A 57,671-nucleotide genomic window follows, 5' to 3' on the forward strand; every position below is an offset into this window, starting at 1 on the left:
GCCCCCCTCAAGATGAGATTTCCCAGTATGTAAGACCCCTTGAAGACGACGAGGTAGATAGGTTGGGGGTGGAAGTGCAGTAATGCATGGAGCTGACCAATACTAATCGGTCGAGGGCTTATCCTAAGATAAAACGCAAATAAGTTTCGGATCCAGTTTTCAGGGTGTAACCTTGAAAGTAGAATTTACGATGTAAATTCATGTTTGGTGGCGATAGCGGAGGGGTTCCACACGTACCCATCCCGAACACGACCGTTAAGCCCTCCAGCGCCGATGGTACTTGGACCGCAGGGTCCTGGGAGAGTAGGACGTCGCCAAGCAGAGCTTTATGATTAATATTCCCTGATAGCTCAGTTGGTAGAGCACTCGACTGTTAATCGAGTTGTCACAGGTTCGAGTCCTGTTCGGGGAGCCATATGGAGAGGTGTCCGAGTTGGCCGAAGGAGCACGATTGGAAATCGTGTAGGCGCCAAAAGCGTCTCGAGGGTTCGAATCCCTCTCTCTCCGCCATAATTATTTTATTGTATGGCCCGTTGGTCAAGGGGTTAAGACACCTCCCTTTCACGGAGGTAACAGGGGTTCGAATCCCCTACGGGTCATAAGTAGTATGGAGGCTTAGCTCAGCTGGGAGAGCATCTGCCTTACAAGCAGAGGGTCGGGGGTTCGAGCCCCTCAGCCTCCACCATTTATTTGAAAAGCAGTACCTAATATTATCGCGGGGTGGAGCAGTTCGGTAGCTCGTCGGGCTCATAACCCGAAGGTCGCAGGTTCAAATCCTGCCCCCGCAACCAATTAACTTTTGAATGTAAACTGCTATGGAACTGTGGTGTAGAGGCCTAACATGCCTGCCTGTCACGCAGGAGATCGCGGGTTCGAATCCCGTCAGTTCCGCCATTTTCACAAAGTTATATTACCCTGTTGGGAGCCATTAGCTCAGTTGGTAGAGCACCTGACTTTTAATCAGGGTGTCGAAGGTTCGAGTCCTTCATGGCTCACCATTCATGACTTATATGTCATGGATATAATGATATTGCGGACGTGGCTCAGCGGTAGAGCATCGCCTTGCCAAGGCGAGGGTCGCGGGTTCGATTCCCGTCGTCCGCTCCATATTTGCGCCCTTAGCTCAGCTGGATAGAGCGTTTGACTACGAATCAAAAGGCCGGGAGTTCGAATCTCTCAGGGCGCGCCATTAACTTCATAAGCCGGTGTGGCGGAATTGGCAGACGCGCGCGACTCAAAATCGTGAGGGAAACCGTGGAGGTTCGAGTCCTCTCACCGGCATGTATTTCGGGATGTAGCTCAGCTTGGTAGAGCACCTGGTTTGGGACCAGGGGGTCGCATGTTCAAATCGTGTCATCCCGATTCAAAAGGAAAGTCGCTGGAAGCAGCGGCTTTTTTTATATTCATATCTTTTTGTATAAATCAGTAATCCTCAGGTCACACTAACACAAAAAGTGGGACGGAAGGGATTACTGTGAAGCGATTAAGTTGGAAAAAACAGATGAAACGGCGCTGGAAACAGTGGAGAAGAACAGTGTGGGCATGTAGCATTTTTGGTGCGGCTTGTTTGCTGGCAGGGTTGGGTATTCTGTTTTCGAATTATTTGCAGGCTATGTTGTCACAGCCACTCGCTACTACCGTCATGGCAGAGGAGAGCATGGAGGAAGCTTCACATCTGAGTCCAATTGAAGATCACTCCTCACAGATGCAATTATTGCAAAGTATTCGTGCTTCCGGTATAAGCAGGAAGACCCGTCTGCTAACCACCTACGTGTGTGGTACGGAAACACTTTCCTTGGGAACGCTAAGTTCACAGCAGCTAGAGACCTTACTGAAGCAACATCCCGATTGGAAGGGACGACTTAATACCAAAGGAGAGGTGTGGCTGGAGCGCAGGGTGGAAGACTTGTCAGAGTCATGCAAAGAGCATGGATACATGGGGTTGAGCACTGACGGGCAGCTTACATTGTATGAAGGGCTACCTAAAAAGGAAAAAGTTATCCGCACTTTTTTTCAATTGGATGTGGGTTCCATGGAGACGGCCTTGCCAGAAGGGGTATATAAACAACTTCAGCAGGGAATACGTGTACAGGATATAAATGAGTATAACAGTGTAATCTCCACTTTTAGTGACTTTGCCCTGGAGCGAACACAAAGGGTATTAAAGCAGCACTATTGATTACAACTATGAGACGTTAGGCATTGCCCATGTGGTGAGGCTTGAAGCGTCTCTTTTTATGTTTTTACTCATGTTTAAATTTTTTCCTCTATTAGATACAAAGTTTTGTTATAATGAAAAGAACGACACATATGTTCGCTTTATTTGGTATTTGGCCATGATTATATTCAGGATAACGCTGGCTTTGGTTAGGTACGCCATGTTTGAGCGATAGGGGAGAGATTTTTTTGCGTTTTTTAGGAATTGATCCGGGTATTGCCATTGTGGGCTTCGGATTTGTAGACAAGATTGGCAGCAAGGTAGTTCCTGTGCAGTATGGCTGTATCCAGACGGAGGCTCATACACCGGAAGAAGAAAGGCTGCTTCATGTGTATGAAGGCATGTTGCAATTAATAGATAAATATAAGCCTGATGCGGTAGCACTGGAAAAGCTCTTTTTTAATCGCAACGTTACAACCGCTATGTCTGTAAGTCAGGCACGTGGGGTGCTGGTACTAGCTGCAAAACAACGTAATTTGCCTATAGGTGAATACACGCCGATGCAGGTAAAGCAGGCTATTGTAGGGTATGGTAAAGCTGAGAAGAAACAGGTACAAGAAATGGTTAGAATGTTCCTAAAGCTTCAAGTTGTGCCCAAACCGGACGATGTAGCGGATGCTTTGGCGGTGGCTATTTGTCATGCGCACTCCTATGGACTAAATTCAAAATTAAATGAGGTATTGCGAAAATGATAGATTTCTTGCGTGGTTCTGTGGCCCATTTGGAAAATGAATATGTTGTTTTAGATGTGCAGGGTGTAGGGTATAGGGTATTTTGTCCGAATCCTTACGCGTTCGCCAAAACTGAAGGTCCAGTGGTTATTTACATTCACCATCATGTAAGGGAAGATGCTATTTTACTGTTCGGTTTTGCGACCCGTGAGGAGCAGCAGCTTTTCCGTAAACTGATTGATGTATCTGGTATTGGACCGCGTGTTGCGCTTGGTATTTTAGGAGGCGGTACGCCTGCTCATGTGGTAACGGCGATTTATCAGGAGAATATCACATTTCTCACCAAGTTACCGGGGATCGGTAAAAAGACGGCACAACGTATGATTCTGGATTTGAAAGACAAGCTGGACGGTATTGGCTCGTTGGGGATGGCAACCGGATTGTTTGCTGAGCCTGTCGTAGAAGAAGGCGAAGGTTCATATTGGGGCGAGGCCCGTGAGGCGCTCAAGGCGCTCGGTTACACTGATGCTGAGTTGGATAAGGTATGGAGCAGAATGAAGAAAGATGCGAAACCTGATGAATCTGCCGATATTTTGATGAAGCGGGCTTTGCAACTGTTGTTTGCCGGATAGGACGATGATGTCCGCTAACAAATGTCTGGTGAAAAGAGGAGCGATGGAACATGGATGACCGGATTATTTCCGCCAATTTGATGATGGAAGACCAGACGGCGGAGCTAAGCCTTCGCCCCCGTTATCTAAATGAATATATCGGGCAAAATCAGGTTAAGGAAAATCTGAAGGTATATATTGAAGCGGCCAAATTGCGTAAAGAAGCGTTGGACCATGTACTGTTGTACGGACCGCCTGGGTTGGGTAAAACAACTCTTGCTAACATTATCGCCAATGAGTTGGGGGTTAATTTGCGTACGACTTCAGGTCCTGCAATTGAAAGACCGGGAGATTTGGCAGCATTGCTGACCAATCTTCAAGAGGGTGATGTTTTGTTCATTGATGAGATTCATCGCCTTCATCGTACGGTGGAAGAAGTTATGTATCCGGCGATGGAGGATTTTGCGCTGGACATTATGATTGGCAAAGGCCCGAGTGCACGTTCGGTCCGTCTGGATTTGCCACCCTTTACCCTTATAGGGGCTACTACGCGCGCTGGGCTGCTCTCTGCGCCATTGCGTGACCGGTTTGGTGTTATTAGTCGATTAGAGTTTTATACGACAGACGAGCTGGCTTACATCGTGTCCAGGAATGCGGATATTATGGAGATTGAGATTGTTGGGGATGCGGCGGAGGAAATCGCATTGCGTTCACGGGGGACCCCGCGTATTGCTAACCGACTGTTAAAAAGGGTGCGTGATTTTGCCCAGGTTGCGGGAGACGGTATTATTCATTCTGAGTTGGCTGCAGAGGCGCTAAAGAGACTTCAAATAGATCCACTCGGGCTGGATGAAATTGATCATAAAATGCTTAAGGCCATGATTCATTCATTCCGGGGCGGGCCTGTAGGATTGGACACCATTGCTGCAACCATTGGTGAGGAGAGTCAGACAATTGAGGATGTGTACGAGCCCTATTTGTTACAAATTGGGCTTTTACAAAGAACACCTCGGGGACGAACAGTGACTCCGGCGGCATATGGCCACCTTGGAATCCCAATGCCAACGGATCCACGGTGAGTAGGAAACATGATGCACTTTTCAAAAAATCATTGCATGGTTACACGCAAGTATGGAGAATACGATATCGGCTGACGGATGATTGAGGGAAGTGAGAGTGTAAGTAAGATTCGAGCGGATTCATATTTCGGTTTATTCCGCCGATGTATTTAAAGGTATAGACAAGGGTCGAGATCTCGATAAATTACGCAATATAAGTGCTAGACAGCTAGATTGGGGGAGCCAGAAATGAGTGGAGAAGCATTTAACCGAAAAAGTATTTTCGGTGCATGGATGGGCCGGGCCAAACGAGCAGCAGCGATTATGGTATTAGCTACAGTGTGCATACCTTGGTCTTCGGGCGTTCACGCTGCTGCCGCCCAAGAGGAAATTCGTGTAGTGATTTTTGCGGATCTAGGTAGCAAATATAAAGCGACAGTCCCCGCTGTAACCTTGAAATCATCAGGAGGTCTGAGTGTTGGACAGAACAGTGGGGGCAGTTTTCAAAGTTGGATGGGACTGCCAGACAGTACGGCTCGTTTTAGTGTAGACAGCTATCGGGTTAAGGTACTTGAAGGAAATGAAGCAGCGGCGATAAAAGCGGCCCAAGCCCTACAAAAGACTAATGATAAACCTACGGTTTTTATCGGTTCAAAAAATGGTAGCTCAGTGTATCAAGTGTACGCGGGAATATATGCTAGTGAGCAGTCTGCGCAGGCTGCTGTACAGCGGATTTCCTCCGCAACCGGAGCGCAGGCCGAGGTTAAGGGAAGCAAGCATTGGTCCACAGGAAGCTACGGAAGCGAGCAGGAAGCTAATCTCGTTCGAACGACAATTGCTGCGGCAGGCTTTGATGCTTTTACTGTAATTCAATCAAGAGGCCAGTATGCTGTATGGGTTGGAGAAGAAAGTAATGACAGCAAGCTGTCGGCTTTGAAAACAGAGCTGGAGAGCAAGCAGCCGAGACTCACGCTGTCTAAAGTTAATGCTACTCAAACCGGCCTCATTATAAGACAGGAAGCAGGAGTCACGACTGGCTCGCAGGTGATGTCTCATTACATGCTAAGTGGTTCTGATCATAGCAAGGTAATTGTCAACGGCGGTAATGATGGAATACAAGTGATGGAAAGATCACAGCGTACATATCGCGGCGAGATGGAGATTGGCATGACGTCAGGCCAGCTGGCGCTTGTGAATGAAGTTCCTTTGGAGCAGTATTTGTATTCCGTGGTAGGAGCAGAGGTCTATTCCTCATGGCCAGATGAAGCGCTCAAGGCTCAAGCGGTAGCGGCTCGTAGCTACGCGCTTGCCCAAGGCAATCGGTTTCAGATCGGCAATGTAGTAGATGGCACGTTAAGCCAGGCTTACAACGGTAAGAGCTCGGAACATGCCAATGTCAATGAGGCTGTAGATGCAACAGCTGGTGAAGTCATTAAAAGTGGCGGCAAAGTGGTCGAAGCTGTATTTTCATCTAATGCGGGCGGTGTGACAGCAGATGCCTCAGAGGTGTGGAACAGTGGTGGCGAAGCCTTTGCCAGCGTAGACAGCTCGGGAGATACTTCAGCGCAAAAAGGAGCACAGGAGTGGTATCATGTACTTCTCTCCAGTGGTAAGACAGGGTATATTCGTGAGGATAATGCTAAGGAACTGGAGGGTGTCACAGAAGCGGGGTTAGACAAAATCACCGTCACTGCGGAAAATACAAATGTGCGTCCTATTCCCCAAATTCAATCGACGGTTACACCAATAGCCAAGGCGCAGCCGGGCGAAGAGATCATTGTATTAGAAAAGGTGCCTCAGTCCGGAGACTATGCATGGGTGCGGGGGCCCTTTACGTCAGCTCAGCTTGGTAAATCCCTGCAAGGGAAAGTAACGGGCACAGTGCCTTCCTCTATTAATCACCTCGATGTCACCAAACGTGGTCCATCAGGGCGAGTGTTGGAGGTTGAAGCGAACGGAACCCCTTTGAAAGTGAAATATCCGGATATGTTTCGCTCAGCAATGGGCGGACTCCCGAGCACACTGTTTGATATTGCGAGTACCGGAAGTTATACTGTATTAGGCGCTGATGGGGCTACTTCTCATGTAAGTGGTACACAAGGCACTCAAATCCTGTCCGCATCTGGCAGCAGTACTTCAAGTGGTAACGGGGTGATCGTCATGAATGAAGATCGTCATGCACGAGTCATTGACAAAACACAAAGCTTTATTTTTACAGGTAAAGGAAATGGTCATGGTTTGGGCTTATCCCAATGGGGTGCCAACGGTTTGGCCGAGCAGGGGTATGATTATAAGAAAATTTTGCAACACTATTACAAAAATGTGGATATAGTTAAGGACTGACCAATATATGAATGTAAACGACTACGATTTTGAACTGCCTGAAACATTAATTGCACAGACACCTTTGCTTGATCGGAGCGCTTCCAGATTACTGACGTTAAACAAAAATATTGGTGAAGTGGGTCATCATACGTTTTCGGATATTGTGCAGTATCTCCAACCAGGGGATACGCTGGTATTAAACGATACGAGAGTGATTCCTGCACGCTTGTTTGGCATCAAGGAAGACACGGGAGCTAAGGCTGAGGTTTTGCTGCTTAAGCAACTGCAAGGGGACCGATGGGAAGCATTGGTGAAACCCGGTAAAAAGCTAAAAAAGGGTGCTGTTATTGTTTTCGGTGATGAGCTGAAAGCAGTAATTGAGGAAGAAGGAGATATGGGCAGAAGGGTGCTTTCATTTTCATATGACGGTATTTTTCAGGAGATCTTGGACCGTCTGGGGCAGATGCCGCTTCCGCCGTATATCAAGGAACAACTGGATGACCGCGAGCGTTATCAGACCGTTTATGCTCGACATGAAGGTTCGGCTGCGGCTCCAACGGCAGGGCTGCATTTTACAGAAGAATTGCTGGACCAGATTAAAAAGAAGGGCGTTACCGTTGCCTTTATCACACTTCATGTTGGCTTAGGGACGTTCAGACCGATGTCTGTGGATACGATTGAAGAGCATGTCATGCACGAAGAGTATTATTCATTATCACAGGAAACGGCAGATGTACTTAATGCAACCAAGGCGCGCGGTGGGAGAATCGTGGCAGTGGGAACAACCAGTTGTCGAACGCTGGAGACGGTGGGCAATACATTCGCAGATGGAGTGCTGCAGGCCAGCAGTGGCTGGACACAGATTTTTATTTATCCAGGCTACGAATTCCGTGTGGTGGATGCGATGATTACGAATTTCCATTTGCCTAAATCCACCTTGGTTATGCTGGTCAGCGCACTGGCGGGCAGGGAGAATATTATGCATGCTTACCAGGAGGCGATTGACCGACAATATCGGTTCTTCAGCTTCGGGGACGCAATGTTCATTTATTAATTAAGGATGGTAGAGAAAATATGGCACCAGCAATAAGATACGAACATATTAAAACCTGCAAGCAATCGGGAGCTCGTCTCGGGCGTGTACACACACCTCACGGAGTTATTGAGACACCAACCTTTATGCCGGTGGGAACTCAAGCGACTGTTAAAACGATGAGTCCTGAGGAACTGAAAGCGATGGATGCTCAAATTATTTTGAGTAACACGTACCATTTGTTTCTTCGTCCCGGACACGATATTATTCGTGAAGCGGGTGGACTGCACAAGTTTATGAATTGGGATCGCCCTATTTTAACAGACAGCGGCGGATTCCAGGTGTTTTCTTTAAGTGAAATGCGTAAAATTTCAGAGGAGGGTGTTCATTTCCGCTCTCATTTAAATGGAGATAAGAAGTTTCTTTCACCAGAAGTGGCGATGGAAATTCAAAACTCGCTTGGCTCAGATATTATGATGGCCTTCGATGAATGCCCGCCGTTTCCGGCTGAATATGAGTATGTGAAAAAGTCACTGGAACGAACCAGCCGTTGGGCTGAGCGTTGTCTAGAGGCACACGCGCGTCCTCATGATCAAGGTCTGTTTGCCATTGTTCAGGGAGGCATGCATGAAGATCTGCGCAAGCAAAGCGCTGCGGATTTGACTTCCATGGATTTCCCGGGGTATGCTATTGGTGGACTGAGCGTAGGTGAACCGAAACATTTGATGTATGAAGTGCTCGATTATACGGTTCCTCTGCTTCCCACCAACAAGCCACGTTATTTGATGGGCGTGGGTTCGCCTGATGCTTTGATTGAAGGCTCTATCCGTGGTGTGGATATGTTCGATTGTGTACTTCCAACCCGAATTGCTCGCAACGGGACAACGATGACCAGCCAAGGTCGTCTTGTCGTTCGCAATGCCCAATATGCAAGTGATTTTGGCCCGCTCGATCCTGCTTGTGATTGTTATACCTGTCGCAATTATTCACGTGCTTACTTGCGACATTTGATTAAAGCGGATGAAACCTTCGGGCTCCGACTGACAACGTATCATAACTTGCATTTCTTAATACAATTGATGCGTAATGTCAGACAAGCGATTATGGATGACAGGCTGCTTGATTTCCGAGATGAATTTTTTGAGCAGTACGGTCTTCATGATAATGATAAAGGCTTTTAAGTTTTAGGGAGAGTATACGAAAGGGGGATTTAACATGTTTCATTTTGCTACAGCCGCTACTGCACCCGGTGGAACTGGCGGACTTTTCCAAATGATCTGGCCACTGGCTCTGATGTTTGTAATCTTCTATTTCTTGCTGATTCGCCCGAATCAGAAAAAACAAAAGCAGCGTCAAACGATGCTTCAAGCTTTGAAAAAGGGAGATAAAGTAATTACAATCGGAGGTCTTCACGGTACAATTATGGAGATTACGGATGATGTAGTAGTTTTGCGTGTGAATGATGTCACGAAGCTGACCTTTGACCGCAGTGCAATCAGCAACGCGATTGCAAAAGACACGGCATCTGAGGAAGTTGTTTCCAAATCGTAAAATGCTGGTGACCGTTATGCAAAAACCGAGCCTTTAAGGAGGCTCGGTTTTTTTGTGTTGTTTTATTACATGGATACAAACAATTTGATTACTTGTTGAGATTAATGCCAAACATCCCACCACCTGCGCCTATGACAAACGCGAAAACTAAGTGTAACAGGTCCTTGCCGTTCATGCCCGCATCCAATGCCAGAAAACCGACCAGAAGAACGATTAGCCCATACAGGATGCCTGTAATACCGCCTTGATACCAGCCTTTGTTTGTGGATCTTTTACCGGCGACGAAGCCGCCAGATAGCATGGCGAATGCATGGACGATGTACGTATACAATGATAAGTCCTGTTCCTGCATCTGTGTCAGCCACAAGAGTAATGAAAGAATCAATGCGCCAAGCAGCATCCATGCAAAAGCATAAAATAAACCGGATAAAATGGGATGGGCCAGACGAAACGAACACCAGCGGCGAATGAGCTCCATTGATAATTCCTCCTGTACCAAGGTTTGAACTATTATCATTCTATGGCCAAGCCTCCCGGCTTAGTACCAAGTCGCAAGCAGTCTTTCTCTTTATTTCAATAATTTAGCCTTTTGTTTTTTGTATGAGCCAAGTGAGGAACGGTCAGAATACGTGTACAATGAACGACTCATGTCTTATTGCAAGTACAGGGGAGGAGGCGAACATATTGAGTCACGATATTTTTGCTCATATTTTTCGGACGCTGCTCATGTATTTTATTGTATATCTGGTGATGCGCTTGATGGGTAAAAGGGAGATCGGCAAATTGTCTGTTTTCGATCTCGTCATATCCATTATGATTGCAGAAATTGCTGTATTCAGCTTGGAGGATATAAAACGTCCACTTTATGAAGGGTTGATTCCTTTAGGAGTGCTGTTAATTTTGCAAATAGGTATTTCATTTTTCAGTCTGAAAAGTCGGCGACTGCGCTTACTATTTGATGGTAGGCCCAGTGTATTGTACTCTAATGGACAATTAAACAAGGATGAAATGGTAAAACAACGTTATAATTTAGATGACTTGCTGTTACAACTTCGCGAACAAAATATAGAAAGTCTGGACGAAGTTGAATATGTTATTTTGGAAACGACAGGTAAGCTAACGGTTATAGGTAAGGATGATAATGATGGAGTGGAACACGTAAAAATGAAGCAGAAATTAAACGGAACAGATTTGACAAACAAAGAGCAACAGGTGAATAAAGTCCATCCTTCTCCACAAATCGGTGGAAAGTTTAGATATGAGGGACTGCCTATTCCATTAATCATGGATGGCAAAGTGCTGGATAGAAATTTGGAACGGATGGATATGAACCGTTTTTGGCTTAAGAATCAAATTCAAGCGAAGGGACACAAAGATTTTAAGGATGTTTTTTTATGCTCAGTTAACCATAGAGGTGATGTGTACATTACACCACCGGCCTATGGAAAATCTTCAGATTAGGTTTCTTATGCTTTAAACCATCTTCTCAGGATTGGAATGCGTGTAAGGTTGTCCCAATCAATCATTTTGATCAAGGTCATTAGGAAAAGGTACAGTATAATTCCCGATCCTGCGGCAAAAATAAACTGAAGCCACATTTGGTTGAACATCGTTAGATGTCTGTAGGTATATAATACTGCTGCTGCCATGATGATCATGCCTATCCCGGTCTTCCAGAAATCGAGCAAACGTACGCGGAAGCGAAGCAGTCTGCTGACACTGAAGCCGTGAAGGAGAGTAACAATGGCACTATTAATACAAATGGCGATGACAGCTCCATAGATACCATACTGAGGTTGGGAAGCAAGCCAGACGATCAGTACAATTTTGATAACGGCTCCGATAAAGGTATTTAATAAGGCACTTCCAGGACGGTCTAATGCCTGAAGTGCTGCCTGAAGCGGGGCCTGAATGTACATAAAAAGAGCAAAAGGTGCCATGAGCTTAAGCATGCCTGCAATATCGCCATTATTGTAGAGTAGCAGACACAGAGGTTCTGCCAATACATACATGATAACGGCAAATGGGGCTCCTGCAACCAAAGCGAGCCGAAGCGATTGATGTAGACGTTTGTGAATGGCTGTAATATGCCCCTTAGCTGCTGCTTCGGATAACGAAGGAACGAGTGAAACTGCTAGCGAACTGGTTAGAACCCCAGGTAGTAATAACACAGGAATGACCATGCCCTGCATGGCTCCATACTGTGCGGTTGCCACGCCAGTTGCGATGCCTGCTACGGCAAGGCTGCGCATGCACAAGATAGATTCGAGCAAATAGGATAAGGAACCGACAAGCCTTCCAGCAGTAACGGGAACGGATATAGACATAAGACGTGACAAAACGGATGATTGCTCGGGATGAACTTCAGAGGAGGGGACAGGCGACTTTGGCTGAAGGATGCGATCTTTTCGCTGGTTACACACGTATTGCCATAGCAGTACAATCATGCCAATGAATTCGCCCGCCAGAGCACCGAGCATGGCACCTGCAGCAGCGTAGTCTACCCCATGGGGAAGTAACAAGTAAGCAAACCAAATGACGCAAAAAATGCGTATAACGGTCTCCGCAATGGAGGAGCTGGCGGAAGGGATCATATTTTGCTTTCCCTGAAAATAGCCCCTATAAGCTGAAGAAACAGCTACAATGACAATCATTGGGCTCATGCTCACAAATGTATAATACACGCGACTGTCGGTCAGGAGATGGCTTGTGATCCAAGGCGCGAACACAAGACAGAGCACCATGGCGATCAGACTGAGTGTAATGGTGAAGCGCAGGCTGGTGTGCAAAATACGCCGCGATATTTCGGGCTGTCCAGCCGTTTCAGCTTCGGCTACAAGCTTGGCTACCGCAAGAGGGATCCCCCCTGTAATAAGCGTCACCAGAACGATAAAAAAGGGATACCCCTGTTGGTACAAGCCAACTCCTTCGGGGCCGATGATACGCGGGAGTGCGATTCGGGGAATAAAACCAAGTATCCGGTTAATAATTCCCGCTGCCAATAAAATGATTGCTCCATGGATGAAAGTCTGCTTTTTCAATCGCAACTCCCTCTTCCCCAAAATGTAATTCTGCGTCTATGCATTACTTTAGAAGATATGCTGGACCTGTCCATGTTCATGACAAGCTTTTCCGTTCAGAAACAAAGTGATTTAGACAACAAGAGGGGGAGTGGTGAATTCTGCTATTGACGAGCGAAATGAATGCATATATTGTTGATTTAAGGCTATTTTCAACGAAAAGAAGGGTTTTCCAGGATCAGGACAGAAATGTTCTACAAAGCAGTCAATAACCCCGCTAATTGCTGATCTGCGGAACCGGTAGTCGCTGGGAGGAGGAACGGCCATCGTGGGTATGGAAGAGCTGGATGAGCAGGATTGGGATGACGCAATTGAGATGCTCTGTCAAAGTAAGGCGGACGAGTTGATTCTCGTAGGCTATGAGCATGTCACAAGTAAGGACGTGTGGAATTGCGTCAGCCATAAATATGAAAAGGAGGGTATCCCTCCGCTGCACAAGCTCGTTAATGATATACTTTCCCTTAAAGCGACGAGCTTTATGAACTATTTGACGATGTCCGCATTACGGGGCTCCACTTTCGAATAGAAGGGGGTCTTTTTTTGCGTTCAAATTGACTGCTTTTTGAGGGGTAGCTATAATAGGAATATTGAGAATGAAAGGGGAACATGGGACGGAATGAAGAGAATTCTAAGTTTCATCGTGGTCGTGCTCATAACTACTGGTGTTATGATCGGGACAAGCCCGGGCCTACTGAACAGTTTAAAATTAGGCCTCGATTTAAAGGGAGGCTTTGAAATTTTATATGAAGCCCAGCCTTTGGAAGCCGGGCAGAGTGTAACCAGCCAGTCTCTTATACAAACAGCTCAAAGTCTGGAGAGACGGATAAACGCGCTTGGTACAACTGAGCCGGAAGTAACAACGGAGGGTATCAACCGTATTCGTGTGCGGCTTGCTGGTGTATCTAATGAAGCAGAAGTCCGCTCTATGCTCAAAAAGCCTGCCGAGTTGACCTTCCGCAGTGCAACGGCAGCGGATGCTAAAAAGCCAGGCCAATACAGCAAAATTGAGCTCCGCGGTAATGATTTTGTGGAGAATGGCGCTGTTGTCGGCTATGATCAGCTGAACCAACCTGAGATTAGTATCAAAGTGAAGGATAAAGCTAAATTTGCAGAAATCACAAAGCGACTTCTGAATAAAGAATTGGCTATTTTCCTCGATCAGGAATTGCTGTCTGCACCTACAGTACGTGGGGAATTAACGGACGGTAGCGCGTCAATCACAGGTAGTTACACTCGTGATGAAGCGAATAAACTGGCCGATACGATTAATCTGGGTGCCCTTCCGCTCAAACTGACGGAAAAATATTCTCAGAGTGTAGGTGCTACGCTGGGCCAATTGTCACTAGATCAGACGATTCGTGCTGGGTTGATCGGCTCGATCATTATTCTGGTATTTATGATTGCGATGTTCCGTGTACCGGGATTAGTCGCTAGTTTCTGTCTCATCGTTCATACCTGGGTGGTGCTTGCCATCTTTTATTTGGGTGGATTCGTGCTTACGCTTCCGGGTATTGCAGCCTTCGTGCTCGGGATTGGGATGGCGGTAGATGCAAATATCATTACGTATGAACGGATTAAAGAAGAAATCAAGTCAGGCAAAACGATTCGTTCTTCTGTCATTGCAGGTAGTAAGGCTTCGTTCCGTACCGTTATGGATGCCAATGTTACGACAATTATAGCGGCAGCGGTTATGTTTGGTCTGGGAACAGGCTCCGTTCGAGGATTCGCTTTGGTGCTCATCGTTGATATTGTCACCAGTATTTTGACGAATATCTTCTTCTCCCGCTTCTTACTCAATCTGCTGGTTAAAGCGGATGTTGTGAAGAAGGCCAAGTATTTTGGTGTGAAGGAGAGTGATATCAGTGCGCTTTAATTGGAACTTGAAATATATTAAGATGAGCAAGTGGTTTTACACGTTCTCGATTATTATCACACTGCTTGGTATTCTGAGCTTATCGATATTTGGTCTGAATTACGGGGTAGATTTCCGTTCCGGTTCCAATGTGGATGTCAATCTGACTAAAGTAGTTACACAAGAACAGATCCAGACTTTGCTGAACAAGCAGGGGATCGGCAAAGAGGTCGATTATACGCAGGGTAAAGAACGCTTCGGTATTCGCTTCTCGCAGGTTTTGACGGATCAGCAAGTGAATAACTTTAAGACTTCTTTTAATAAAGAGCTGGATCCGAAGGCCTCCTTTGAGGTCAATACAGTGGATACGGAAATGGCGCAAGAACTAGAACGAAATGCGTTATGGGCGATTTTATTGGCTTCTGTGGCTATCGCTATTTATATCTCAATCCGTTTTGAATGGCGGTTTGCCGTTGCAGCAATTGTTTCGTTGTTGCATGATGCCTTCCTCGTCATCAGTATTTTCTCGATTTTCCGGCTTGAGGTGGATTTGACCTTTATTACGGCAATTCTGACGATTGTCGGTTTCTCCATTAATGACACTGTCGTTATTTTTGACCGTATACGGGAAAATCTACGATTTGCGAAGAAGAAGTCTAGGGACGACTTAGAGCAGGTAGTTGATCACAGTATTGCCCAGACAATGACTCGTTCACTTGCAACCGTGTTTACGGTATTTATTGCCTCCTTATGTTTGTTCATATTTGGCGGCGAATCGATCCGTATGTTCTCACTTGCGATGGTCATTGGTTTGTTGTTTGGTGCTTATTCCTCCATTTTCATTGCCAGTCCGCTGTGGGTAGCTATGAAAGGAAAACAAAAATCTCCGACAGCTGGCGGGGGCGCGGCCAAAACTGCAAAGTCTTAAGTTACGTAAATACCAGTAGTATAAATTAAAGAGAAAGCCGCGTCTGCCTGGGCGCGGTTTTCTAAGGTTTTGAGATTTACCTTAAGTAAGGCACAATAGTGGAAACTTAATGTGAATGGTTTTTGGTTTTAGAAATTCGGTTATTTTAGAATGGAGCTTTATTGGGAAAAGGTTAGTTCAGGATTGAGGGGGAAACGTTGTGAATAGCGAACGCAGCCGATCATTGGAAACTGCGGCGTTGAGCGGGATTGTAGGTAATCTCGCGCTGGCTGTTCTAAAGGGAACCGTCGGTTATGCGGCAAACAGCAAGGCGTTGTTGGGGGATGCACTGCACACGGCTGCGGATAGTGCTTCCCGTTTGCAGGAGCTTCTGTTTTCCAAGGGTGCTACAGGGCACGGAATGCTGGCACGGTTGCGGAACGGTGAAAAAGTTAGGACGGTCATATCTGTAGTGCTGGCTATTTTAGTGCTGATGAGTGGTCTTCAGCTAGCTATCTCGGCGGTTCGTTCATTAAGCAGTTCGGAACCGCAGGCTCCCAGTCTGTATGCATTAACTACCGTATTTATTGCGTTGGTGTTGAGAGAGGCGTTATTTCAGTTTCAATATCGCTATTCGATTAAACATGGTCATAAAGCGGAAGCAGATCGGTACGCTAACCATGAACGTTACTCGCTGTATGCATCGTTGATTGCATTGATCGGCATGATCGGTGCAATGACTGGCGAAGCAATGGAATGGCCTGCATTATTATATCTTGATCCAACCGCAGCTTTGCTGGTAGCCTGTCTGGTGCTTCGCAAAGGATATTTGATGGTAATGAATACCGCTTACCAGGTTCCTGCACAGCCCTTGCAGGAGGAAGACTCCCGCCGCTTTATGGAGACGATTCAACGGGTGTATGGTATTGTAACGGTTGAGCACTTACATGCCCAGGAAACGGGCCATTTCATAACAGTGGATGTAACGATAAGTGTGAACCCGCGGATTACGGTACAGGAAGCGCAGGAAATCGCCGATCGAGCCAAAAATCTACTGTTAGCCCGTTTTCCACAGGTGACCCATGTACAAATGCAGTTCATTCCTTATCAAGCCGGGTATCCTTACAAATCCAATCATGAACTGCCAGATAATGATGTGTCGTCGTTGCTTCAATAGAGCAGGATGACTATGAAAGAAAGGTGAACAGGATTGCTTCATTCGCAGTACAGATGGAAGACCCCAGAGGCTAACCTAGAAGCGGCTCAGCTGTTGACAGAAGAGCTGGGGATTTCACCATTGTTGTCCCGGCTTTTAGTGAACCGGGGCGTCACTACCGCCGGGGAAGCAAACCGCTTTTTGTACGGAAGTGTGGACGATGTACACGACCCTTTTTTGCTTCTTGGTATGAAAGAGGCTGTACCGAGAATTCGCCAGGCTCTGGAACGTGGCGAGCATATATTAATCTATGGCGATTATGATGCGGACGGCGTGTCCAGTACATCATTGATGATTCAGCTCATGCGTTTTCTCAAGGCTTCTTATGATATTTATATTCCCCATCGTTCTAATGAGGGATATGGTCTGCATAACCATGCTCTTGATTGGGCTCATCAGCAGGGAGTTACGCTGGTCATTACGGTAGATACGGGAATTAGTGCAGTAGAGCAAATTGCTTATGCAACTTCCTTGGGGATAGATGTTATAGTGACGGATCATCATGAGCCGCCTGCTGTACTTCCCGAGGCATATACTTTGATTAATCCGAAGCTACCCGGTTGCCCATACCCATTTAAAGGTCTTGCAGGTGTTGGTGTTGCCCTGAAGCTCGCTCAGGCGCTGTTGGGTGAGGTGCCAGAGGAATGGTTTGAAATCGCCGCTATCGGCACGGTAGCCGATCTGATGCCACTACATGGTGAAAATCGGACGATGGTACGCAGAGGGATTCAATCCATGAGAAACTCTGCATTTCCGGGTATTCGTGCGTTGCTCCATGTAGCGGGCGTGGATATATCTACAGTGACTTCAGTCAATATCGCATTTGCATTGGCTCCGCGGATTAATGCCAGCGGGCGCCTGGATCATGCGGGACGAGCAGTTTCTCTGCTGACGACAGAAAAAGAGGAAGAAGCAGACCAACTTGCGCATGCGCTGGACCTGCTCAATCGTGAGCGTCAACAGGTGGTCGAACGTATTGTGGAGCAAGCCGAGCAACAATTGGCCTCCAAACTGAATGGAGGCAAGCTACCGTCAGTTATTGTGTTGGCTGGTGAAGGCTGGAATGTCGGCGTTGTCGGAATTGTGGCATCCAAGCTATTGGATCGCTATTATCGACCGACCATTATTCTTGGTATAGATGCTGAGACAGGCACGTGCAAAGGTTCTGCCCGGTCTATTCCTGCATTGGATATCTACAGTGCTCTTACGGACAGTCATGAGCTTATGGAGCATTTTGGTGGTCATCCTTCGGCTGCGGGTATGACGCTGTCCCGTGACAATCTGAAATTGTTTGAAGAGCAGCTGAACCGCTATGCGGGTTCCATTCTGACACCAGAAGATCTCATTCCTGTAGCTGAGGCCGATATGGTCTGTCGTCTGGACGAGGTGTCTTTACAAGTGGTTGAAGAACTGGAGTTGCTTCAGCCTTTTGGTATGGGGAATCCTTCTCCACGATTCGTATTCCAGGGTCTGCAATTGCGCGAGGCTCGTAAAATGGGACGTGAGAAAAATCATGTGAAGCTCCTGCTGGAGCAGAACGGTTTATCGCTGGACGCGATTGCCTTCCGTCGTGGCGAATTGGCTGATTTTTTACAGCAACAAACAGAGATAGATCTGCTGGGTGAATTGTCAATTAACGAATGGAACGGTAAACGGTCTCTTCAGCTAATGATTCAGGACATTCGAGTGCAGGCGCCACAAATTTTTGATTATCGTGGAGTGTCGGACCCTTTTGCCGAATTAGAGCGGGGACTGAAGATTTTTCATCCACGTATTGAGGAAAGAAAGAAAGACGTTGCGGTGTTGATTCATCCGTCATCCAGGCTTCGTCCATCGAGCTCCGTGGACGCTGAATCCTTATGGTTATACGATAAAGACGGTAGCGTTATTCCCAGTGATGGTCAAAGAGATGCACAGCACTCTGTAAAGTCGCTGTTCGTACTGGAGCCGCCGGATACACCGGTTCAGTTTCAGGCATTATGGTCTACCTTTGAGAATGTAGAGAACGTATTTCTCCTTCATTCGGTCAGTGAGCGTGGCGGTCGACTCGTAAGCCCTGACAGAGAGCTGTTCAAGCGCATTTACGTTGTGCTTTCTCGAATGGGGACACAGCCTATTGATGAAAAAGCAATGCTGCCTGCTCTTAGCCGACAGTGTTCCTGTTCAGTACGCATGTTATCCAAAGTATTGGACATCTTCGAAGAGCTTGAGTTTATGACGCGTACAGATGGTCAATTCCGTTTTGTATCCAATCCGCCTAAGCGGGATTTAACCGCTTCTCCACGCTATCAGGAATTGTATAATATGGCTGAAATGGAGAAGTATTTGCTGGATGCGGACACTACCCAGATGACGAGCTGGATTATGTCGCTTATGAAGGGTGCGTCTTGAGATACTATTTCGCAATTTATGTTGTAAAATGTATATACTAATTTGAAGTTACAGTAGGAGGAACTAAGTTGGACTACAAAGAATATATTCGGGTGATTTCCGATTTTCCACAACCAGGGATTAGTTTTAAGGACATTACGACCCTGATGAAAAATGGTGAACTGTACCGCAAGGCTATCAACGATATGAAGGAACTGGTATCGGATTTGAAAATTGATTTGATTGCAGGGCCAGAAGCACGTGGGTTCGTTGTTGGTGCTCCTTTGGCTTATGCGCTTGGTGTTGGTTTTATTCCCATCCGTAAAAGTGGCAAGCTCCCTGGGGAAACCATTGAGGAAGCATACGGTTTGGAGTATGGTAAAGATACACTGGCGATGCATAAGGATGCTATAGAGCCAGGCCAAAATGTTCTGATTGCTGATGACCTGCTTGCTACAGGTGGAACTATTGCTACATCCGTGAACTTGGTACGCCAGCTTGGTGGCAATGTGGCAGGGGCTGCTTTTCTTATCGAGCTGTCTGATCTAAACGGTCGGGCGAAACTGCCTGATGTAGATGTATTCACTCTGATTACGTATTAAGTACTTCGAAACCGGGTTTCCCGGGAAATAATTATGAACGGATCACCTAAATAGTCCGATGGAACATCTCTTTATCTAAAGAGTTGCTCCATCGGACTATTTTGTTTAAGCAGTGTTTTAGGTGTGACTTTGTTTGATTGGTTCAAATTACCACTCTTTTTATTGGAAATGGTTATAAAAAATATAGAATAAATGTCGATAAACAATTAAAAAGGAGCAGAGGTGGTCATAATGGGTTTATTTCGATTTAGGAGTTTACGAGCACGGACATTTTCTACCTTGGTTCCGCTTGTACTTATAACGCTGATTTTAATCAGCTTTTTGTCATATTTTTTTGCCAAGCAAAAGCTGGATACGGAAATAAGCCAAAATGCTGCGCATTCCTTATCGAGGGTTAAAGCAGATATTGCAGCTAACGTAGATCGTCATGCTTTACTTGTTTCGATGCTGACTAAGAGTGCGGAACAACTGGGAGCAGGAATGAACATTGAGGGTTATGGACGTTTTTTTGAACAAGAGCTGGAATTAAATGATATGACCTATGGGTTAGGGATATATTTTGCTAATGCTGCGTATGATCCAGGAGTGACATACCGTTCCATATATGTGCATAGAGATAGCGAGATATTCAAGCAATCGACTGAATATGATGATCCACAATATGACTATTTAACGCAACCTTGGTATACAGAAGCCATTGAACGTGGAAAAGATATAAATTTTACGGAGCCTTTTTACGATAGCAGACTGAAAATCAATATGATTACTGCTGGGAAAGCATTTTATGACAGGGAAGGGAAGCTGTTAGGTGTCATTACTGGCGACTTGAACATGACAAACATTCAAACGTTTATTGAAAAAATGAAGTTTGGTGCTAACGGTAGTGCGATCTTGATGGATAAGAATGGAGCCATTTTGTCATCCGGTCTTCCGTCCTTAAAAGCAGGCGAGCCGTTAACAAAAACGATGAATGCGGAAGCAGCACAATCTATTCAAAGTGGTACGTCCGGACAACTATCCGTACCCATTGATAGTGAGGACTACCGGATAATGTACGAAACACTCCCACAAACCGGATGGAAAATCGGCGTATTACTGCCAGAATCCGATTTGAACCGCTCTGCGAACGAAATGCTTAAACTTCTTCTTATTGTTAGTGTTATAGGTATCTTGCTAATTATGGGAGCATTAATAATTAACAATTCAGGTATGATCAAAGAGATTAAAAAAATTATGCAGATAACCAATCGTATGGCTCTTGGAGATTATAGCGTTGAACTAACACATCAACGTAAGGATGAATTTGGCCAAATGGCTGACGGGATCAATAAGGTAATTGCGGCAACCAGAGGAATGGCATCACGTTTAAGCGAAGAGTCAGATGTTATCTCAGGCGTATCTATAAAAATTTCGCAAGAGATTTCTGGGGCGACTAAAGATGCACAGCACAATGCAGGTGAACTAACTAAGGTGAAGGAAGGGGCCGAGCTTCAGTTGGCCGCCGCAGCAGAGAGTGCGACTGCAATGGAGGAGATGGCTGTTGGAATACAGCGTATTGCTGAATCTATACAGCATGTATCCGAGGCTACCACTGAGATTGAACATAAGGCACAACAAGGAAATGAACGGTTGACCGTGGTCAACCAAGGAATGCATAAAGCGAAAATGTCTATGGATGAGGCAGGCAGGGTAGTAAGCTCATTGAATGAGCGGTCCGCCCAAATTGGCAGCATAATTGGAATGATTCAGGAAATTAGTGGGCAGACCAAGTTGCTATCACTGAATGCTTCCATTGAAGCCGCACGTGCAGGGGAGCATGGCCGAGGGTTCGCTGTGGTGGCTTCAGAAATCGGCAAGCTGGCTGTAAACGTGAGCGAGTCTGCGGAACAAATTACGAGTCGAATCCGATACATGCAGGAAGAAACCAAATTAGCTTTGGAAGGAATGCAGCAGGGTGCTCTGGAGATGGATGAAGGAGTATCTATTTTACTTGAGGTGGAAGAACGTTTTATTGCGATGAATCAAGATATTCAGCAGGTGGCGATAGAAGTGCAGGAAGTTTCATCTGCCTCAGAAGAAATGTCGGCAGGTTCAGAGGAAGTTGCAGCCTCTATTGGATATCTTGCAGACATTGCGAAAGCTTCAGCTAAACGTACAGGGCAAGCCGCGGAACGATCCGAACGGCAGCTTAAGGATCTGGAAGGTATGGACAGCTCTGTCAAGACGCTTACAGGTGTTTCTGATACGCTTAATCAGGTCGTATCTCGCTTTCGTGTGTGATATTTTTAGAAAAAAAGGCCGTGCATAAAAAAACGCCGCTCCATGAGATATGGATCTTTACACGCTTGTCTATACAGCCTGAGCGTGTTGATCCATAACTAACATGGAGCGGCGTTTTAAAGTTGAAAAAAAGACATCAATCTGGTGTTTTCTCCGTTAAAGGTTCCTGCGATTTATCGTTGGACCAGCCGAGCACGTCAATCAGCTTAAAGAACAAGCTGAGGATGATGCCGATGATTGTAGCCAATGCCATACCTTTCAAGGTTACAGCGCCCCAAGTGAGCGTAGTACCGCTGATTCCGACAACAAGCACGATGGTCGCAAGCAGCATGTTGGTTGGCTTGGCGAAATCAACCTTTTGCTCAACGAAGATTCTTAGACCGGAGGCAGCGATGACACCGAATAATAGTAAGGATACGCCACCCATAACTGGAGCTGGAATATTAGAAACAATCGCTGAGAACGTGCCTGAGAAGGACAATAGGATGGCAATGACAGCCGCTCCGCCAATGACCCATACAGAGTACACTTTAGTTAATGCCATGACACCAATATTTTCACCATAAGTCGTATTAGGTGTAGAACCCACAAAACCGGAAATGACGGTGGAAATACCGTTACCTAGCAGAGAGCGATGGAGACCAGGATCTTTGGACAGCTCGCGCCCGACAATGTTGCTAGTCACAAGCAAGTGACCAATATGCTCTACGATGACGACCAGAGCAACAGGAAGAATCGTCAGCATAGCAGAGGTATTAAAAACGGGAGTGGTAATTGCAGGATGTCCGAAAAAAGGAGCGTCTGCAATGGCTTGTGTATTGACCATGCCCATAAAATAAGCAAGTACATAGCCCACTACGATACCGATCAGAATATGAATGATTTTGGCAAAGCCGCGAAACAATACCGCACCCAGAACAGTGACCCCGAGTGTAACGAGCGAAAGAGTAATCGTTTTGGGATCTGGAGTCCAGGCCTTAGTAGGATCGGCATTGATAATGCCTGCCATACCTGCTGCAACCGGAACCAGTTCCAGACCGATTAAGGCTACGATAGAGCCCATAACAGCTGGAGGAAAAACGACGTCCAGCCAACGGGTTCCGGCATATTTGATCACCAGTGCGACGAGGCAGAAAATAATACCTGTAACGATGAAAGCACCGAGGGCCATAGCATAGCCGTTGCCGCCGGGATTGTTTTTAAGCACAAGACTGACGGGAGCGATAAAAGCGAAGCTGGAGCCGAGATAGGCGGGAATTTTGCCGCGGCAGATCCATATGTACAACAATGTGCCAATACCGTTCATTAGCAAAATCATGCCGGGATCGACGCCGAAAATATTCGGCACCAGCACAGTGCTACCAAACATGGCAAACAAATGCTGTACGCTGAGCAGGAACCCAGGTCCTGCCGGTAGCTTTTCATTAACTTGAATTTCGCGTTGCAACGCAGTTCACTCCTTAGTTCTTTCAATTATTCTTATATACATTAATTACTTTTCGTAATTTTTTCAATATAATTCGTTTCATTTCGTCAACAATCCTGATTTTACTTACCATGTGTGACAGAATAATGCGACAATGCCAAACCTGTAATAGTTGACGTGTGACGTGCTAACCGTCATAATTGTAGGAAATCACTTTTAAAAGGGAACCTTTGCGCGACATTGATCGGCGGGTTCCATTTTGCATAGAAAGGACACGGAATAGAGCAGAATGGGGATAGAGCAATTACTTAAAAAGGCCGGGGCCTATACCAGAGAAGCAGATCTTATCCGCATCAGGGACGCCTATGATTTTGCCGAGCAGGCCCATTCCGGCCAGACTCGTAAGTCCGGTGAACCTTATATTCTGCATCCGCTTGCGGTTGCTGATATCGTCGTTAATATGCAGATGGATACCATCTCCATTATCGCCGCTCTTTTACATGACGTTGTGGAGGATACAACGGTGTCTTTGGCGCAGATTCGCGAGCATTTTGGCGATACATGTGCGATGCTTGTCGATGGTCTGACGAAGCTGGAGCGTATTCAGTTCCGTTCCAAGGAAGAACAACAGAACGAAAATTATCGAAAAATGTTTATTGCTATGGCGCAGGACATTCGTGTCATCGTCATTAAGTTAGCAGATCGTCTGCATAACATGCGTACTTTGAAATATCAGTCAGAGGAAAGCCAGCGTCGGATTGCTTATGAAACGTTAGAGATTTTCTGTCCGGTTGCAAACCGACTGGGTATTTCGGCCATTAAATGGGAAATGGAAGATATTGCTTTACGCTATCTGAATCCTCAGCAGTATTATCGCATCGCTAATTTGATGCATAAAAAGCGGGCAGAGCGGGAGCAGTTTATTGATAATGTCATACAGCGTATCAGAGAAAAGCTGGAAGAGATGGGTATTCAGGCTGACCTGTCCGGACGCCCTAAACATATTTACAGTGTGTTTAAAAAAATGACGACGAAGAACAAGCAATTCAATGAAATATATGATTTGCTGGCGATTCGAATTATTGTGGATAACATTAAAGACTGTTACGCCACACTGGGGATTATCCATACGTTGTGGAAGCCGATGCCGGGGCGGTTTAAGGATTATATCGCTATGCCTAAGGCCAATATGTATCAGTCCCTTCATACGACAGTAGTAGGTCCCAACGGGGAGCCTACCGAGGTACAAATTCGCACAGTGGATATGCACCGTACCGCTGAATTCGGGATTGCGGCCCATTGGGCCTATAAAGAAGGCAACGGAGCAAACAACACTAACTTTGAGGATAAAATCACCTTTTTTCGAGAAATTCTGGAGCTGCAAAATGAAGCGAAGGATGCGTCGGAATTTGTGGAATCGCTCAAAATGGACTTTTTCTCAGACCTTGTGTTTGTGTTTACTCCTAAGGGAGAGGTCATTGAGTTGCCGGCCGGATCCGTTCCGCTGGACTTTGCTTTCCGTATTCATACCGAAGTTGGCAATCGAACGATTGGCTCTAAGGTAAATGGAAGAATCGTACCTTTGGATTATCGGCTTAAAACCGGTGATATTGTCGAAATTATGACGTCCAAGCATTCTTATGGACCTAGTCAGGACTGGCTCAAAATTGCTCAGTCCTCTCACGCGCGCAGTAAAATCAAACAATGGTTCAAGAAAGAAAAGCGTGAGGAGAATGTTGAAAAAGGCCGCGAAAATCTGGAACGTGAACTGAGAAAACGTGATATCGAGCCATCGGTGTGGATGAGCGACGACAAGCTTCAGGAAGTGGCACAGAAGTTCTCTTTTAACGATTCCGAAGATATGCTGTCTGCGATTGGCTTTGGTGGTATAACCGCAGCGCAGGTCTGTACACGTTTGACAGAGAAGCTGCGTAAGGAACAAGAAGAGGCACGGTTGATCGAATTGACGACCGAGGTCAAGGAGTACAAGCCGCAGGGCGAACGGAAAAAAACACCGACCAACGGTGTCAGCGTCAGAGGCGTCGATAATTTACTCGTCCGTTTTGCACGATGTTGTAATCCCGTACCGGGAGATGACATCATTGGCTATGTAACACGTGGACGCGGCGTATCCGTTCACCGGACGGATTGCCCGAATATTCCTTCGGGTACGGGCGAAGACCAGGCACGTGTGATTGAAGTAGAGTGGGAAGAAGCAGCGGAAGTCAATTACAGCGTCGATATTGAGATTACAGGGCATGATCGCAACGGTTTGCTGAATGAAGTGCTTCAGGCCATTTCTGAGAACAAAACTAGCTTCTCGGCCGTTACAGGTCGTACAGATAAAAATAAAATGGCGATGATTCACATCACGATTCTCATTCGCAACACGGATCATTTGCATTCTGTAGTCGAACGGATCAAACGGGTGAAGGATGTATACACTGTGCATCGGATTATGCAATAACCTTATTAAGCGTACAGATAGGTTTATAGCCTTTGTAACACATCTTGGGTAGAAAGACCCATGGGGTGCTAAAAGAGCCATAATACGGCTGTGAGCACCTTTTAAAAGGGAAGGTTAAAGGAGATATCGGATAGGCGATGAAGATCATTATTCAGCGCTGTAAAGACGCTCAGGTAACGGTGAATCAAAAGGTGGTCGGCAAGATTGGAACCGGATTAATGCTGCTGGTTGGTATTGGTCAGGGAGATACAGCAGCCGATGCCGTTTATTTGGCGGATAAAACAGCGGGATTACGTATATTTGAGGATGCTGAAGGTAAAATGAATGACAGCGTTCTGGATGTCGGTGGAGCCATTTTGTCTGTCTCCCAATTTACGTTGTATGGTGACTGTCGTAAAGGAAGAAGGCCTAACTTTATGGGGGCGGCCAAACCTGAGGAAGCGGAGAAACTGTATGATTTTTTCAACAGCCAGCTTCGAGCCAAGGGCCTGGAGGTAGAAACGGGAATCTTTGGGGCTATGATGGATGTTTCATTGACGAACTGGGGCCCAGTGACACTGATTTTGGATACCGAACGTTTGTAACTATACATTCATGGCGTGATCTGAGTAGAATAAAATAGCTGTTCAGAGGGACCATAATGTCATCCCGATTGGTGATTAGCCAGGCGGATAGCCTAAGGGTGACAGGAGAGACGAAGCTATGCGTCAAACCCCGAAAATGGACGGGCATCGAAGCACTGTGCTGCTTTTTCCCGGTAGCATGCAGGAGGCAATCAGCCTTACTCGTAATGCTGATACGTTATTACAGCATGTTGCAGCAGCCATCGACAAGCCGGGACGCGGTGCTTTGCCACGCAGGTAACATCGGGTTAAATGTAGTGTTAATGAGGTGCTACCCGAAAGTAGCACAAAGAGGCCAAAAATAAAATATGTAGCATTGAATTAGTGTAGGAGCCGAAAGGCTCCTTTTTCTTTTCCGCTGCTGCGATTGTTATAAAAACAGATCAAGCGGGTAATAACAAATCGTGGTAGACAAACAAACTTAATTTTAATTTGTTTCGAGGATAACCGGAAAGGAGATCTGAACATTAATGAGTAAAATTGCATTTTTATTAGCTGACCAATTTGAAGATTCTGAAATGAAGGTACCTTATGATGAATTGAAAAAGGCTGGACATGAGGCAGATATTGTTGGGCTGAAGCAAGGTGAGAAAGTGAGCGGCAAGCAAGGTGAAGCAAGCTACACTATTGAAAAAGCCATTGCAGATGTGAAATCAAGTGACTATGATGCAGTTGTTATTCCTGGCGGATCCTCCCCGGAAAATCTGCGATTGGATGCACATGTTCTGAAATTTGTGACTGAAATTAACGAGGCCAAAAAAACGATTGGCGCTATCTGTCACGGGCCACAAATTTTGGCGAGTGCCAATTTGTTACAAGGCCGGACGATTACTGCTTATCCTCCGTTGAAAGATGACTTAATTAATGCGGGTGCTCATTTTGAGGATCGAGAGGCGGTTGTGGACGGTAACTTTATTACGTCTCGGACCCCTAAGGATGAGCCTGCCTTTGTGCGTGAGTTATTAAAAGCGTTGTAATTTGAACGTGAATATTTCCTTAGATCAATGCCAGTACAATTCCCAAACGAGGAGGATTTGATATGGCAAAACAGATTCAGGCTTATTTTCGCACAGAAGATGAAGCTGAGGGTGCCAGAGCCTCGCTTCAAGCTTATAGAACTGAACATTTGGAAGTAGGTGCCTTGGATGATGCGCTCGGTCGGGAGACGAGAGTTTTAATTCCGCTGGTCCCCTATAACAATACAGGTTCTGTGAGTACAGGAGGCTCTGCAGGTGCGGCAATCCCTGCGGCGGGTGCTTATGGCGAGAATATTCTACCAGATGCGAAGGATGACCAGATTAACTCTGGCTCAGCCCAAAGGGATCTGAATGAAGATCGGGGTGGAACAACGAATCATGACGGAGGATTGCTCCGTGCGACAGATGTGTATATTAACGGTAATCAAGATGAATTACGGTATGTATTATCAGCAAAGGTGAATGATGACGATTATGATGAGGTCATTTATAAGCTACGTTCCAATCGGGGATATGTATCGCAGTTGGATTAAAGCTAAAGAGCGCAACACAAGAGATTGTCGATACTTGAGAAATTCAGCTACAAAAGAGTGACTGTAATACAATTGTAATATTCGAAACATCATTCCTTAATATTCGTTGTTTATAATAACAGCATGACCCCCTTTTGATATATCTTTTTGAACCTGCGGACCGTTTCCGCAGGTTTTTTCTTTTTATAAGCCTTATTTGTCCGATTATAGGGAGAATGTCTTGACTTTGTCGAAGCGGTTCATTAAAATCATAAAATAATGAAAAATGATTTGATGACGGGACCAAGTACTCCGAACCCACAAGCGCAGAGAGGAATTTCCAGGCTGTAAAAATTCCCTTGATGAGCGGATGAATGACCTCCCCGAGAACAGGCGGCGAACAATTGAGGAAACCCTACTGAAAGTACATTGCAACTGTGCCGACAGTGGATGGTCCTGCATAATAGCCGTACTGCGCGTTACGGGCGTTATACGTATGAGCGGAGTCAGTTTAATGCTGACGGGCAATGAGTGATTCTTATGCTGGTTGTCTGGGTAAACTCCGGAATGTGGGTGGTACCACGGGTGATTTGTAAACGACAATCCCTCGTCCCTGTTAATGTTAACAGGACGAGGGATTTTTTGTTTTATTTGAAAGTGGAGCAATAAAAAAGTGCACAATACGAAATACAACGATGGGGGGATACGTTAATGGCCTTTCAAAAACCGACGGGAACACAGGATTTGCTGCCGGGCAGTGTAGAAAAATGGCAAGTTGTCGAGGAAAAAGCCCGTGAGATTAGCCGCCGCTTTAATTACCGAGAGATTCGTACGCCCATGTTCGAACAAACGAATTTGTTCGTTCGAGGTGTGGGTGAAACGACGGATGTGGTGGAAAAAGAAATGTATACTTTTGAGGATAAAGGGAAGCGCAGCATGACTTTGCGTCCAGAAGGAACAGCAGGGGTTGTCCGCTCCTATGTGGAGAACAAACTATACGGGGAGCCGGATGTAACTAAGCTGTATTATATCGGCCCGATGTTCCGGTATGAGCGTCCACAGGCTGGGCGTCAGCGCCAGTTTCACCAATTTGGAATTGAAGCATTTGGTGCGGTCGATCCGGCGTTGGATGCAGAAGTTATTGCTTTCGGGTATCAATTCTGCCGTGAACTGGGCTTGAAAGGAGTACAGGTGGAGATTAACTCCGTCGGTAATGCAGCCAGCCGGGCAGCTTATCGTCAGCATCTGGTAGACTTCTTGATGCCAATTAAGGATACGTTGACCAAGGAGAGCCAAGCACGCATTGAGCGCAATCCGCTGCGAGTGCTAGATAGCAAAGATGATCAGGACAAATTTGGCGGAGCACCTTCGATTTTGGATAGTTTGGATGAGGAATCCCGCACGCATTTTGAGAAAGTGAAGCAAAATTTGGATGCCATGGGCGTGGAATATACAGTTAACCCGCGTTTGGTACGGGGGCTGGATTATTATACGTTGACAGCGTTCGAATTCAAAGCCGAAGGAATTGGTGCCATAGACACGATCGGTGGAGGCGGCCGCTACAACGGATTGGTTGGAGATCTGGGCGGACCGGATCAGCCGGGCATTGGTTTTGGCATTGGACTGGAGCGAATTCAGCTGATCTTGGAGCATCAAGGTGTCAAACTGAACGAAGCCAAGCCGTTAGATATCTATATGGTAGCGTTGGGAGAAGCAGCAGAAACGGAAGTAACCAAACAACTATTCAAGTTGCGTCAAGCCGGATTTTCCGCAGAACGAGATTATCTGGGGCGTAAAATGAAGGCGCAGATGAAATCAGCCGATCGCTTTAAAGCAAGGTATACTGCGATTCTGGGTGAGGATGAGCTGGTTCAGGGTGAAATTGCACTAAAAAACATGGAAACCGGCGAGCAACGTACCGTTAAGCTGGATCAGCTGGTGGAAGAATTAGGATAAACAAAATAATGTAACATCAGTCAGGGGAAGTTTCCCTCTGGCTGTCATATAGCATTAACTACTAAACATAAACAGGAGTGTGTATTATGAAAAGGAGTCATCAATGCGGCGCATTGACTCATGCGCATATCGGAGAAACAGTTACATTGAACGGTTGGGTACAAACTCGTCGTGATTTGGGGGGCGTACTTTTTATAGACCTTCGTGACCGTAGCGGAATTGTACAAATCGTGTTTAATCCGGCATATTCCGGTGACGCACTGCAAATTGCGGATCGTGTCCGTAGTGAATACGTGCTTGAGGTTACCGGTACGATTGTTAAGCGTGATGCAGAAACGATTAACCCGAACCTGCCTACAGGTGAAATTGAGGTACGCGTCACTGAAATCGAAGTATTGAATGCGTCTAAAACACCTCCGTTCTTCATTGAAAATGGTGTAGAAGTGGACGAGTCTCTGCGTTTAAAATACCGTTATTTGGACCTGCGTCGTCCGGAAATGTACCAGACCTTGAAACTGCGCTCCAAAGCAGCAAAAATATTCCGTGACTTCCTGGACGGAGAAGAGTTCGTCGAGGTGGAAACACCAATTTTGACGAAAAGCTCCCCAGAGGGCGCACGTGACTATCTGGTGCCTAGCCGGGTGCATGAAGGCGAATTTTTTGCCTTGCCGCAATCGCCACAACTGTACAAGCAATTGCTGATGGTGGGTGGCCTGGAGCGCTACTACCAAATTGCACGTTGTTTCCGTGATGAAGACTTGCGTGCTGACCGCCAGCCTGAATTTACGCAGGTCGATATTGAGACCTCCTTTATGCAACAGGATGACTTGCTGCCTATGATGGAGCGTCTTATGGTGAAATTGTTCAAAGAAACCGTTGGGGTAGAACTGGAAACACCGTTCCAACGGATTACACATGCAGAGGCAATGGACAAGTATGGTTCTGACAAGCCTGACCTGCGTTTTGGTCTTGAGCTGATAAATGTTAATGATATCGTGGCAACCAGTGGTGTGAAAGTATTTGCTTCCGTAATTGAAAAGGGTGGCGAAGTTAAAGTCCTTAATGCCAAAGGATGTGGCACGTGGAGCCGTAAGGACATTGATGACCTGGGTCCTTTTGCAGCGCGTTATGGAGCTAAAGGCTTGGCTTGGATTCAAGTGAAGGAAGGCGAATTCAAGGGACCTATCGTTAAATTCTTCACACCGGAAGAAATCGAAGCCTTGAAGGAGCGCACAGGAGCCGAAGAAGGCGATCTGTTGCTGTTCTCTGCGGATAATAAAAAAGTAGTTGCTGATGTATTAGGCGCGCTTCGTCTGAAAATTGGCCGTCATTTGGGGCTCATCGACGATAACAAATTCAAATTTGCCTGGGTCGTAGACTTCCCGCTTCTGGGCTATGACGAAGAACAAAAACGTTATGTAGCGGAGCACCATCCGTTCACTCGTCCGAAGGAAGAAGACCTGGCCCTCTTGGACACAGATCCAGGTCAAGTTCGTGCTCAGGCCTATGATATCGTGCTGAACGGCTACGAAGTGGGTGGTGGCTCGATGCGGATTTTCAAACGTGAAGTTCAGGAAAAAATGTTCAAAGCGCTCAATCTGCCGCCTGAAGAAGTGAAGGATAAATTCGGTTACCTGCTGGATGCATTTGAATATGGTACGCCTCCACATGGTGGTATTGCCTTTGGTTTTGACCGCCTTGTGATGTTGCTTGCAGGTCGTACAAACCTGCGTGAAACTATTGCATTCCCGAAAACAGCCAGCGCGACAGACCTGCTTATGGATGCACCAGCCGAAGTGGATCAAGCTCAATTGGATCAGCTTCATATTCGTCTTGCTCCGAAGCCTGTTGCGCCTAAAGCTTAAGACGAACATTTGGCTTAGCAAGTGCCATCCATTGGCATGAGATAGCTTATAGAATGCCATGAACCCGTTACCCTCATATGGATAATGGGTTCGTGGTTTGTATGCTGGAGTTCAGGCATAGAGTTTAAATCAGTGAGGGAGGATATACCATATTGTTGCATCAATTTTCACGAACGGAACTGGCCATTGGAACTGAAGGTCTAGAGGTTATGAAAAATAGCACGGTGGCCGTGCTGGGTATTGGCGGTGTCGGTTCGATTGCAGTGGAAGCACTGGCGCGCACGGGTGTGGGACGCATCATTTTGATTGATAAAGATGTTGTAGATATCACCAATATTAATCGCCAGATTCATGCGTTGACAACGACGGTAGGTCAAAAAAAGGCTGATCTGATGGTAGAGCGTGTGAAGCTGATTAATCCTGAATGTGAAGCGATTGCACTGAACATGTTTTATACAGAAGAAACATATGAGGAGCTGTTCAAGTACGACTTGGATTATGTGCTGGATGCTTCGGATACGATTATATACAAAATTCATTTGATTAAGGAATGCCTGAAACGGGGGATTCCGATGATCTCCAGTATGGGCGCTGCGAATAAAATGGACCCGAGTCGTTTTCAAGTAGCGGATATTTCCCAGACGAGAATGGACCCGATTGCCCGTGTCATCCGCACCAAGTTGCGCAAGGAAGGTATTACCAAAGGCGTCAAAGTTGTATTCTCCGATGAGGAACCGATGAAGCCACGCGAAGAAATTACAAAAAAAATTGTACCTGCAAACGCACCTGAAATTCGGAAGGCGAAGCAGCCGCCTGCAAGCAATGCATTTGTACCTCCGGTAGCAGGACTGATCATGGTTAGTGTAGCCGTGAAGGATTTGTTAGAACACGCTGGTGTGTAAGTTGCAAAAATAGCATGGCAGTGCATTCGTAGATTTACAGCAGTATGTATTCACTTTAAGACCTGTAGTTCTGTGCATCACATCCTTTGTGTGTCACAGTTGCTACAGCTCTTTTTTGTTTTGAAAAAGCGCAGCTTACTGCAAACAGATTGAACAACTTGCTGGAGGGTTTTGGTATGAAGGATGGACTATGGTCCAGAAGTCTCGGTTTCAAGCCCGAGCATCATTGGAAAAAGGAATTAGCCGCTGGGGCCATTTCTTATTTTTCCGTTGTATACATTGTTATGGTTAATGCAACTATTTTGGCAGATGCTGGGATTCCCCTCCAAGGGGCAATGCTCGGGACGCTGCTGACATCGATGATCGGCTGCCTGCTTATGGCTTTTGGTGGGAAATCTCCAATGGTCGTTGTACCTGGGATGGGAATTAATGCTTTTTTCACATATACGCTCGTACATTCTATGAAGCTGAGCTGGCAGGAAGCGCTGATGGTGGTTGCCGTCACAGGGATTTTATTCGCCATTGTGGCTTTTACATCATTGTACAAGCTGATTAGCCAAGCGATTCCCCATAATTTGCAGCACGGAATTACGGTGGGCATTGGGTTGTTTTTAACCTTTATCGGATTGCAAAAAAGCGGCATCGTGATTGCTCATCAGACGACTTTTGTGGCTATTGGCCATTTTAATGATCCCAAGGTCATTACGGCTTGTGTAACGTTGCTGCTCGCTATTGTATTGTTTGTGCGTAACGTTCAGGGAGGTTTACTAATTAGCATTTTGGCGGGAACTGGCCTTGCTTATATACTAGGAGCTGTAGAGCCTACAAGCACGGTACGAACCTCTGAAACGGTGCGACAGTATGGGCAATTGTTTGGAGAGCTTTCCTTTTCAGGCATTGTCTCGGTAGCTTTCTGGATTGCTGTCTTTTTGCTCCTACTCATTGTGCTATTCGAGAATATTGGTATGATTACTGCACAAACCAACATGATTGGAAGACCGGATTTATTTAAAAACAGCTTGCGTGTGTTGGCTGTAACCAATATCTTTGCCGGTATTTTGGGTAGCAGTCCGGCGGTAGCCGCTGCGGAATCGACGGCTGGCATTGCAGCAGGGGGACGCTCGGGAATGACACCGCTGGTAACTGCTATTTTATTCGGAGCGACGTTTTTCTTTATTCCTCTGTTGGCTTATATTCCTGACAGTGCCATTGCGCCCGTGTTGATCATCATTGGGGGGCTAATGGTGCAAAATGTGCGAGAGATGGATTTCAGTGATTTTACTGAAGCGTTTCCTGCATTTCTGATCATGGTGATGATGCCCTTTACTTACAGTATTGTAGACGGGATGGCCTTTGGTTTTATTGCATACCCCGTAGCCAAGCTGGCAGCAGGACGGGGCAAGGAAGTGCCTGTTGCATTATATATCATTTCTGTACTGTTTGTGGCTAACTTTGTGCTTCATTCTCTGGTGTAGTAAACTCGAAGATAGATTGTACTGTTCATACCCGCGCAGAGCGCGGGTGTTGTTGTTTGAACAAGAATGGTCAGACAGGAAGCGAGGTTGATGGCATATGGAAAAAGAACATCATACACACCAAGATGAGCAGGAGGACCAGATGAAGGAAAAACCGGGTAAAAGACCGGATAAGGCTGGCATGGGGCGGTTTATCAAATTGATTGCGAGTGCGCATCCGCCCAAGGCAATTCTGATCATCGCCCTGATTCTGACGCTGATTCAGACCATTGCTGGTTTAATCGTACCCATGATGACCAAAGGGTTGATTGATGGCTTGACCTTTTCTTCACTAAACCGTATGGTCATTGTTGGTCTGCTTGGCGCTTTTGTGCTTCAAGCGGTGGCTTCGGCGGTTTCTATCTATATGTTGAACTATGCCGGGCATAAGATTGTGGCTAATTTGCGCAAACGTTTATGGCATAAAATCTTATCTCTACCTATCCCTTACTTTGATCGGAATCGGTCAGGAGATACGATGAGTCGCGTCACCAATGACACAAGCCTGATTATGAACTTAATTACGGAGTATCTAGTCAATCTGATTTCTAATGTGATCGCAATTATTGGTGGTATTGCATTGTTATTTTATCTAGATTGGGTGATGACGCTCATTATTATGGCCATTGTTCCGCTAACAGCCCTGATTTTATTTCCGGTAGGCAGAAAAATGTACCGCATCTCCAAAAAACAGCAGGATGAGATGGCAGATCTGACCTCAGTGTTGAGTCAGGTTATCGGCGAAATCAGACTGGTGAAGGCCTACGGAACCGAAAGCAGAGAGGCTCAGGCCGGTGAGGATCGTATTTACCGGATGTTCCGCTTCGGTTTGCAAGAGTCACGTATCCTGGCCCTTGTAGGTCCCATTTCTACCTTCTTGCTGACTGCAGTGCTGGTCATTATATTGGGTGTTGGTGGTGTTCGTGTCGCATCGGGTGTGCTGACCGCTGGGGATTTGGTGGCTTTTATTTTGCTGCTGTTTCAGGTGATCACACCGATGGCACAATTCACGACCCTGTATTCACGTCTGCAAAAGGTGGTTGGGGCTACTGAACGGATTCAGACGATTTTAGATCATGAAGAGGAACCGCTCGAGTTAAAGCAGGAAGCGGCAAAAGAGAGCAGAGATATTATACTTCGTGATGTTGCCTTTTCTTATACCGAAGGTGAAGAGGTCCTTCATAATGCGAACTTGGTCATTCCGGCTAACCGGACGACAGCATTCGTGGGACCGAGTGGAAGTGGGAAGTCCACCTTGTTTTCATTGTTGGAACGCTTTTATGTGCCAGATACAGGTGAAATTCGTTATGGAGACGAACCGATATCGTCATATACACTTTCCTCCTGGCGCTCCAAAATTGGTTATGTATCGCAGGAAAGCTCAATGATGACCGGAACGGTCAGAGATAACATTACATATGGCTTGGGGCGCGAAGCTGACTTGGAAGAAGTGAGACGAGCAGCCACGATGGCGTATGCGGATACATTTATTATGGATCTACCTCAAGGCTACAATACTGAGGTGGGAGAACGGGGAATGAAGCTGTCCGGAGGGCAGCGTCAACGGATCGCTATTGCGCGTGCGCTTCTTCGTAGCCCTGACATTCTCATGCTGGATGAGGCTACATCTAGTTTGGACAGCTCATCTGAGCATGAGGTACAGAAGGCCCTAGCGAACTTGATGGAAGGACGCACGACAATTGTCATTGCTCATCGTTTGTCTACAGTGGTTCACTCCGATCAGATTATCGTGTTGGACAAGGGCAAGGTGACCGGTGCAGGAACTCATACTGAGTTATTAGAGTCCCATCAGGTGTACCGTGAGCTGGCTCAAAAGCAGTTTGTGGAGATGGGGGAGAGGAGTATGGAGTATTAGAGGCCGCTCCACTGGTGCCGCAAAGCTTCATACTTTTGTGAAAGAGTAGGGGAATAGGCGTACTAGGAAATAAGGTTGGATTTTTATGGTTAAATGTGTTACGCTTACTTTCCTTTTTTTGTGTCGGAGCAAGTGAATGCGATGCAGAAATCGAGACTTGATATTCTTAGGAGGTAACTGAAATGGAGAATGAGTTTCAAAGTGCCTATCAAGAAGAACAGCATAGGCTGTCGCTTGCTATGGAGGAAATTGATCGGAGATTGGAACGGCTTCGCAATACGCCGGTGTACACCGGGCATGATTTTACGGAGCAAGTGCTAGAATCGGCACGGGAGGAAAAACGTCAGGCTTTGGCCAAAAGCTCGCAGGAGCCTTATTTTGGTCGTATGGATTTTGACGAACGTGGCAGAGGGCAGCGGAAGCCACTTTATATCGGTAAAATTGGGGTGGAGCGTGAAGAAACGTCAGCGTATCCGCTGGTGATTGATTGGCGTGCACCGATTGCCAGCTTGTTTTATTCATTTACAGGTGGTGAAGAAACTGCGTCCTATGAGGCTCCCGAAGGAACTATTGAGGGCTTGGTCTATCTGAAGCGTAACGTTGTCATTCGGAAAAGAATTCTGGAACGGGTAGCGGATACATACAACCGTGAAAGTGACGAACCTGCCGTTTCCGATGAGTTTCTCGTTTATCGTTTGGGAGAGAACAAGGACAACCGTTTACGGGATATTGTATCTACCATTCAGGCGGAGCAGGATCAGATCATCCGCGCGGCTAAAAATACAGCCCTCGTTATTCAGGGGGTAGCGGGTAGTGGCAAAACGACCGTAGCGCTGCATCGGCTCGCATTTTTGCTGTATCAATACAAGGATCAAGTGTCGGCGGACAAAATGGTAATTTTCGCACCAAACCATATGTTCCTTGACTATATTTCAGATGTACTTCCAGAGCTGGGGGTCGGGAATATTCAGCAAAGTACATTTGCAGACTGGGCGCTGGATTTGTTGGGTTTGGATTTACCTTTGGCTGATCCTGCCGAAACATTATCTTATTGGTTTGAGAGTAGCAGTCTGAGAAAGGAATCCATGGATGAGGCGCCGGGAAGATTCAAGGGTTCGGTTCATTTTATGGAGTTGCTTCAAGCTTTTGTTGAACGACTGGAGCCCATTTCCGTGCCAGAGGGAGATTTTTCACCATGGGATGGAGCGGTGCTGCCACAAGCTGAGATTTTGAATTGGTTCAATGAGGAATATAAGCCTTATCCGCTCGCGAAGCGGAAGGAGCGTGTGCTGGCAAGAGTGCACCGCTGGATTGAAATGGAGCTGAAAAAGTCGCCTTCGGCGGCAGCGCTCAAGGAACGCAAGAAAAAGGCAGGGGCACGTGAAAAGGCATATGCTAAAAAATGGCCACAATATGACGCACTGACGCTCTACAAGCAGCTTTTTCAGGCAGCTAAAGGGTTACCCGCAGATACGGCTGCGGAGATGAAGGCTTCTCTGCCGCCTGCTATTTTTAAGGCCACACAGTCGGATTTGCGAAAACAGATTATCCGTGAAGAAGATCTGACTGCGTTAGTGTATCTTCACGTGCTGATTCATGAGGTAGAATCATCCCAACGTTTTGACCATGTGGTCATTGATGAAGCACAGGATTTTTCACCTTTTCATATCGCATTGCTGGATTTGTTCGTGAAAGGGCATTCCTTTACGATATTGGGCGATTTATCGCAGGGCATTCATGAATACCGTGGTGTACATGCGTGGGAGGAAATGAGTTCTCTTTTTGCGCCGGAACATACAGGGTATTTTGCACTTACGCGGAGCTACAGATCAACCTTGGAAATAATAGAATTTGCAAATACGATTTTGGAGCAGGGAGTTCGCGGCGGTATTACAGCAGTTCCCGTATTTCGTAGTGGTGATCCAGTGCGCACCGTGTCTTACGACTCATCCGTGCGTGAGCAGAGTTTGCTCACCGCTCTAAAAGAGCTGTCCTCCAAGGAGTATCGTACTGTTTCTGTGCTGACTCGTACCTTAAAAGAGGCTGTGGAACTGCATAAGGTTTTCACAAGCGCGGGGTTGGATGTGAATTTGATTGACGGTGGTAAAAAACAATATGAAGGCGGTTTGTCGGTACTGCCTGTGTATCTATCTAAAGGTCTGGAGTTCGATGCAGTTATTGTGGCGGATGCCGACCATGAGCATTATGGAGAACGGGCATGGGATGCCAAGCTGCTGTATGTAGGATGTACCCGTGCGCTGCATGAGCTGTGGCTATTGCATGATGGCTCACTTCCTAGTTACGTACAGGCACAGACGGAGTAAGCAGAAAAAGCGTTGTAAAGCATCGCCTGAGTTGTTGTATTTCTTTTTGTTTGCTGTTTATCTTAGTGATGGAAATTATGAAGTTATGCCAGTCGAAGAACAGCCACGAAATTCATCTTTCGTCTAAGGCTGTTCTTTCTTTTTTGTGGGCGACTGACTTGTAGATCTACAGCCGTGCCGTGACCATGCTATCAGCAACTTGTTAACGGATATGGTAGAATAAGAGGCGGTTTATACCGCATCAGGATTATAGATGACTTGAATTTTCATGATTTCAACCGTATGAGCGAACATAATATAGTATGTTTTCAAAGAAAAAGAGAAAGTGTTCGTTCATAAACCATAAGGAAGTGAATGAAATGGACTTATTTTCATATTCCCAAGAGTCAACGCCAAGCAATCGGTTGCTTGCGGATCGCTTGCGTCCGACTTCGCTGGATGAATATATTGGACAGGAGCATGTTGTGGGTCCTGGTAAGCTGTTGCGAAGAGCTATAGAGGCAGATCAGGTTTCTTCTATTTTGTTGTACGGACCACCGGGGTGCGGCAAAACAACACTGGCACATATCATCTCGCAACACACGCAAGGCGATTTTGTACGTCTGAATGCTGTAGAAGCATCTGTGAAAGATGTAAGAGAAGTCATTGACCGGGCACAGACGAATAAATCGATGTATGGCAAAAAAACCATTTTGTTTCTCGACGAGGTACATCGTTTTAACAGTTCACGTCAGGATGCACTGCTGCCTGCGGTGGAAAAGGGCACGATCGTGTTTATTGGCGCCACCACTGAAAATCCCTTTCACTATGTCAACGGCGCTTTAATGAGCCGTTCTACGTTGTTCCAGCTTGAAGCGCTAACGCAGGAGCATTCGCTGGCTGCTATGCGCCGTGCCTTGAGCGATGCGGACAAAGGGCTCGGCTACATGCAGCTTCAGGTAGATGAAGCTGCACTGGCTCACATCGCGTCCATGGCGAACGGTGATATCCGCCGCGCTTTGAACGCGCTGGAACTGGCGGCGCTCACGACGCCTCCGCTGGCAGACGGCACGATTCACGTGACACTGGAAGTCGCAGAGGAATCCATCCGTCGCCCGATTGTCAAAGCAGATGAATCCACGCAGTATGACGTGCTGTCGGCCTTTCACAAAAGCATTCGCGGCTCCAGCGACGCCGCGCTGTTCTGGTTCCTGTACGCCGTAGAAAAGCTCGGCATGGACCCGATGACCTTTATCCGCCGCCTCATCGCGGCGAGCAGTGAGGACATTGGCCTGGCGAACCCGCAGGCAATGGTGCAAGCGGTGAGTGCGCTTGAAGCCTATCGCAATAACGGCTGGCCCGAGGCCAAACTGAACATTGCACAGGCCATTTTGTTTGCTGTGGAAAGCCCCAAATCGAATGCCGTATATACGGCAATTTCACGGGCCATGTCGGCTATGGACGATATCAAATCGGCCGAGGTGCCACTCCATTTGCGTGACGCACACTACAAAGGCTCGGAAAAGCTCGGTCATGTTGGCTATCAATATCCACATAATTATCCGAATCATTATGTGAAGCAGCAATATTTGCCCGATTCGATAGCAGACCAAACCTTCTATCAGGCTACTGAGCAGGGGAATGAGTCTAAAATCAGGCAAAACCAGCGCTGGCGGGATTCACAGTCTTAATATATGTGCGACTTCATATACAGAGTGTGTACGAAATCGTCACGTTACACCATGATCGTGCAAAAGCGAAGAAGGGGATAAGAAGATGAAAGACGTGCTATTCGTTGCCGCGGGCGGAGCGCTTGGAACCTCTACCCGTTATGGCCTGCAATCGCTGTTGCCTGCGGCGGGTGCGGATTTTCCACTTGGTGTGCTGCTAATCAATTGGATCGGCTGCCTGTTTCTTGGTTGGTTCTTTACGGTAACCTTGCGATCGTGGCGGATCAAGCCGCGATTGCGACTTGCCATCGGAACAGGCTTTACAGGGGGCTTTACCACCTTTTCCACTTTTGCAGTAGATGCTGTACGCCTCACGGTTCATGATCGTATGCTGACGGCAGTGTTGTACCTGCTGCTTAGTGTAGGCGGAGGGCTGTTTTTGACATGGACAGGTATCCGCCTAGGTACAAAAATGACGCAGGCTGCTGCTCCCAAGGAGGAACGCTTATGATCTGGTGGGCGGCGGCAGGCGGGATTATGGGTACACTGGCGAGATACGGGCTTGGCATGTGGGCTGGAAAAAGGTTCGGTACCGTATTCCCGTGGGGGACGTGGATCATTAACGTCAGCGGTTCATTGCTGCTAGGCTGGCTCTATGGTCAGTTTACGCAAAACCATTTGTCTCCTGCACTTTGGATGCTGCTAGGAACAGGTTTTTGTGGCGGATACACCACCTTTTCCACATTCGGCTATGAATCTCTTCAACTGATGGAGCGTAAAGAGTACCGACGCATGGCTATGTATGTACTGTCCTCCGTCGTGGTAGGAGTTGTAGCTGCGGCTATCGGATACAGAGTAAGTTAAACTCTATACATTTTCGAAATAACACGTAAAAATGCAATAAAAAGCTTCCAATCTCGACTCAAGGCATTCTCAGCCGTGATACGGTTTTGGAAGCTTAGTGCTGTACCTATACAGCTAATTTTTATCTCGTTCTTTATACAATTCAGGTAAAAGGGATTCAAGTTCAGGTCTTGGTTCAGGATCAGACAACTTCATTTCCTCCAGCGTTTGGACGGCAATCCGTAGCACAGTATAATCCCTATACCAACGGTTGTCTGAAGGAACGACATACCAAGGAGCTTGTTTGGTTGCACTTAGCTCTAATACATCCTCATAATACTGGGTATATTGCTTCCAAAATTTTCGTTCCTGCAAATCACTTGGATCAAGCTTCCAGTTTTTGTGAGGCTTTTCAATTCGATCGATCAGCTTTTCTAACTGAAATTGCTTTGAAATATGTAAAAAGATTTTAACCACCTTTACACCATTATCCAGCAACAACTGTTCAAAATGTTTGATATGCTTAATATTCCGTTTGGCCTGCTTATCGGATATCTGTCCGTGAACACGTGTAATCAGCACATCCTCATAATAAGAACGGTTAAATGCTGCAATATACCCACGTCCTGGGGTAACGCTATGAGCACGCCACAAGAAATCATGACTTAATTCCTCAGCCGTAGGTGATTTAAAGCTGTGGACAGTCACCCCCGCAGGGTTAAGGTTGGAAAATACCTGTTTGATGACGCCATCTTTGCCGCTGCAATCCATACCCTGAAATACAAACAAAACGGATTGTTTTTTCTCTGTAAATAATTTGCTCTGTAATTCCATGAAGCGTTCCTTCAATTGATCTGTTTCCTGTCGGATTTCTTCTTTATTTTTGATATTCTTCGTATCCTTGGGGTCCCATTCTTTCAAAGAAACTTTTTTACCCGGTGTCAACATTCCTAATGAATCAGACATAAAGGCACGCTCCTTTTCAATTGAAGTATGATCTTGTCTACATCATATACCCAAATGAGGATGTTATCAAAAGTTACTTATGTACGGTCTTTATTAGCGATTTTTCTACTGGTGACGCCTCTGGTCACGAAATTTTCTTCAGGTTCAATAATTAAAAAGTCAAGTTTTAAGTCTTTAGGCATAGGCAATAAGGTTAATCTTTCTTATAACAATTAGGAATTAAGATGGTTCTCCATAAATTTGAAGAGTGTTATTATGTCATGACGAACTCTCAACAGAGGTATAATATGACAACTATTAAAGTAACACCTGAGCAACTTATGGCTATCTCCAAGCAATTTGAACTTGCACAGCAAAAAGTGGCCCGAATGAATTACAATTTAATGCAACAAATTTCATCTATGGAACGATTCTGGGATGGGGTGACCAAAGAGCAGTTCTATTATAGATTCCAAACATCTCAGAAGAATATGAATGACTTTGTTACACTAACAGATTCTATTGCAAAAGAACTGCGTCATCATGCGGACAAATTCAGATTAGCTGATTTGCTAGAAGCAGGTAATATTGATGCAAGCTGCTTACCACCTCCACCTAATTCATGTGCTATCCCTGCTCCAGATACTAGAAATGCTTTAGAAAAATCGGCAGATAGTTTGGTAGAGCTTGGTGAGGATTTTATGGCTGCTGCGGAGGACAGGTACGAAAAACGCTATGACTCGGTAGGTGGATTTTTAGACTATTGGACGTTTGGAATTCCGAAAGGTTTGTATCAAGGATATGCAGAGCGTGCATCCAAGCAGTTTGATTCAGGGAATGATTTTTTTAACTTCTGGACTTTTGGTGTACATGGAACAATCAGAGAAGCAATGTTTCCTACAAATGCATGGTCAAAGGAACATTGGGCTAACATGATCGGTACAGCGGGAATATTTGGGGGAGTCAGTTCAGTAATTAAACCTAAGATTGGATTGGGCTCGTCAATAAAATATGAGGTGAGATCTGGGGCTACTATTGAAGTTGAAGGAGCTTCAAATCGATTATCTGATACGATGTTAGGTAAGAATGATGCTGATCCATTTAGGGATATATATGGTCCCGGACGACTTTCTCATCCAGAAGAGTGGAATACTATTATTAAGAATACGCAAGGAGCCGGAGTCGAAGTTAGGATTCTAGATAGAGACATTATGGCGTATGCACCCAAAGGATCAGGAAAGCCTGGGCAATTGAATATATATGAGGATGCTTCAATTAGTGCACTGCGGCATGAGTACCAACATTTTCTTGATGATAAAGCTAAAGGATTTCCTAGTTTGGATGTAACATATGAATTCAAAAATAGGATTATCATGGAACTTAGAGCCTATATGGTGGAGATAAAAGAAGCAGAGAGGATTGGAAATAAGGCACTTGCAGAACACCTTTGGAACAATTACAGGGATGAACGGCAGTATCTCTTAGAGAATTATGGGCCAGTTAAACTAGATTGATGGGAGATAATAAAATGAAGCTACTTACTTTATCAAAAGAAATACGAGAGGGAAAAATAGGTGACGATCAATTGGTGGAATGTTTGGATATCCAGCATAATCAGGTACAGTTGAATGCAATGAGTCAGATCGCTAAAAAGAAACTATGCAATGAGAAAATAATCGAAAAATTGAAACATATTAGCCAGTTCAGAGACCCTAAGGTAAATAAGCTTTTTGGTATTGATACGCTTGGACACTATAGTATTGCTGTGCTTCGAGTATTGAACACTTCTGAATCTATAAAACAGTACGAGCTGTTAATGTCTGAACTCGACGATTTTGATAAAGGAATAGTTGAAAGAATTACAGAGGGAATAAGTTAATATTTATGCTAGAAGTCCATTTAAAGAGCAGATCATGAACTCTTTTCAATCCATTAACTAAAAACATCTTTCATTAAAAAAGTCGCCCTCCCAAATCTGGAGAGACGACTTTTTTAATTCCCTACTATATCAATGAAAAATGGTCATTCATTTAAACTGTTTCAGGCTGAAGTTTTTCAACCTTATCAATGGTTCCTCCACCCAGACAGCGTTCCCCATCATAAAATACAACAGCTTGTCCAGGCGTAATGGCCTTTTGATGTACATCAAATATGACATGCACGGTTCCATCGGCAAGCCATTGTAAAGTTACTTGCTGATCAGGTTGGCGATAACGGAACTTGGCTGTGCAACGGAATTCGCCGGACGGACGAGTATCTGCGCCTTCAATCCAGTTCACATCTGTTGCAATCAGGCTGGTAGAATACAGGCTGTGGTGACGATCACCTTGTACCACATATAGAATATTCTTCTCCAGATCCTTATCCGCTACAAACCACGGTTCACCTGAACCTGAGCCGCCAATGCCCAAGCCTTGTCGTTGACCCAGTGTATAGTACATCAGACCATCGTGGCGTCCTTTGACTTCACCAGTAGCGATATCCACCATGTCTCCACCTTTTGCAGGCAGATATCCACTCAGAAACTCCTTGAAATTACGCTCGCCGATAAAGCATACGCCTGTGCTGTCTTTCTTCTTGGCCGTATACAGTCCCGCAGCTTCCGCAATTTTACGTACTTCTGGTTTCGGCAGATGACCGATGGGAAACATCGCTCGGGATAACTGTGTTTGGCTTAATGCATTTAGGAAATAAGTCTGATCCTTGTTGCTATCCACACCTCGCAACAAAGTAAAGTGGCCGTCTTCTTCCACAACCCGTGCATAATGTCCAGTAGCAACATAATCTGCTCCCAAATCCAGCGCTTTATTTAGAAACTCGCCGAACTTAATTTCACGGTTACACATGACATCCGGGTTGGGTGTGCGTCCAGCTTTATATTCATCAAGAAAATAGGAGAATACTTTATCGAAGTATTCTTTCTCAAAATTGACGGTATAGTAAGGAATGTCGATCTGTTCACAGACGCGGCGCACATCCTCCGCATCCTCCTCAGCCGTACAACGGCCAAATTCATCCGTGTCATCCCAGTTTTTCATGAAGATGCCGATTACGTCATAGCCCTGCTCCTTCAGCAGCAGCGCGGTAACGGATGAGTCGACGCCACCGGACATCCCGACGACGACACGGGTTTCATGATTGGCTTTAGCCATGGTCATCACCCAATTCTTTCAATATTGTTGTAGAACCCACCTATTGTAACATAAACGATAATAAGATACGATGTTTGGACGATCCAACGACACGGCGAACGATGGAAGAAAGCTATATAAAATGGGCTAAAGCTGTTCCAAATCGCCCGAAAGCAACTTTTTTTAAGATTGTTACCGTAATGTTTCCCTTTACCTGCCCTAATATGTTAACATAAGCTGAGGGTTAGGATCGGAATAGAGAGGTTTACAACACCAGTTATTCCGCGTGTTTAACGGAATTGTTACTATAAGTGAGGTGGCACAATTGAAAATATCAACGAAGGGCCGTTACGGCCTGACCATTATGATGGAACTTGCAGCCAGGTTTGGCGAAGGTCCAACTTCTTTGAAAAGTATTGCCGAAAAAAATCAGCTGTCAGAGCATTATCTGGAACAGCTCATCGCGCCTTTGCGTAATGCAGGTTTGGTAAAAAGTATCCGTGGTGCTTACGGCGGTTATATTTTGGCGAATGAACCGGCAGGAGTAACAGCGGGAGACATCATTCGTGTACTGGAAGGTCCGATTTCTCCGGTCGATTTCACGGAAGAAGACGATCCTGCAAAACGTCAGCTGTGGCTGCGAATTCGTGACAGCATCGCTGAAGTGTTGGATTCAACTACACTTAAGGACTTGATCACATACCAAGAACATGATGAATTGGACAATTACATGTTCTATATTTGAGGTGGATTAACATGAACAGAATTTATCTGGATCATGCCGCATCGACTCCTATGCATCCTGAGGTTGCGCAGACTATGATGGACATCATGACCGGCCAATTTGGCAACGCTTCGAGCGTTCATGCCTTTGGTCGCGATGCCAAGCGCACCGTCAGCGCTGCTCGGGATGCCGTTGCGGCCTCTTTGGGCTGCAAGCCTGAAGAAATTATATTTACAAGCGGAGGGACAGAAAGCGATAATCTGGCCCTGTTTGGGACGGCTACGGCAGACGGCCGTACTTCCGGGCATATGATTACAACCGCAGTTGAACATCACGCAGTGCTTCATGCTTGTGATGAGCTGGAAAAAGCGGGGTATGAGGTGACTTATGTCCCGGTCAACGGTTTTGGACGCGTGAACCCTGCGGATATCGAGGCTGCCATTCGACCGGACACTTTTTTGATCAGCATGATGTATGCCAACAATGAGGTGGGCGTTATTCAGCCGATCTCAGAAGTAGGGCAGATTGCGAGAGAACATGGCATTGTATTCCATGTAGACGCGGTTCAGGCTTTCGGTCATATATCCATCGACTGTCGGAATCTCCCGATTGACTTACTGAGTGTGTCGGGTCATAAGATTAACGGACCACAAGGGGTGGGTGCATTATATATCCGTCAGGGTACACGCATTCAACCGCTAATGCATGGGGGACTTCAGGAGAAGAAACGCCGTGCCGGAACAGAAAACATCGCTGGTATTGCGGGTCTGGCTAAAGCCGCAACTCTTGTTAATGCTTCCATTGAGGAGCGTGGGGCGCACGATACGGTTCTTCGTCAGACATTGCTTAAAGGGTTGGAAGACACTCTCGGTAGCCAAAATTTTGTAATTAACGGTGACCCTGACCATTCTTTACCTAATGTCCTCAATGTTAGCTTTCCGGCCATTGGTACAGAGACCATGCTGATGAACCTTGACATGGAAGGAATCGCAGCAGCAAGCGGATCAGCCTGCACTTCCGGATCTCTAGAGCTATCGCATGTATTGCAGGCGATGGATCTTCCTGAAGATGTTTTACATTCAGCGATTCGGTTTAGCTTCGGTTTGGGTAATACTACGGAAGAAATGGAATACACGGCCAAGAAAATTGAAACCATATGGAAGCGGCTGCGTACTAGGTACTAGGGATTTCTCCGCATTTTAATAAGAAGGGAGGGGCGGTTTTCCATTTCATTGCATGAACGGAAGCAAGGTCTGACAGGCATGTAGGAAAATGACCGCACCTTCGTTCGGATTGCAGAATGAGGAGGTACCCTATATATGAAGCTTCAAGATATGATCGGACTTGCCGTTTTCGATGTGGAGGACGGGAAGCAGATTGGCAAAATACATGACTTTATGGTGACAGCTGATTGGCGAATCACAGGGATCGAGTTGGAAGGAAAAGGTTTTTTTTCTTCTCACGTGAAAATGGTTGCTTGGGATGATATCGTTGCTTACGGTGAGGATGCGATCATGATTCGCAATCAGCAGGCTGTCCGTAAAACGGAGGCCCATGATATACAACATACGTACTTGCTTGGACCCGGTAAACTGAAGGATCTATCCGTGCTAACAGAGGAAGGGCTTATGCTCGGGCACATCTCGGATGTTTATTTTGACCAGGAAATGGGCAATAACATAATAGGCTTGGAAATCAGCGATGGTTTTGTATCGGATATTATAGAAGGGCGGAAATGGCTGCCCTGCACCGAAGATATGTCCATCGGGGAAAATGCCGTTATGGTTCCCCCGTTAAGCGAGCAGCGTCTGGAAAAAGCCATATATTCTGTTAATGGATAGGGTGAGTTTATTGAGATGTCCGAATTGTAATTCCAAAGATATCGGCAAAATCGGCTCCCATCAATTTTATTGCTGGGGATGCTTTATCGAACTTCAGGTGAATGGTGAAAAAATGTCTGTCTACCAAGTGGAAGAGGATGGAACGCTCAGTTCGCTGGACGACCTATTCTTTGGAGATGAGATGGCACAACAGGACTTGCCGCAAATTCATGCTTCTTCCTAAGCTTGACACCGAAAGTGGACAGGCTGCTTACTAAGAGGTGTGATCTACATACGGCTTAGTAGGTTGGATAACGCTTGATAAAAAACAACGAAGAGGGTGCCCCGAACAGTCATATGGCCGTTCGGGGTACCCTCTTTTGTATACCATATTTATGAAGATGGTTAGTTTTACAATTTAAAGCGTTTGACCTCTTCCAATAGAAGATCAGCGTGAGAATCGAGTTTGGCAGAAAGGTCGGCAATATTGTTCATGGCATGACCTTGTTCTTGTACAGAAGAAGCCACTTCCTCTGTAGATGCTGCACTTTGTTCAGAAACAGCGACAACGCTGGAAATGACATCAGAAATATGTCCAGCATTCACACGGAGATGATCTGCAGCGGCGGTAACGTCCTCAATTTGGGCAAGCATATGCTGAGAAGCCCCACGAATGGATTCAAACGCCTGTCTCGTTGCAATGGCAGCATGCTCCTGTTCTACAGTTACAGCAAGTGCTTTCTTCATTTCCTCTGCGCTTTGTACTCCTGCAATTTTAATTTCTTCCAGCTTCCTCATGATACCGTCACTGGAACTGCCCGCTTGTTCAGCCAGCTTTCTCACTTCTCCCGCGACGACAGCAAAACCTCGTCCGTGTTCCCCGGCCCGTGCTGCTTCGATAGATGCATTGAGGGCCAGCAGGTTTGTTTGTGCGGCGATATCATGGATGGCCCCGGCTAGCCGCTCAATATCCTGAGTTTTCAGCGCGAGCGAATCTACGGCTTCTCCTGCCGCAGTCGTCGTTTGTCTGGACTCAACGGCCAGTTTCGCTTGACGTTCTGCTGTTTCATACCCTGCGAGCACGGCAGAATCTGTTTCGAACACGGCAGTTTGGGTCCGTTTGACACTTTCGCCAATCTGGTCGATGGAGCCTGTTATGTGAGTCAGCTTCTCAGAGCCGGAATATACAGCCTCAGCTTGATCGCTCGCTCCTTGGGCAAGCTCCTGAACCGCACTGGAGATTTGTGACGCGATGGTTCCAGTATCTCTGGCGTGTTGATGCATATCATGGGAAGCTGAGCTGACATCGCCCGCCGTATCTGATACCTTGCGCAACAGGTGAGAGAGATTATCAGACATGATATTAAAATCTGTTCCCAGGCTGGCAATTTCATCTTTACCCTTAACATCTACGCGAGCGGTCATATCACCATCAGCTATACGTTTGACATTCGCTTGGAGTCTGCGAATCGGCTTAATAAAGTTGTTTGCCGCCCAGATTGCCAGCAGCATAGCGACGACCAAGATGATAGCAACCGTAATAATCAACGTATTACGAGTGGAGTAATACTCCTGAAAAGCAATTTCTTTGGAAATAGACAACCCTACAATCCAGCCTGTGCTAGGCATCTTTTTAAAATAAAGCTGACGGTCACTTCCATTGTAGCTATAGTCTGTTCTTCCCGAAGCTGCGCTCAGCAGGTCCGCGGTTGATGAACCCAACTCGGGGGTATCTTTGAGGTTTTTGCCAGCCAGCTTGTTGTCTGGGTGCGCGATCACGGCTCCATTTTGGTCAATCAGAAATGCGTAGCCCAATCCGTTCAGGTTTATGCTTTGAATTATTTTTGTCATATCGTTGAGCATAATGTCTTCGCTGACTACCCCGGTGATAGAATCGTTGGAATCCTTGAGAGGCTTAGCAATGGAAATGGTGAAGTCCTTGCTGCCTGCATCAATGTATGGGGACGAGTAATACATTTCTCCCTTGGTTTTGGCATCCTTGTACCACGGTCGAGCGCGAGGATCATAACCTGCTTCAAACCAGCCAGATCCATCCCAGTAGGACCCATCTTCAAAGCCTGCGTAAATATTGGAAATATTTTTATCTTTATAGTTTTGAAAAGCTGCTTTCAGAGATACGGCTTTGGCATCTGATGAAATATCGCTGGATTCCAGACCTGCAGCCAATGTTTCAATAATTTTGGCGTTGCCACCTATCCATCCGTCGAGCTGATTGACGGTTTCGGAGGCTTTGCTGTTCATAAGCTCTTGGATATCATGGTTGGCCTGATTTTTAACGCTTGTCATGCTAATGATCGACAATGGCCCAGCTGCAACGATAACAATACAAGTAAAAAGGAGAATAAGCTTGATTTTTAAGTTCATGTAACGCCCCCCGATGTTTCAGAAATGTGAAAGCTTAAAGTAGTGCTTTGTACTTATATCGTCAGATGGTATGACTTTGTTAATTGTTTTCATCCGTTTTCATCATTTTTTTACAATAGTAATCTATAGGGCAATCCAGACTTGCGGGAAGGATTAAAGTGGAGGTACAGGCATATACTTAAAGGAGGCTAGTCCGGTAAGGGGGCACGAAATGGAGCAATTAATGAAAAGTAGACTGTTCCGGTACGGAATATGGACGCTGCTGGGACTTGTCATTCTATATTTTATCTGGCTGCTGCGACCTTTGTTTTTGCATTTGTATGAATTTCTGAAAACAATCATTGCTCCGTTTGCGGTAGCGATGATCATCTCCTATGTACTTAATCCCGTTGTTAGTATGCTGGGCGGTCGCAAGGTGCCTCGAAGCGTAGCTGTGCTGCTCATCTATGCTGTGTTTTTAGCCAGTCTCGTTGTGATTCTGATGAACCTGATTCCGATGTTCATTGAACAACTGGATGAGCTGAATGAGCATCTGCCTGAGCTGACCATGCATGCACAGGGATTAATGACGACTATGGATAGCGGTATTTTGCCCCAAGGGGTGCGAACGGGTATGAATCAATGGTTTTTCCAACTAGAGAATCGGATGGCAACAGGGATTTCTACCTTTATGGATAACATCGGCGGGATGATCAACATGCTGTTCAATGTGTTCATTGTACCGTTCCTCATTTTCTATATTTTGAAGGATTTTGATGTGTTCGAGCGGACGATTGTGTCTTACCTCCCGCGTTCTCGTCGTAAGGCGATTGTAACGGTACTTAAGGAAATTGATCAGGCGCTTGGCAACTATGTCAGGGGACAATTACTGGTATGCGTCATTATTGGAGTGATGGCTTATCTCGGCTATATGCTCATTGGCATGCCTTATGCGCTGTTGTTGGCAGGAGTGGTTGCGGTTTTTAACATCGTTCCGTATTTGGGCCCCTTTTTGGGAGCCGCTCCGGCAGTAGTCATGGCTTCTACGGTCTCCTTTAAAATGGTGCTTTTGGTCGTGGTCGTTAACACCTGTATTCAAGTGTTGGAGAGCAATGTCATCTCTCCCCAGGTGGTGGGACGAACGTTGCATCTGCATCCGATAGCCATTATTTTCGCTCTGCTAGTGGGTGGGGAAATTGCGGGAATTACCGGCTTGATTTTAGCGGTTCCCGTGATGGCGGTTTTAAAGGTAGGACTTCAGCATTTTTTTGCTTATTATGTGAAGCGGAAAACAATCTGATTTTGTCCATATACCGTATGTATCTTGTCTGAAATCGCGTTGACACGGCTAAATGACACGGATATACTGAATTGAGTATGTTTAAATGTGTTTATCCAGTAGGGAAAGCTCATTTCGAAGTGCGGGCTGAACCCGCCGGGATGCTCCCGTTACCAGTGAAAACAAGGCGATCGATCGTCCGTTAAGCAAATGTTGGTGTGCAGCTTGCGCATGGGCATTTCGTACAGAGGGGACGGCGTTTACCAGGGTGGTACCGCGATACAATCGTCCCTGATCCGTTCAGGGGCGTTTTTCTGTTTTTTTATGGCCAGTGCCAGGAACCAGTGACACCATAATTAGGAGGCTACTTATATGAAAGCTAGTGAAATCCGCTCCAAATGGCTGGAGTTTTTTGAAAGCAAGGGACATGTGATTGAACCAAGCGCACCGCTTGTTCCACATAAAGATCCTTCCCTGCTGTGGATTAATGCGGGTATGGCGCCGCTTAAGCCTTATTTTGACGGACGTGTGAAGCCGGAGAATCCACGTATTGCTAACTCGCAAAAATGTATCCGGACGAACGACATTGAGAATGTCGGTAAAACGCGCCGTCATCATACTTTTTTCGAAATGCTCGGCAACTTTTCCATTGGTGACTATTTTAAGGAAGAAGTCATTACATGGGCATGGGAGTTTCTGACGGACCCGAAATGGATTGGTTTTGATCCGGAACGTCTGGCTGTAACTGTGTATCCTGAGGATGAGGAAGCGTACAAGCTGTGGAACGAAAAAGTTGGACTTCCAGCCGAACGTATCATCAAACTGGAAGATAACTTCTGGGATATCGGCGAAGGCCCTTGTGGACCTTGTACGGAAATCTTTTATGATCGTGGCGAAGCCTACGGCAGCGACATGACGGACCCTGAAATGTATCCAGGGGGAGAAAATGAGCGTTATCTGGAAGTGTGGAACCTCGTATTCTCACAATTCAACCATAACAAAGACGGCAGCTATACGCCGCTTCCAAACAAAAATATTGATACAGGGGCTGGATTAGAGCGTTTTGCATCCATTTTGCAAAATGTAGATTCCAACTTTGATACGGATATCTTCCAGCCACTCATCCAAAAAACAGCGGCGATGGCAGGAGTCAAATATAACGAAAATGTGGACAGTGACGTGGCTCTTAAGGTTATTGCTGACCATGTCCGCACCGTAGCTTTTGCAATTGGTGACGGTGTGCTGCCTTCTAATGAAGGACGGGGTTACGTGATCCGCCGTTTGCTGCGTCGAGCTGTGCGCTATGGAAAAATGCTCGGCATGAACCGTCCATTTATGTTTGAGCTGGTGGAAACCGTTGGGGATGTCATGGGTGTGTATTACCCTGAGGTAGTGGACAAACGTGATTTCATCATCAAAGTGATCAAAACGGAAGAGGAACGCTTCCATGAAACACTGACAGATGGATTGGCCATTTTGTCCGATATCAGTGCTCAGGCGAAGGCCGAAGGTCGCAATGTCATTAGCGGAGCAGATGCCTTCAAACTGTATGATACGTACGGGTTCCCGTTCGATCTCACAGAGGATTATGCGGACGAGCAAGGCTTGAAAGTAGACCGTGAAGGTTTTGATGAAGCGATGCAGGAGCAACGCAAACGTGCCCGTGATGCTCATCAGGATAGCGCCAGCATGAAGATTCAGGGCGGAGCTTTGTCCGATCTGGCGGTTAAAAGTGAATTTGTTGGATATAATGACCTCATAACTGAGTCTAAAATTGTGGCGATTGTATATGAAGATGCACTGGTGGACAGTGTTAGTGAAGGGCAGTCTTGTCAGGTCGTGCTGGATGTGACTCCTTTCTATGCCGAAAGCGGAGGACAAGTAAGTGACCAAGGCTTGCTGCGTGGAGGTACGGTAACCGCGAAGGTCGAAGGGCTGTTTAAGGCGCCTCAAGGTCAGCATGTGCATCAGGTTGTTGTAGAAGCCGGTGAGCTGAACGTTGGCGATACGGTGAAAGCAGAAGTAGATCAAGCTTCACGTGGAGAAATTGAGAAAAACCATACGGCTACACATTTGCTTCACAAAGCGCTTAAAGAAGTGCTGGGTGACCATGTCAATCAGGCGGGGTCTTTGGTAGAGCCTGGGCGTCTGCGTTTTGACTTCTCCCATTTTGGAAGCATTACACCAGAAGAGCTGGCGGATATTGAACTGCGTGTAAACCGTGCCATCTGGAGCCAACTGGACGTTAATATTGAACTGAAACCGATTGATGAAGCCAAGGCTCTCGGAGCAATGGCGCTGTTCGGTGAAAAGTATGGAGATATCGTACGGGTCGTTAAGGTAGGCGATTACAGCATTGAACTATGCGGTGGCTGTCATGTCAGCAATACTTCGCAAATTGGCTTGTTCAAGCTTGTCAGCGAGAGCGGCATTGGATCAGGTGTACGTCGTATTGAAGCGGTGACCGGACGTTTTGGCTTTGAATATATGGAAGGTCAATTAGAGCTGTTGAAGGTGTCGGCTGGGCTTGTAAAATCCAAGCTGTCTGAGGTACCTAAGCGTATCGAATCTTTGCAGCAACAAATTAAAGACCTCAGTCGTGAAAATGAATCGCTGCAAAGCAAGCTGAGCGTTATTGAGGCAGGCCAGCTGACCGATCAGGTCGTGCAAGCAGGCGGGGTGCAGCTGTTGGCTGCACGCGTGCAGGCTTCCAGCATGGATGCGTTGCGTGCGATTGCTGATGAACTGAAAGGGAAACTTCCGGCTGCTGTGCTGGTGCTCGGCGCTGCAATGGACGACAAAGTTAATTTTGTCGTAGCAGTTCCGGCAGAGCATACCAAGGCTGGACTTCATGCAGGCAAGCTCGTGAAAGAAATTGCTGCCGTATGCGGTGGCGGTGGTGGCGGAAGACCTGACATGGCGCAAGCCGGTGGTAAGGATGCCAGCAAGCTGGACGAAGCACTTCAACGTGCGCATGAACTGGTGTCGGCAGCCTCACAAGGATAAAGTTCGATAATTTTTGCGGATTTTTGGGAAAAAACGGGCTTAGATATTTCCTTGTAGGGCTTTGCTTATGGTATGATGTAAAAGAATAAGCTGGCATAAACATGTACACATGTTTTGTGGAAGCGAGGTGTCAACAATGGATTCCATGGACAAAACGGTCAAATTTAATGTCAAGGCAGATGAGAAGGAAGCTTCTGCTCAGGAGATTTTGTTGACCGTATATGATGCGCTGGTGGAAAAAGAATACAATCCGATCAATCAAATCGTCGGCTATTTGCTATCCGGTGATCCGGCTTATGTGCCACGGCATAATAATGCCAGAAGCCTGGTACGTAAAAAAGAGCGCGATGAGTTGATTGAAGAGTTGGTTCGTTTCTATCTCGCCAAGCACCGTTAGGAGACAGGCATGAAAGTAATGGGATTGGATTACGGGGATCGCCGAATTGGGGTCGCCGTAAGTGATGCCTTCGGCTGGACCGCCCAAGGATTGGAAGTCATAGAACGACGCGGTGACGACAGCGAGTTCGGTAAAATTGCAAATTTGGTTCGTGACAATGAGGTCGGCGAGGTTGTTGTAGGCTTGCCGAAAAACATGAACGGAACCGTGGGTCCACGCGGTGAGATTTGCATCGAGTTTGCGAACCGACTCAAGGAGTTACTGGGTTTACCCGTTCACCTTTGGGATGAACGGCTGACGACGCGTTCGGCGGAGCGTGCGCTTCTGGAGGCCGACGTCAGCCGAAAAAAACGCAAGCAGGTGGTAGATAAACTGGCCGCAAGCCTGATCTTGCAAAACTATTTGGACGCACACAGTACAAGGTGAGGGGGATTTCGTAATGGCTGAAAATCAAGTGGGTATGGAAGAAGAGCCGGAAATTATTTATATTGCCGATGACGAGGGCAACGAGGAAGAGTTCGAGGTCATTATGAAGTTTGAGGTAGATGGTTCCGAAGCGAAGTACATGATGGTTGCGCCAGTGGACCCTGAAGCTGATGAGTCCGATGTGTACGCCTTCCGTTACGAGGAAGAAGGCGATGATATTAAATTGTTTGTGATCCAAGACGATGCCGAATGGGAAATCGTCGAAGAGACCTTTAATACATTTGTAGAAGAAGAGGAAGAGGAAGACGGGAAATGACGAGCTATTCACGTGAAGACCTGAGTTGGACCTCTGATTTGAAGGAAACGTTCGACGGCGATGTAGAGTTACAGGATGAACAGGGCCATGCAATTCGCATGGAATTGGAAGCAGAGTTCAAGGTAGGTGAACAACGGTACGCTGTATTGCGTAGACCTGGGGCTGCTGTTGGCGAACATGAACTATACCATGTAAGCTCATCCACAGACGGCGAAATCTCCATCACCACCATTGAAGATGATGATGAGTGGGAAGATATTTCCGAACTGTACGATGAATGTACGTTGCCGGAAGAACTGTAAGTCTGGATAGCGATGAGATCAAACCTGAAAGGGCGGACCAGTCCGCCCTTTTTGGCTGTGAAGGAGTTGAGTGGATGTGAAGCGAAGGACGAGGATGTTTACGTTGTTTCTACTGCTTATCATTATAGCAGGAGGGGCAACCCTCTATATTTGGAATGCCATGCAGCCTGTTCAGCCCCAAACACAACCCGTTGCTTTTACGGTGGTGCAGGGAACAGGAACATCGGCAATTGCAGATACGCTGGAGCAGAAGGGACTTATACGTAATGCGTTCGTGTTTAAGGCTTATGTGAAATTCAAACAGCAAGGAAGCGCATTTCAGGCCGGAAAATATGAAGCGCAGCCTGGCGCAACCTTTGATCAGTTGATTACTAAGTTATCGGCTGGAGATGTTGTCAAAGAGGAAATGATTCGTTTTACAATCCCAGAAGGTTTTACGATTAGACAGATGGCTGATAAGCTGCAAAAGGAAGGATTGGCAGATCGGCAGCAATTTTTGCAGCTGGCCAACGATCCGTCCGCTTTTGACGTCGCGCTAGTGCGGGACATTCCAAAGCAGGCGGGGCTTCGCTATGCGCTGGAGGGCTATCTTTTCCCGGAAACCTATGAGCTGAAAAAGGGCAGTACGGCCAAAGATATTATACAGGTGATGCTAGAACAGACACAAAAGCGGTTAGAAACTGTTTCCGATTTGGATGCCAAGCTGAAACAGAGGGATGAAACGCTGCATCAACTGCTGACAGTTGCTTCTCTCGTAGAGCGCGAAGTGGTTGTGGAAGATGAGCGGTCTGTAGTAGCTGGCGTCATTTATAACCGTCTCAAACAGGGGAAGAAGCTGGAAATTGATGCTACGGTTCAATATATGCTGGACAAGCAAAAAGAACGGCTGTATTACAAGGATTTGGCTGTGAAAAGCCCTTATAATACGTATTTGCATCTGGGACTTCCGCCAGGGCCGATTGCAAGTCCCAGTCTAAACTCAGTGATAGCGGCTTTACAGCCAAAAGCTACAGATTATTTATTTTATGTGACCAAAAAAGATGGGACACATGAACATTTGTTTGCCAAAACGTATAAAGAACATTTGCATAATATTCAGGTAAGTAACCGTAAGACAAATTAGGAGGTGAGCCTATGGCTTACAAACCCGAACTACTGGCAACTGCCAGCTCTCCGGAGGATGCCCGCCATATGCTGGAGGCTGGAGCTACTGCATTACTTATTGGAGATGACCGCTTTGGAATGCGGCTGCCGGGACATTTTACCCCTGACCAAATCCGTGAAGTGGTGGAAGAGGCACGCAAGCATACGGCACAGGTATATGTATCCATGACGAATTTGATGACGAACGAGCTATTGCCGCTCCTTCCCGAATATGTGCAGACCCTAGCTGGATGCGGCATTGATGCCATTGAGTTTAATGATCCCGCAGTGCTCATGGCCGTAAAGGAGTATGCTCCGCATCTTAAGCTGTTCTGGAACGGTGAGATGATCTCCACCAACTTCGCAACCGCCAACTATTGGGGTGAAAAAGGGGCTTCTCGGGTCATTTTGGCTCGTGAGCTCAGTATGGATGAAATTACCGAAATGATACCAAAGTTGAACATAGAAGCACAGGTTCAGGTACATGGTATGACCAATATTTATCACTCCAAGCGTAAGCTTGTTCAAAGTTATATGCTGCACCAGGGACGTAATGTAGAAGGCGATTTGGGCAGAGGGCGCGGCTTGTTTCTGATTGAAGCAGAGCGGAAGGAAGAAAAGTTCCCCATCTACGAGGATATTAATGGGACACATATTATGAGTTCAGATGATTTTTGCATCATGGAGGACCTGCATATTCTAATGGAGGCGGGCGTGCATAGCTTTAAGATCGAGGGCTTATTGAAACCTACGGCTTACAATGAGGCGGTTGTTCGTGCTTATCGTAAAGCAATAGATACTTATACAGCTGACCCGGATGCTTATGCTTATGATGAAAGCTGGCTGGATGAAGTTCGCCGTCTTCAAGATCCAGAACGGGAACTTTCCTTCGGATTTTTCTATAAAGAGCAGGTTTATTAATTTTAAAATGAATTGAATTCACAGAGGGGGGAACGTCATGGGGACGATAACCAAAACGAGAAAATATATAGGTAAACGGAATCGTCTGGATAAGCCGGAGCTGTTGGCTCCTGCCGGAAATCTGGAAAAGCTGAAGTTTGCCGTTCACTATGGCGCGGATGCTGTATATATTGGTGGACAAAAATATGG

The 57,671-nt window shown here is 46.3% G+C and carries 51 protein-coding genes, 11 tRNA genes and 2 rRNA genes (1 of these 64 running past the window's edge); 58 read left to right on the top strand and 6 right to left on the bottom strand.

Translation table 11 applies throughout. The features are described 5' to 3' along the window. The 21 genes from WA407_RS12400 to yajC all read left to right on the top strand — a co-directional run. Window positions 1–126 (top strand): 23S ribosomal RNA (locus WA407_RS12400); the annotation flags it as partial. 77 nt (window positions 127–203) lie between these two features. Further along, window positions 204–320 (top strand): 5S ribosomal RNA (gene rrf, locus WA407_RS12405). 19 nt (window positions 321–339) lie between these two features. Beyond that, window positions 340–415: transfer RNA gene (locus WA407_RS12410), tRNA-Asn, on the top strand. Between the two features lie 3 nt (window positions 416–418). Continuing rightward, window positions 419–510: transfer RNA gene (locus WA407_RS12415), tRNA-Ser, on the top strand. Window positions 511–527: 17 nt separating this feature from the next. Further along, a tRNA-Glu gene (locus WA407_RS12420) sits at window positions 528–599 on the top strand. A gap of 10 nt (window positions 600–609) precedes the next feature. Continuing rightward, window positions 610–685, top strand: a tRNA-Val gene (locus WA407_RS12425). A 29-nt stretch (window positions 686–714) separates the two neighbouring features. Next, window positions 715–791: transfer RNA gene (locus tag WA407_RS12430), tRNA-Met, on the top strand. A gap of 26 nt (window positions 792–817) precedes the next feature. Continuing rightward, window positions 818–894: transfer RNA gene (locus WA407_RS12435), tRNA-Asp, on the top strand. A gap of 28 nt (window positions 895–922) precedes the next feature. Next, a tRNA-Lys gene (locus WA407_RS12440) sits at window positions 923–998 on the top strand. Window positions 999–1,032: 34 nt separating this feature from the next. Next, window positions 1,033–1,107, top strand: a tRNA-Gly gene (locus WA407_RS12445). Between the two features lie 5 nt (window positions 1,108–1,112). Beyond that, window positions 1,113–1,189 (top strand) — tRNA-Arg (locus WA407_RS12450). Between the two features lie 12 nt (window positions 1,190–1,201). Continuing rightward, a tRNA-Leu gene (locus tag WA407_RS12455) sits at window positions 1,202–1,281 on the top strand. Window positions 1,282–1,288: 7 nt separating this feature from the next. Beyond that, a tRNA-Pro gene (locus WA407_RS12460) sits at window positions 1,289–1,362 on the top strand. A gap of 112 nt (window positions 1,363–1,474) precedes the next feature. Continuing rightward, window positions 1,475–2,179, top strand: coding sequence for a BofC C-terminal domain-containing protein (locus WA407_RS12465; RefSeq protein ID WP_235308628.1), 705 nt, complete (start codon window positions 1,475–1,477; stop codon window positions 2,177–2,179). A gap of 227 nt (window positions 2,180–2,406) precedes the next feature. Next, window positions 2,407–2,910 (top strand): crossover junction endodeoxyribonuclease RuvC, encoded by a 504-nt coding sequence (gene ruvC / locus WA407_RS12470; protein ID WP_013311580.1) that lies wholly within the window; start codon window positions 2,407–2,409, stop codon window positions 2,908–2,910. After that, the gene (gene ruvA / locus WA407_RS12475) at window positions 2,907–3,521 is read left to right on the top strand and encodes a Holliday junction branch migration protein RuvA (RefSeq protein WP_061829382.1); all 615 of its coding nucleotides are present in this window, start codon (window positions 2,907–2,909) and stop codon (window positions 3,519–3,521) included. Before ruvC ends, ruvA begins: the two co-directional genes overlap by 4 nt. Before the next feature lie 50 nt (window positions 3,522–3,571). Then, window positions 3,572–4,579 carry a Holliday junction branch migration DNA helicase RuvB gene (ruvB, locus tag WA407_RS12480; RefSeq protein ID WP_235308630.1) on the top strand — a complete coding sequence of 336 codons (1,008 nt, stop codon included), beginning with the start codon at window positions 3,572–3,574 and terminating at the stop codon, window positions 4,577–4,579. Between the two features lie 228 nt (window positions 4,580–4,807). After that, on the top strand, window positions 4,808–6,901 hold the full coding sequence (locus WA407_RS12485; RefSeq protein WP_336077475.1) for a SpoIID/LytB domain-containing protein: 2,094 nt from the start codon (window positions 4,808–4,810) through the stop codon (window positions 6,899–6,901). 7 nt (window positions 6,902–6,908) lie between these two features. Next, a complete protein-coding gene (gene queA, locus WA407_RS12490) occupies window positions 6,909–7,937 on the top strand; it encodes a tRNA preQ1(34) S-adenosylmethionine ribosyltransferase-isomerase QueA (protein WP_336077476.1) in 1,029 nt (342 codons plus the stop codon). A gap of 20 nt (window positions 7,938–7,957) precedes the next feature. Continuing rightward, window positions 7,958–9,097, top strand: a complete 1,140-nt coding sequence (gene tgt / locus WA407_RS12495; RefSeq protein ID WP_039275028.1) for a tRNA guanosine(34) transglycosylase Tgt — start codon at window positions 7,958–7,960, stop codon at window positions 9,095–9,097. Between the two features lie 34 nt (window positions 9,098–9,131). Further along, complete coding sequence (gene yajC, locus WA407_RS12500) at window positions 9,132–9,467, top strand: preprotein translocase subunit YajC (RefSeq protein ID WP_069290201.1); 336 nt, start codon at window positions 9,132–9,134, stop codon at window positions 9,465–9,467. 88 nt (window positions 9,468–9,555) lie between these two features. Here the strand turns inward: yajC and WA407_RS12505 are convergent, their stop codons facing one another. Continuing rightward, window positions 9,556–9,945 (bottom strand): TIGR04086 family membrane protein, encoded by a 390-nt coding sequence (locus tag WA407_RS12505; protein ID WP_336077477.1) that lies wholly within the window; start codon window positions 9,943–9,945, stop codon window positions 9,556–9,558. 206 nt (window positions 9,946–10,151) lie between these two features. On the opposite strand from WA407_RS12505, the gene WA407_RS12510 reads away from it, so the two are divergent. After that, window positions 10,152–10,928: a DUF421 domain-containing protein gene (locus tag WA407_RS12510; protein ID WP_336077478.1), complete on the top strand. Its 777-nt coding sequence runs from the start codon at window positions 10,152–10,154 to the stop codon at window positions 10,926–10,928. Between the two features lie 5 nt (window positions 10,929–10,933). Here the strand turns inward: WA407_RS12510 and spoVB are convergent, their stop codons facing one another. Further along, window positions 10,934–12,508 (bottom strand): stage V sporulation protein B, encoded by a 1,575-nt coding sequence (gene spoVB / locus WA407_RS12515; protein WP_336077479.1) that lies wholly within the window; start codon window positions 12,506–12,508, stop codon window positions 10,934–10,936. Window positions 12,509–12,815: 307 nt separating this feature from the next. Here spoVB and WA407_RS12520 point away from each other — a divergent pair, with 307 nt between their 5' ends. The 7 genes from WA407_RS12520 to WA407_RS12550 all read left to right on the top strand — a co-directional run bounded on the left by WA407_RS12520 (window position 12,816) and on the right by WA407_RS12550 (window position 21,774). Then, window positions 12,816–13,073 (top strand): post-transcriptional regulator, encoded by a 258-nt coding sequence (locus tag WA407_RS12520; protein ID WP_013311570.1) that lies wholly within the window; start codon window positions 12,816–12,818, stop codon window positions 13,071–13,073. Window positions 13,074–13,163: 90 nt separating this feature from the next. Next, the gene (gene secD / locus WA407_RS12525; protein ID WP_254328616.1) at window positions 13,164–14,420 is read left to right on the top strand and encodes a protein translocase subunit SecD; all 1,257 of its coding nucleotides are present in this window, start codon (window positions 13,164–13,166) and stop codon (window positions 14,418–14,420) included. Continuing rightward, window positions 14,410–15,327: a protein translocase subunit SecF gene (gene secF, locus WA407_RS12530; protein ID WP_336077480.1), complete on the top strand. Its 918-nt coding sequence runs from the start codon at window positions 14,410–14,412 to the stop codon at window positions 15,325–15,327. The genes secD and secF overlap by 11 nt, the downstream gene beginning before the upstream one ends. 199 nt (window positions 15,328–15,526) lie before the next feature. After that, window positions 15,527–16,483 carry a cation diffusion facilitator family transporter gene (locus WA407_RS12535; RefSeq protein WP_336077481.1) on the top strand — a complete coding sequence of 319 codons (957 nt, stop codon included), beginning with the start codon at window positions 15,527–15,529 and terminating at the stop codon, window positions 16,481–16,483. A 33-nt stretch (window positions 16,484–16,516) separates the two neighbouring features. Beyond that, window positions 16,517–18,913, top strand: a complete 2,397-nt coding sequence (gene recJ / locus WA407_RS12540; RefSeq protein ID WP_336077482.1) for a single-stranded-DNA-specific exonuclease RecJ — start codon at window positions 16,517–16,519, stop codon at window positions 18,911–18,913. Between the two features lie 68 nt (window positions 18,914–18,981). Next, window positions 18,982–19,494, top strand: a complete 513-nt coding sequence (locus WA407_RS12545; protein WP_023989926.1) for an adenine phosphoribosyltransferase — start codon at window positions 18,982–18,984, stop codon at window positions 19,492–19,494. Between the two features lie 231 nt (window positions 19,495–19,725). Beyond that, window positions 19,726–21,774, top strand: coding sequence for a methyl-accepting chemotaxis protein (locus tag WA407_RS12550; RefSeq protein ID WP_235308640.1), 2,049 nt, complete (start codon window positions 19,726–19,728; stop codon window positions 21,772–21,774). A 136-nt stretch (window positions 21,775–21,910) separates the two neighbouring features. On the opposite strand, the gene uraA is transcribed toward WA407_RS12550, so the two are convergent. Continuing rightward, window positions 21,911–23,221: a uracil permease gene (gene uraA, locus WA407_RS12555; RefSeq protein ID WP_061829372.1), complete on the bottom strand. Its 1,311-nt coding sequence runs from the start codon at window positions 23,219–23,221 to the stop codon at window positions 21,911–21,913. Window positions 23,222–23,489: 268 nt separating this feature from the next. Between uraA and WA407_RS12560 the strand changes: the two genes are divergently transcribed. The 14 genes from WA407_RS12560 (at window position 23,490) to crcB (WA407_RS12625) (ending at window position 40,729) form a co-directional block, all read left to right on the top strand. Continuing rightward, a complete protein-coding gene (locus tag WA407_RS12560; RefSeq protein ID WP_025720225.1) occupies window positions 23,490–25,667 on the top strand; it encodes a RelA/SpoT family protein in 2,178 nt (725 codons plus the stop codon). A gap of 137 nt (window positions 25,668–25,804) precedes the next feature. Further along, a complete protein-coding gene (gene dtd, locus WA407_RS12565; protein ID WP_235308643.1) occupies window positions 25,805–26,251 on the top strand; it encodes a D-aminoacyl-tRNA deacylase in 447 nt (148 codons plus the stop codon). 118 nt (window positions 26,252–26,369) lie between these two features. Then, window positions 26,370–26,531, top strand: coding sequence for a hypothetical protein (locus WA407_RS12570; RefSeq protein ID WP_235308645.1), 162 nt, complete (start codon window positions 26,370–26,372; stop codon window positions 26,529–26,531). Window positions 26,532–26,760: 229 nt separating this feature from the next. Beyond that, window positions 26,761–27,267, top strand: coding sequence for a type 1 glutamine amidotransferase domain-containing protein (locus WA407_RS12575; RefSeq protein ID WP_235308647.1), 507 nt, complete (start codon window positions 26,761–26,763; stop codon window positions 27,265–27,267). A 62-nt stretch (window positions 27,268–27,329) separates the two neighbouring features. Beyond that, window positions 27,330–27,800: a hypothetical protein gene (locus WA407_RS12580; RefSeq protein ID WP_235308648.1), complete on the top strand. Its 471-nt coding sequence runs from the start codon at window positions 27,330–27,332 to the stop codon at window positions 27,798–27,800. Window positions 27,801–28,490: 690 nt separating this feature from the next. Beyond that, the gene (gene hisS, locus WA407_RS12585; RefSeq protein ID WP_023989920.1) at window positions 28,491–29,735 is read left to right on the top strand and encodes a histidine--tRNA ligase; all 1,245 of its coding nucleotides are present in this window, start codon (window positions 28,491–28,493) and stop codon (window positions 29,733–29,735) included. Window positions 29,736–29,821: 86 nt separating this feature from the next. After that, entirely contained in the window at window positions 29,822–31,600 is a 1,779-nt protein-coding gene (gene aspS, locus WA407_RS12590; protein WP_061829369.1) for an aspartate--tRNA ligase, read from the top strand. A 152-nt stretch (window positions 31,601–31,752) separates the two neighbouring features. Continuing rightward, a complete protein-coding gene (locus WA407_RS12595; RefSeq protein ID WP_025720213.1) occupies window positions 31,753–32,502 on the top strand; it encodes a tRNA threonylcarbamoyladenosine dehydratase in 750 nt (249 codons plus the stop codon). Between the two features lie 176 nt (window positions 32,503–32,678). Further along, entirely contained in the window at window positions 32,679–33,977 is a 1,299-nt protein-coding gene (locus tag WA407_RS12600; protein WP_061829368.1) for an NCS2 family permease, read from the top strand. A 97-nt stretch (window positions 33,978–34,074) separates the two neighbouring features. Then, the gene (locus tag WA407_RS12605; protein ID WP_235308650.1) at window positions 34,075–35,892 is read left to right on the top strand and encodes an ABC transporter ATP-binding protein; all 1,818 of its coding nucleotides are present in this window, start codon (window positions 34,075–34,077) and stop codon (window positions 35,890–35,892) included. A 182-nt stretch (window positions 35,893–36,074) separates the two neighbouring features. Next, complete coding sequence (locus WA407_RS12610; protein WP_235308652.1) at window positions 36,075–38,216, top strand: HelD family protein; 2,142 nt, start codon at window positions 36,075–36,077, stop codon at window positions 38,214–38,216. Window positions 38,217–38,575: 359 nt separating this feature from the next. After that, the gene (locus WA407_RS12615; protein ID WP_023989915.1) at window positions 38,576–39,886 is read left to right on the top strand and encodes a replication-associated recombination protein A; all 1,311 of its coding nucleotides are present in this window, start codon (window positions 38,576–38,578) and stop codon (window positions 39,884–39,886) included. Between the two features lie 85 nt (window positions 39,887–39,971). Then, on the top strand, window positions 39,972–40,376 hold the full coding sequence (crcB, locus tag WA407_RS12620; protein WP_235308654.1) for a fluoride efflux transporter CrcB: 405 nt from the start codon (window positions 39,972–39,974) through the stop codon (window positions 40,374–40,376). Further along, window positions 40,373–40,729 (top strand): fluoride efflux transporter CrcB, encoded by a 357-nt coding sequence (crcB, locus tag WA407_RS12625; RefSeq protein WP_235308656.1) that lies wholly within the window; start codon window positions 40,373–40,375, stop codon window positions 40,727–40,729. Before crcB (WA407_RS12620) ends, crcB (WA407_RS12625) begins: the two co-directional genes overlap by 4 nt. A 114-nt stretch (window positions 40,730–40,843) precedes the next feature. On the opposite strand, the gene WA407_RS12630 is transcribed toward crcB (WA407_RS12625), so the two are convergent. After that, complete coding sequence (locus WA407_RS12630; RefSeq protein WP_235308657.1) at window positions 40,844–41,674, bottom strand: PPK2 family polyphosphate kinase; 831 nt, start codon at window positions 41,672–41,674, stop codon at window positions 40,844–40,846. 287 nt (window positions 41,675–41,961) lie between these two features. Here WA407_RS12630 and WA407_RS12635 point away from each other — a divergent pair, with 287 nt between their 5' ends. Both WA407_RS12635 and WA407_RS12640 read left to right on the top strand, forming a co-directional pair. Next, window positions 41,962–43,167: a WXG100 family type VII secretion target gene (locus tag WA407_RS12635; RefSeq protein WP_235308659.1), complete on the top strand. Its 1,206-nt coding sequence runs from the start codon at window positions 41,962–41,964 to the stop codon at window positions 43,165–43,167. 14 nt (window positions 43,168–43,181) lie between these two features. Beyond that, a complete protein-coding gene (locus WA407_RS12640; protein WP_013311534.1) occupies window positions 43,182–43,532 on the top strand; it encodes a hypothetical protein in 351 nt (116 codons plus the stop codon). A 151-nt stretch (window positions 43,533–43,683) separates the two neighbouring features. Here WA407_RS12640 and mnmA read toward each other — a convergent pair whose 3' ends face one another. Beyond that, window positions 43,684–44,805, bottom strand: coding sequence for a tRNA 2-thiouridine(34) synthase MnmA (mnmA, locus tag WA407_RS12645; protein ID WP_165178721.1), 1,122 nt, complete (start codon window positions 44,803–44,805; stop codon window positions 43,684–43,686). Window positions 44,806–45,109: 304 nt separating this feature from the next. Between mnmA and cymR the strand changes: the two genes are divergently transcribed. The 4 genes from cymR to WA407_RS12665 all read left to right on the top strand — a co-directional run bounded on the left by cymR (window position 45,110) and on the right by WA407_RS12665 (window position 47,572). After that, window positions 45,110–45,529, top strand: a complete 420-nt coding sequence (gene cymR / locus WA407_RS12650) for a cysteine metabolism transcriptional regulator CymR (protein WP_013311532.1) — start codon at window positions 45,110–45,112, stop codon at window positions 45,527–45,529. An 11-nt stretch (window positions 45,530–45,540) separates the two neighbouring features. Continuing rightward, window positions 45,541–46,692, top strand: coding sequence for a cysteine desulfurase family protein (locus WA407_RS12655; RefSeq protein ID WP_235308823.1), 1,152 nt, complete (start codon window positions 45,541–45,543; stop codon window positions 46,690–46,692). A gap of 135 nt (window positions 46,693–46,827) precedes the next feature. Next, window positions 46,828–47,349, top strand: coding sequence for a PRC-barrel domain-containing protein (locus WA407_RS12660; protein ID WP_336077483.1), 522 nt, complete (start codon window positions 46,828–46,830; stop codon window positions 47,347–47,349). A gap of 10 nt (window positions 47,350–47,359) precedes the next feature. Further along, window positions 47,360–47,572 (top strand): hypothetical protein, encoded by a 213-nt coding sequence (locus WA407_RS12665; RefSeq protein ID WP_013311529.1) that lies wholly within the window; start codon window positions 47,360–47,362, stop codon window positions 47,570–47,572. Window positions 47,573–47,739: 167 nt separating this feature from the next. Here WA407_RS12665 and WA407_RS12670 read toward each other — a convergent pair whose 3' ends face one another. Further along, the gene (locus WA407_RS12670; RefSeq protein WP_235308825.1) at window positions 47,740–49,713 is read right to left on the bottom strand and encodes a methyl-accepting chemotaxis protein; all 1,974 of its coding nucleotides are present in this window, start codon (window positions 49,711–49,713) and stop codon (window positions 47,740–47,742) included. 211 nt (window positions 49,714–49,924) lie between these two features. On the opposite strand from WA407_RS12670, the gene WA407_RS12675 reads away from it, so the two are divergent. From WA407_RS12675 to WA407_RS12715, 9 genes are all read left to right on the top strand, one after another. Next, complete coding sequence (locus WA407_RS12675) at window positions 49,925–50,992, top strand: AI-2E family transporter (protein WP_235308827.1); 1,068 nt, start codon at window positions 49,925–49,927, stop codon at window positions 50,990–50,992. Window positions 50,993–51,343: 351 nt separating this feature from the next. Continuing rightward, window positions 51,344–53,977, top strand: a complete 2,634-nt coding sequence (alaS, locus tag WA407_RS12680) for an alanine--tRNA ligase (RefSeq protein ID WP_069290189.1) — start codon at window positions 51,344–51,346, stop codon at window positions 53,975–53,977. Window positions 53,978–54,113: 136 nt separating this feature from the next. Next, a complete protein-coding gene (locus tag WA407_RS12685) occupies window positions 54,114–54,374 on the top strand; it encodes an IreB family regulatory phosphoprotein (RefSeq protein WP_007431624.1) in 261 nt (86 codons plus the stop codon). Window positions 54,375–54,383: 9 nt separating this feature from the next. After that, entirely contained in the window at window positions 54,384–54,800 is a 417-nt protein-coding gene (gene ruvX, locus WA407_RS12690) for a Holliday junction resolvase RuvX (RefSeq protein ID WP_061829280.1), read from the top strand. A 13-nt stretch (window positions 54,801–54,813) separates the two neighbouring features. Continuing rightward, window positions 54,814–55,116, top strand: coding sequence for a DUF1292 domain-containing protein (locus WA407_RS12695; protein ID WP_013311523.1), 303 nt, complete (start codon window positions 54,814–54,816; stop codon window positions 55,114–55,116). Then, window positions 55,113–55,418 (top strand): DUF1292 domain-containing protein, encoded by a 306-nt coding sequence (locus tag WA407_RS12700; RefSeq protein WP_013311522.1) that lies wholly within the window; start codon window positions 55,113–55,115, stop codon window positions 55,416–55,418. Before WA407_RS12695 ends, WA407_RS12700 begins: the two co-directional genes overlap by 4 nt. Before the next feature lie 94 nt (window positions 55,419–55,512). Continuing rightward, complete coding sequence (gene mltG / locus WA407_RS12705; RefSeq protein ID WP_061829279.1) at window positions 55,513–56,541, top strand: endolytic transglycosylase MltG; 1,029 nt, start codon at window positions 55,513–55,515, stop codon at window positions 56,539–56,541. Between the two features lie 11 nt (window positions 56,542–56,552). Continuing rightward, the gene (locus tag WA407_RS12710) at window positions 56,553–57,482 is read left to right on the top strand and encodes a peptidase U32 family protein (RefSeq protein ID WP_254328691.1); all 930 of its coding nucleotides are present in this window, start codon (window positions 56,553–56,555) and stop codon (window positions 57,480–57,482) included. Window positions 57,483–57,519: 37 nt separating this feature from the next. Further along, window positions 57,520–57,671, top strand: the start of a protein-coding gene (locus WA407_RS12715) for a peptidase U32 family protein (RefSeq protein WP_039272863.1). Its footprint extends 1,180 nt past the window's final position; 152 of the gene's 1,332 nt are visible here — the first part of the coding sequence; its start codon is at window positions 57,520–57,522; its stop codon lies beyond the right edge, outside the window.

The organism is Paenibacillus sp. 203 (assembly GCF_037027525.1).
GTDB classification, from domain to species: domain Bacteria; phylum Bacillota; class Bacilli; order Paenibacillales; family Paenibacillaceae; genus Paenibacillus; species Paenibacillus polymyxa_B.

Bases quoted from the DNA above. Each gene is read 5' to 3' on its own strand.
- ruvA (WP_061829382.1), top strand. From the start codon at position 2,907: ATGATAGATTTCTTGCGTGGTTCTGTGGCCCATTTGGAAAATGAATAT.
- ruvB (WP_235308630.1), top strand. From the start codon at position 3,572: ATGGATGACCGGATTATTTCCGCCAATTTGATGATGGAAGACCAGACG.
- WA407_RS12485 (WP_336077475.1), top strand. From the start codon at position 4,808: ATGAGTGGAGAAGCATTTAACCGAAAAAGTATTTTCGGTGCATGGATG.
- queA (WP_336077476.1), top strand. From the start codon at position 6,909: ATGAATGTAAACGACTACGATTTTGAACTGCCTGAAACATTAATTGCA.
- tgt (WP_039275028.1), top strand. From the start codon at position 7,958: ATGGCACCAGCAATAAGATACGAACATATTAAAACCTGCAAGCAATCG.
- yajC (WP_069290201.1), top strand. From the start codon at position 9,132: ATGTTTCATTTTGCTACAGCCGCTACTGCACCCGGTGGAACTGGCGGA.
- WA407_RS12505 (WP_336077477.1), bottom strand. From the start codon at position 9,945: ATGGAGCTCATTCGCCGCTGGTGTTCGTTTCGTCTGGCCCATCCCATT.
- secD (WP_254328616.1), top strand. From the start codon at position 13,164: ATGAAGAGAATTCTAAGTTTCATCGTGGTCGTGCTCATAACTACTGGT.
- WA407_RS12550 (WP_235308640.1), top strand. From the start codon at position 19,726: ATGGGTTTATTTCGATTTAGGAGTTTACGAGCACGGACATTTTCTACC.
- WA407_RS12560 (WP_025720225.1), top strand. From the start codon at position 23,490: ATGGGGATAGAGCAATTACTTAAAAAGGCCGGGGCCTATACCAGAGAA.
- dtd (WP_235308643.1), top strand. From the start codon at position 25,805: ATGAAGATCATTATTCAGCGCTGTAAAGACGCTCAGGTAACGGTGAAT.
- WA407_RS12570 (WP_235308645.1), top strand. From the start codon at position 26,370: ATGCGTCAAACCCCGAAAATGGACGGGCATCGAAGCACTGTGCTGCTT.
- WA407_RS12575 (WP_235308647.1), top strand. From the start codon at position 26,761: ATGAGTAAAATTGCATTTTTATTAGCTGACCAATTTGAAGATTCTGAA.
- WA407_RS12580 (WP_235308648.1), top strand. From the start codon at position 27,330: ATGGCAAAACAGATTCAGGCTTATTTTCGCACAGAAGATGAAGCTGAG.
- hisS (WP_023989920.1), top strand. From the start codon at position 28,491: ATGGCCTTTCAAAAACCGACGGGAACACAGGATTTGCTGCCGGGCAGT.
- aspS (WP_061829369.1), top strand. From the start codon at position 29,822: ATGAAAAGGAGTCATCAATGCGGCGCATTGACTCATGCGCATATCGGA.
- WA407_RS12600 (WP_061829368.1), top strand. From the start codon at position 32,679: ATGAAGGATGGACTATGGTCCAGAAGTCTCGGTTTCAAGCCCGAGCAT.
- WA407_RS12605 (WP_235308650.1), top strand. From the start codon at position 34,075: ATGGAAAAAGAACATCATACACACCAAGATGAGCAGGAGGACCAGATG.
- WA407_RS12610 (WP_235308652.1), top strand. From the start codon at position 36,075: ATGGAGAATGAGTTTCAAAGTGCCTATCAAGAAGAACAGCATAGGCTG.
- WA407_RS12615 (WP_023989915.1), top strand. From the start codon at position 38,576: ATGGACTTATTTTCATATTCCCAAGAGTCAACGCCAAGCAATCGGTTG.
- crcB (WP_235308654.1), top strand. From the start codon at position 39,972: ATGAAAGACGTGCTATTCGTTGCCGCGGGCGGAGCGCTTGGAACCTCT.
- crcB (WP_235308656.1), top strand. From the start codon at position 40,373: ATGATCTGGTGGGCGGCGGCAGGCGGGATTATGGGTACACTGGCGAGA.
- WA407_RS12630 (WP_235308657.1), bottom strand. From the start codon at position 41,674: ATGTCTGATTCATTAGGAATGTTGACACCGGGTAAAAAAGTTTCTTTG.
- WA407_RS12635 (WP_235308659.1), top strand. From the start codon at position 41,962: ATGACAACTATTAAAGTAACACCTGAGCAACTTATGGCTATCTCCAAG.
- WA407_RS12640 (WP_013311534.1), top strand. From the start codon at position 43,182: ATGAAGCTACTTACTTTATCAAAAGAAATACGAGAGGGAAAAATAGGT.
- mnmA (WP_165178721.1), bottom strand. From the start codon at position 44,805: ATGGCTAAAGCCAATCATGAAACCCGTGTCGTCGTCGGGATGTCCGGT.
- WA407_RS12655 (WP_235308823.1), top strand. From the start codon at position 45,541: ATGAACAGAATTTATCTGGATCATGCCGCATCGACTCCTATGCATCCT.
- WA407_RS12660 (WP_336077483.1), top strand. From the start codon at position 46,828: ATGAAGCTTCAAGATATGATCGGACTTGCCGTTTTCGATGTGGAGGAC.
- WA407_RS12670 (WP_235308825.1), bottom strand. From the start codon at position 49,713: ATGAACTTAAAAATCAAGCTTATTCTCCTTTTTACTTGTATTGTTATC.
- WA407_RS12675 (WP_235308827.1), top strand. From the start codon at position 49,925: ATGGAGCAATTAATGAAAAGTAGACTGTTCCGGTACGGAATATGGACG.
- alaS (WP_069290189.1), top strand. From the start codon at position 51,344: ATGAAAGCTAGTGAAATCCGCTCCAAATGGCTGGAGTTTTTTGAAAGC.
- WA407_RS12685 (WP_007431624.1), top strand. From the start codon at position 54,114: ATGGATTCCATGGACAAAACGGTCAAATTTAATGTCAAGGCAGATGAG.
- ruvX (WP_061829280.1), top strand. From the start codon at position 54,384: ATGAAAGTAATGGGATTGGATTACGGGGATCGCCGAATTGGGGTCGCC.
- WA407_RS12695 (WP_013311523.1), top strand. From the start codon at position 54,814: ATGGCTGAAAATCAAGTGGGTATGGAAGAAGAGCCGGAAATTATTTAT.
- WA407_RS12700 (WP_013311522.1), top strand. From the start codon at position 55,113: ATGACGAGCTATTCACGTGAAGACCTGAGTTGGACCTCTGATTTGAAG.
- mltG (WP_061829279.1), top strand. From the start codon at position 55,513: ATGTTTACGTTGTTTCTACTGCTTATCATTATAGCAGGAGGGGCAACC.
- WA407_RS12710 (WP_254328691.1), top strand. From the start codon at position 56,553: ATGGCTTACAAACCCGAACTACTGGCAACTGCCAGCTCTCCGGAGGAT.